Here is a 48,614-nt window from a genome sequence, read left to right as displayed (position 1 = left end):
GCCATGCTCGGCAGCGGCCTTCCCGGGAATGCCCGTTGCCGAGCATGGCTCGGCACTACCCCTGCTCAGAATTCGAGCACCTCGCCATCGGCAGGAACCCGCAGGCGATCCGACAGTCCGGCCTCCCGCGCAGCCAGCGCCAACGCCGGCCGCCCCACCGGACAATGGCTCAACGCCTCCAGATGGTTGGCAACAACAAAGCCGTCGGCTATGCGCGTAAACGCCAGCGCGTCATCCAGCCCCATGATGATCTCGCCGCCAAGATCAAAGCGCGCGCCGCCTGCGGGGATCACGCAGACATCCGGTTGCTGCCTGCGCACGAAATCTTCGATGGCAGGGGTAAGCACGGTGTCGCCAGACAGATACAGGCGGGGCTCGCCGGGGATCTCAATCAGATAGCCCACACCATGCTCCATGAAGCGCCCGATCACACCGCGGCCATGCGTACAGCGCACAGTACGAATGCTTCCGTCCAGAAAAGGACTGGCGAGCTCATGCGCCTCGGGCAAGGTCTGCACATTCAAGCCGCGCGCCGCCAGATGCGCGGCGTCGTGCGGCGTGCAGATCACCGGAATTCCCCGCTCACGTAGCCAGCGCTTGCCTGCACGGTCCAGATGATCGAAGTGACCTTTCTGGCAGTGGGTAATCAAACAGTGGGTGACCGATTGCAGCGCCGACTCTGCTTCTGCTGGCAGATCCACCAGCGGGTTGCGCTGCAGACCTGCAAACAGGCGCAGCGGCGGCAGCACCGCCCTGCCCGCCAGCATCGGATCGACCAGGATCCGATGCGGACCGATTTCGACAATGATCGTGGCATTGCGGAGCTGCTGGATTTTCATGGTTTGGCCGGTAGAAAGAGGGCCCCATGGTGAGCCGGCGACGCCTGATCGATAATGGCAAGAAACACCATATTCCATTCAATCCCGGCCATGCCAAAGACCTGCCAGATCGGCCTCCTGCTCTATCCCGGCTGCATGCCTGCTGGCCTGCTTGGCTTCGCCGATCTACTGCATGCAGCCAATCGCCGCACCGGCAAGCCGCTGTTCCAAACCCGTTTCGTCGGTTTGAAAGCCGGGCCGGTCAACTGCAGCCAAGGCCTGGAAATGCTGGCCCATGGCAGCATCGACGACCCACTTCTCGACGCCGTGCTCGTCCCCGGATTCTGGGCCGAATCCGCAGCCGAGGTGGAAGCCACGCTGCACAACAACGCCGCACTGATACGGGCGCTTGCGCGGCTCCCCAAGCGCTCGCGGCTGTGGAGCTACTGCGTAGGCGTCAGCCTCGCTGCAGCCAGCGGGCGGCTGGACGGGCAAGCCGCCACCGCCACCTGGTGGTTGCTCGACAACTTGCGCCAGCGCCATCCGAAGATACGCTGGCAGGCAGAGAGCACCTGCATCCATGCAACGCGACACGCCACCGCAAGCGGCGTCAGCGGCTACCTGCCGATTGCGCAGCATCTGATCGAACAGACAGTCAGCCCCGCCATCCTGCAGGATCTGGTCAAGCTGATGGTGCTGCCAAGGCCGGCACAGACCCACGATGCCTTCCGGGCGCTGAGCCTCATCCAGCAATCCAGCACCTTGCTGCGCAAGCTGCATGCATCGGTTGAAGCATTGCCTGCAGATCAGCTGACCATGGACCGGCTTGCAGAACTACTGGGTATGTCCAGCCGCACGCTTGCACGCAAGGTAAAGGATGAAACGGGTTGCGCCGCCGCAACGTACTCGCGCCGCATCAAGCTCGCCCAGGTCGCCGAGCGCCTGACGCTCACCTCGACGCCGCTTTCAACAATCAGCAACGAACTGGGCTTCAGCAGCGACTCGAACCTGCGGCGCATGTTCAAGGAGCTGACCCGGCTCACGCCCATGCAGTACCGGCAGCGATTCTCGCGTCAGTGATGGCAACGAGCCGAGCGTGGCTCGGCACTACATCGCATCGCGCATGACTGATGCTTGCTCATCCTGTTGGTCGTTGGCCCACGACACAGGCGACCGTCAACACGCAATCCAAGCCAAACACGCAGCCCACTTATTTCGTGCCCGTCGCGTGGTCGCGCCGGAACAGCTCCCACTCTTCAATCTGGGTGCCATCGGCAAGGTGGCAGATGCCGTACTCATCACCCTCGCTGTTCTTCTTGATCTCGACCTTGCCGCCCTTCTTCACGCAATACTCGGATGCAGGATTGGCCATACCCACACGCGGCTGGGCAGCCTCTGTCTTCGCGTCATCTTTCGGCGCACAGCCCGCGACCGCAGCAGACAGCAGCAAAGTAGCTACACAAAGTACAAGGGATTTCATCGATGCTCTCCAGGGCGACTGCCATATTCTCGCCAGCAGACCAGCAAAAGATTGTGATGACGCTACGGCCTCACCACCAAACCGCGGGGGCGCCACATTCAAAGTCTCGCGCAAAAGCGTTGCACACGCTTTTCGGCTCTTGCGAGACCGCCAGAGCCTTGGGTTGCCAGACTGATCCCTGCTCCAACGGTCCGCCTACACATCAACGCCACCGGCAGGATTGCGCGTTACCTGCCGGTTTGAATCCCATCTGGCAGCCGGTAAAATCCGCCCTTTGGCGAAGGAGCAGAACATGCCCAAAGACACGCTGCTTCACGACATGCTGACCACCTTGGACAGGCTCATCACCGTCTTCTCCTCAGCCACCCCCGATGAGAAAGCCTGGCGCGAGGCGATCATCGAGATGCGCGAGATCCGCGCCTCATTGCCCGCATCTGCACTATTGGAAAGATTCGTGGGCAAGCGCATCAGGCAGTCTCTCGATATTCGCGGCTTGAGCCTCACCAATGGCCCAGCCACGCGAGCGCTCCTCGGCCCCAGCATCGTGGCGAACCTGACGCTGGCCAGGCAAGTCCTGGAAGGCTATCTGGGCAAGCCCTGAGGATAGAAGCCAGGTGCCAGCCACTCTTGGCGGCCCCTGACCTGAGCAGAAATCAGCGACGGGTTTACATCAATGCATTGAGACGACACTTCCACTGTTCTTCGGGATTTGACCGGCACAAGCATGCTTGAGCCAATATGCGCCTTTCGCCACGGATCAGAACCAGCCTCATTTCCAGTGCTCAGGCAACGCTTTTTCCCGGCTACTACGATCCGCCGCCCTACCCGACAGAGAAATCGTCAATGTCCGACCTTCCGCCTCTTCCCACTCTCGCGCTTGGACACTATCGCCATTTCAAAGGCGGCGAATACGAAGTCATCGGCCTCGCCCGGAGCAGCGAAACACTGGAAGCGCTGGTGCTCTACAAGCCCTTGTATGGCGACCTTGGCGTGTGGGCCCGACCCTATTCGATGTTCGTGGAGCAAGTGACGGTCGAAGGCGTGTCTCAGCCGAGGTTTGCCTACCAAGGCTGATAGTTGCCTGCAGGCGCGACCATTTCACGCGCAGCACTGTGCCAGAGCCGAAACGAATCACAACGAGACCGACCTGCGCAATGACAAGTTCAGAGGCAGCTGACGCTACCGATGTCCCCACTTCTTGAACGCAATCTCTGCCGTCTCAGCTCGTAATCTGCGCTCATTCCGTCGCGCCCATTCCTCGCATCCCGCCTTGCCCGTCTCGTAGCTCCGGCAGCTGCGCGGCGGATGCAGCACCGCTCCGCCAGGTGGCGGCAAGTGGTACGCGAGGTTCACGAACCACGATCCGTCCAGCCGCTCGACCAATCGGGATACGGCAATCTCGTTGACGTAAATCGCCGTCAGCTGGCTCTCGAAGTCTGCGACCTTCGCCCATTTGAAGTTGTCTGGAAGCATGGCCCAGCATGGCGCCATGGCGTCTCAAAGACTGGGATCTGAGACAGCAACGCCCTCAACCAAGTGATGCCGCCTTCAATGACTAATCAGCCCTGAACTCATCCGGCCAGAGTGGCTCTCGCTCGATCGGGCGGCTGATCTGGATGCGGGGGGCCTCGATTCTCGAACCCTGCCCAACTGGAACTGGAATTGGAACTGATCTTTCAGTAAGTGTGTACGCCGAAAGAGAGAACTGGCGAAGGACTCCTTTGCACTTGTCACCCCGTAACGAGTAACCCGAGCTGAGGTCGAACCTGATGGGTAGCGAGTACAGGCCATTCTGATCAGTGAGTGTCAGAGCTGGCCCGTAAGCTTGCGAATTCTGCAGCCAAGAGGCGCCCACCATTGCTCCAGCCAATGGCGCACCACTCGCATCGATGACCGAGCCAGAAATGACATAGAAGCGAGACTGGCATTTTGCCAGCCCCTCTGGAACAGCGACCACGAATAGAAGGAGTATCAGAAGTACTCGCATAGGACTAAACACCCAATGGCAGGATCTGTGGTCCGGTTATACCGACTACATCGGTTGTCCGCACCGCCTCATAACCTACCCCACCCTGCTTGAGACGGCCCGACCTCCGGGCTGCAAGGTCGAGCTACAAGATGACGGATCACCACTGGATGCACGTCGCACCCATATCCAGACATGCCCCAGCCCATCGGGCACCCCTGCTCATCATCCCGTAGCCACCTCGGCCGGCTCCTTCTCCTTGGTCGGATAGGTAAGCAGATAGAGCAGCACCAGGATGCCACCTACCGGCGCCAGACTGATCAGCTGCCACCACGGGTTGAGACCGGCGTCGCGCAGGCGCCGGGTGCAGGCCGCGATCCAGGGCAGCAACACCAGCAGCGAGGTGATTTCCAGCGCCCATTGGCCAATGGCCTCAGCAAACAGCTGGGCGAAGGCAAGCACCATCGCCACAGCCAGGGCGAACCACCAGAAGTCCGCCCGCGGGGTTGTGCCGGTGAACTCCAGGCCGCGCAGCACGCCGTCGCGCATTGCCTCCAGCGCTGGCTGACTGGGGGACGGATCACCCGTCAGCAGGCTTTCGGCAGGCACCTCGAAGACGGCAGCCAGTGCCCGCAAGGATTCCGTCGAGATCTTCGCGCCGGACTCCAGGCGCTGGATGGTCCTCAGGTTCAAACCGCTCAGATTGGCCAACTGCTCCTGCGACCATTGCCGGCCGGTGCGGAGCTCGCGAAGTCGGGCGCTGTTGATGTGCATGAAAGACCCCTTGAATCAGTTGTTTGGCTTACCGACATCATCCTGCCCTTCCCGGTTCTGGGTAACGACATCAGCCCGACACGGACAGGACACGAGCCCGACCTGGCACTGGCGGCCCTTGGCCTGGCCCGAGCATAGCGCCCTGCGAACCTTTGATTCATGTGTGGGGGATTCATCCTGAGGGCAGCCCGCAGCGGATGGATTGGAGGCCGGAGACGGCCAATCGCCGCTCCACGGCATCCAGTCCGCGCGACGACCTGGCACCATCCCGGCATGCCCAAAGCGCTGCGGCAAACAGCCGGCACCGGCGTCTCATTGCCGAAGCAGCAAACACCTGGCAACAAAACGAAAAAGGGCTCGCGACATAAGCCGCAAGCCCTTCATCCGAAGCAAGTAATTGGTCGGGACGGCCGGATTTGAACCGACGACCCTCTGCCCCCCAGGCAGATGCGCTACCAGGCTGCGCTACGCCCCGATCGTTACTGCTTTCGCCTTGCGGCGAGCCGGTGATTATACCGGTTTTCACACAAAAAAGTTCAGCGGCGGAGCAGTTGCAGTACTTCTTCCAGCTCCATGCGCACCTGCTTGATGATCTGGTTGCTCAGCGCCGACTCTTCGCGGGCGCCCTCGCCTTCCAGTCGCAGGCGGGCGCCACCGATGGTGTAGCCCTGTTCGTACAGCAGGCCACGGATCTGCCGGACCATCAGCACGTCATGGCGCTGATAGTAACGACGGTTGCCACGGCGCTTGCCTGGCTCAAGGCTGGGAAACTCGGTTTCCCAGTAGCGCAGCACGTGCGGCTTGACGTCGCATAGCTCGCTCACTTCACCAATGGTGAAGTAACGCTTGGCCGGAATCGGCGGAAGTTCGCGGTTACTGCCCGGATCCAGCATATGCCTCCACCCGCTCCTTGAGCTTCTGGCCCGGACGGAAGGTGACTACCGTACGGGCGGAAATCGGAATTTCCTCGCCGGTCTTGGGGTTGCGACCCGGGCGCTGGTTCTTGCGCCGCAGATCGAAATTGCCGAAGCCCGACAGCTTCACTTGACGTCCCTGTTCCAATGCATCGCGCAACACATCGAAAAACGCGTCGACAAATTCCTTGGCCTCACGCTTGTTCAGACCGACTTCGTCGAACAACCGATCCGCCATCTCCGCCTTGGTCAATGCCATGCCTGCTCCCTGTATCCCGCCTCAGCCACGGATCTTTGCGCCGTGCCCATGATCAATCGCCGTCACCACGTCGGTGACTACGGCTTCCACGTCACGGTCCGTCAATGTGCGCGACTTGTCCTGCAAAATCAAGCCCATAGCCAAACTCTTGAAACCCGGCTCGACGCCCTGGCCGACATAACGGTCGAACAGCGCGACTTCACGCAGCAGTTCGCCGGCAGCAGCCCGGATGGTTGACGACAGCTCAGCCCAGCTGACCGATTCAGCTACGACCACGGCCAGATCCCGGCGGACCGCCGGGAAGCGCGACAATTCGCTCGAACGTGGCAGCGAACGCGCAGCCAGCGGGGCCAGATCCAGCTCGAATGCGTAGACATCAGCATCCACTTCCATGGCCTTGGTCAGGCGCGGGTGCAGCTGGCCGATCCAGCCGATGCACTCGCCATCACGCCAGATGTCCGCCGAACGGGCCGGGTGCGCATACGGGCGCTGCGAAGCACGGAATTCCAGCGTGGCGCCAGAGGCTGCAGCCAGCGATTCCAGATCACCCTTGAGGTCATGGAAATCGACCTTGCGCGCCTTTTCGCCCCACTGCAGGGTGGCAGCGTCGCCGCACACGGCAGCCGCAATGCGCACGGTTTCCTTGGGCGCGGGCTTGCCCTCGCCGGCCTGCGCAGCGAACACGCGGCCGATTTCGAACAGGCGCACGCGCCCAGCCTGACGAGCGACGTTGCGACCCAGCGTTGCCACCAGACCCGGCAGCAGCAGCGGTCGCATCACCGCCAGCTCCGCCGAGAGCGGGTTAGCCAGCGCAACCAGGCCTTCGTTCTGCTGCCACTGCTTCAGCAGTTCGGCATCAACGAAGGCAAAGTTGATGGTTTCCAGCATTTCGCGGGCCACCAGCTGGCGGCGCACACTGAGGTCATCCAGGCGGGTTTCGCTGGGCATGGCGATGCGTGCAGCGCCGCCCGGCAAGGTGGTCGGGATCGACTCGTAGCCATGGATACGGGCCAGTTCCTCGATCAGATCTTCTTCGATGGCGATATCGAAGCGACGGCTCGGACCGGTAACGTTCCAACCATCGGCAACAGCCTCGACCTGCATGCCAAGCGCGCGCAGGATGCGCTCGACTTCAGCGTCTTCAATCTGGATGCCGAGCACGCGCACGATGCGGGCGCGACGCAGCAGGATCTTGGCGGCGATCGGCAGGTCGGCTTCGCGCACGGCTTCGGTGACCGGCGCCGGCGTACCACCAGCCAGTTCCATTACCAACATGGTGGCGTATTCGATGGCGGTACGCGGCAGCTGCGGATCGACGCCACGTTCGAAGCGGTGACCGGCATCGGTGTGCAGGCCGAGCTTGCGGCCGCGGCCCATGATCGCCGCCGGGGCGAAATGAGCAGCCTCCAGGAAGACATTGCTGGTCGCATCGGTGACGCGGGTATCGAAGCCGCCCATCAGGCCAGCCAGGCCGACCGGACGGTCGGCATCGGTGACCACCAGGAAGCTGTCGTCCAACGCCGCGTCGCGGCCGTCGAGCAGCTTGAGGCTTTCACCGGCACGCGAGCGGCGCACGGCAATCGGCCCCTTCAGCGTATCCAGGTCATAAGCGTGCATCGGCTGACCGAGCTCCAGCATCACGTACTGGGTGATGTCGACCAACAGCGACACCGGGCGCACGCCACTACGGCGCAGGCGCTCGGCCATCCACAACGGTGTGGTCGCGGCGGCATTGACGCCTTCGATCACGCGGCCGAGATAACGCGGTGCTTCGGCACCGGCGTCGAGCTGGATGCTCAGCTCATGCGCGCCCTGTGCCGGTACCGCATCAGCGGCAAACGGCTTCACTTCGCTGCGGGTAGCTGCGGCGACGTCGAACGCAATGCCACGCACACTGAAGCAATCGGCGCGGTTCGGGGTCAGCTTGATCTCGATGCTGGAATCTGGCAGGCCGAGGTACTCAACCAGCGTGGTGCCGACCGGTGCGTCGTCCGGCAGTTCCAGCAGGCCGGAGGCATCGTTGTCCAGGCCCAGCTCCTTGGCCGAACACAGCATGCCGTTGGATTCCACGCCGCGCAGCTTGGCCGGCTTGATCTTCAGCTCGCCGATCTGCGCGCCAACCATTGCCAGCGGCGCGACTAGACCCGGGCGCGCATTCGGCGCGCCGCAGACGATCTGCAGCAGTTCGGCCTGGCCTGCATCGACCTTGCAGATCTGCAGACGGTCGGCTTCCGGATGGCGGGTAGCTTCGACGATGCGCGCAACCACCACGTTGTCCAGGCCTGCGCCCAGCGCAGTGACTTCTTCGACTTCCAGACCGATGGCAGTCAACACGGCGCTGAGTTCGTCGCGCGAGGCGGTGGTCGGTACGTGGCTGCGCAGCCAGCTTTCAGAGAATTTCATTTGTTTACCTTGATGGGAGGCGGGCCTCCCGTTGCGGTTTCTTTTGTTGATGCCCAGCGCTTTGCGCCTGGGGCTGGTCAACGTTCAGGAGCTGCCGAGCGTGGCTCGGCACTACACAGCTCGCCTTAGGCGAACTGCTTGAGGAAGCGGACGTCGTTTTCGAAGAAGGCGCGCAGGTCGTTGACGCCATAACGCAGCATCGCGAAACGCTCCACGCCCAGGCCGAAGGCGAAGCCGGTGTAGCGCTCCGGATCGATGCCCACCGACTTCAACACGTTCGGATGGACCATGCCGCAGCCCAGCACTTCCAGCCAGCGGGTGCTGCCATCGGGCTGCTGCCAGGCGATGTCCACTTCCGCACCCGGCTCCACGAACGGGAAGTAGCTCGGGCGGAAACGCATTTCGAAATCACGCTCGAAGAAGGCGCGCACGAACTCGGACAGGGTGCCCTTGAGGTCGGCGAAATTGGAGTGTTCGTCCACCAGCAGGCCTTCAACCTGATGGAACATCGGCGAATGGGTCTGGTCGCTGTCGCTGCGGTACACCTTGCCGGCCGCGATCATGCGCAGCGGCGGCTTGTGGTCGCCCATGTAGCGCACCTGCACACCGGAGGTATGCGTGCGCAGCAGGCGGCCATCGCCGAAGTAGAAGGTGTCGTGCATGGCGCGCGCCGGGTGGTGCGGCGGGAAGTTCAGCGCCTCGAAGTTGTGCCAGTCGTCTTCGATTTCAGGGCCTTCGGACAGTTCGTAACCGAGGCGGGCGAAGATTTCGGTGATGCGCTCCAGGGTGCGCGTGACCGGGTGCAGGCCGCCGCGTTCGCCATGGCGGCCCGGCAGGGTGACATCGATGCTTTCAGAGGCCAGGCGTGCATCCAGCGCGGCGTTTTCCAGCAGCGTCTTGCGCTCACCCAACGCGGAGGACACGGCGTCGCGCGCGATGTTGATCGCCTCGCCCGCTGCCTTGCGCTCGTCGGCCGGCAATGCGCCAAGCTGCTTGAGCTGGGCAGTGATGCTGCCACTCTTGCCCAACAGCGAAACACGCAGGTTTTCCAGGGTTTCCGGGCTCTGCGCCGCGGCCACATCGGCCAGCGCCTGCGCGGTCAAGAATTGGATGTCACTCATGGGATCGACGAAACCTCTGGCCGGCTTGCCTACGCGGTACGCGCCGGGCCGACCCCCGTCGCCACCAGTGGCTGACCGCCGCGCAACCATCGGCAGCGGCAACCAGCACAAAAAAGAATGGGGAAGGACTTGCGCCCTTCCCCATGCATTGTCTCACCACAGCCGCTGCGCGTGAACGCTACAACTGCTGCAGGAAGAACTTATGCCGCCAGTGCGCCCTTGGCCTTTTCTGCCAGAGCGGCAAAACCGGCTGCGTCGTGCACGGCGATATCAGCCAGAACCTTACGGTCCAGGGTGATACCAGCCTTCAGCAGGCCGTTCATGAAACGGCTGTAGCTCAGGCCGTTGATGCGGGCAGCCGCATTGATGCGGGTGATCCACAGCGAACGGAAATTGCGCTTCTTCTGCTTACGGCCAATGTAGGCGTACTGCTGTGCCTTGATGACTGCCTGCTTGGCAACGCGGAAGACCTTTCGACGGGCGTTGTAATAGCCCTTGGCGAGATCCAATACTTTCTTGTGGCGGCGGCGCGCCTGCACACCACGCTTTACTCGTGCCATGGTTCAGTCCTCAGAGGTAGGGAAGCATACGGTCCAGACGGCCTGCGTCTTCTGCGCGGACGTGATTCGTCTGACGCAGGTTACGCTTCCGCTTGGTCGCTTTCTTCGTGAGGATGTGGCTACGGTTGGCGTGACCGCACTTGTACTTGCCGGAGGCGGTCTTGCGGAAACGCTTGGCCGCCGCCCGGTTGGTCTTGATCTTGGGCATTGCTATGTCCTTGATGGTCTCTTTACTGACTGGGCGGTGGGTTGACCCACACTTTCCATCCTTGCCCTTGTCTGTCAAAAGCCCGCGCTCCCACTGGAGGCAGGCAGGTCCTGGGTGAAGCAAACAACAAACCCGGCGAACCGGGCCGCCCATTATGCCTCGCGCACCAGCCACTTGCAAACTGCAAGCGGGCCGGCACCCAAATCAGCTGAACAGGCATGCAAACAGGGAGGTAGCCGAAGCCCCTCCCTGTTCAGCAAAGCAGCAGGCCCGGGGGCCGACGGCTTACTTCTTCTTCGGCGCGATCATCATGACCATCTGCCGGCCTTCCAGGCGCGGACGGGACTCGATCACGATATCCTCACCCAGATCAGCCTCGATCCGGTTGGCCATTTCACGACCCAGTTCCTGATGGCTCATTTCGCGGCCACGGAAGCGGATGTTGACCTTGATCTTGTCGCCCTCTTCGAGGAAACCGCGCATCTTGCGCAGCTTGATCTGGTAGTCGCCCTCGTCCGTGACCGGACGGAACTTCACTTCCTTGATCTCGACCTGCTTGGTCTTCTTCTTGGCCTCGTTGGCCTTCTTCTGCGCTTCGAACTTGAACTTGCCGAAATCCATGATCTTGCAGACCGGCGGATCGGCCTGCGGCTGGATTTCAACCAGGTCCAGGCCTTCATCTTCGGCCATGGACAGCGCTTCGTCGCGCGACAACACGCCAATCATTTCACCGTCACTGCCGATCACGCGTACGCGCGGCACCCGGATTTCCTGATTACGGCGGTTCTGTTTGTTGTCAGGGATACTGATATTGCAATCTCCAAGTGGATTAGTACCGGCCCTGCGGAGTGTCCGCCGGGGCCGGAGCCCTACTTACTTCAATGTTTCAATTCTGCCTGCAGCCGTTCGACGAAGGCCTGAACCGACATCGAACCAAGGTCTTCACCGGACCGCGTGCGCACGGCCACGGCCCCGTTTTCCTTCTCGCGGTCACCAATGACCAGCAGGTACGGTACGCGCTGCAGCGTATGCTCGCGAATCTTATAGCCGATCTTCTCGTTGCGCAAATCGGCGTCAACCCGGAAGCCTTGATTTGCAAGGCTTTTGCGAACTTCCTCGACGTAATCGGCCTGGGCGTCGGTGATATTGGCCACCATCACCTGCACCGGCGCCAGCCAGGTCGGGAACGAACCGGCGTGCTGCTCGATCAGAATGCCCAGGAAACGCTCCATCGAGCCCACAATCGCCCGGTGCAGCATCACCGGATGGCGCTTCTGGCTGTTCTCGTCGACGTATTCAGCGCCGAGGCGGCCCGGCATCATGAAGTCGACCTGCATGGTGCCCAGCTGCCAGGTGCGGCCGATGGCGTCCTTCAAGTGGTACTCGATCTTCGGGCCGTAGAACGCGCCCTCGCCCGGCAGCTCCTGCCATTCGACGCCGCAGCTGGACAGCGCGGTGCGCAGCGCACCTTCGGCCTTGTCCCAGGTCTCGTCGTCACCCAGACGTGATTCCGGACGCAGCGCGATCTTGATCTGGATTTCCTCGAAACCGAACGCCTTGTACACCGCCAGCGCCTGCTGGTGGAAGGCCGTCACTTCGGCTTCAACCTGGCTCTCGGTGCAGAAGATGTGGCCATCGTCCTGGGTGAAACCACGCACGCGCAGGATGCCGTGCAGCGCGCCGGACGGCTCGTTGCGATGGCAGGCACCGAACTCACCGTAGCGGATCGGCAGGTCGCGGTAGCTGTGCAGACCCTGGTTGAACAACTGCACGTGACCCGGGCAGTTCATCGGCTTCAGCGCGTAGGTGCGCTTCTCCGATTCGGTGAAGAACATGTTGTCCTGGTAGTTGTCCCAGTGACCGGACTTCTTCCACAGGCTGACGTCGAGGATCTGCGGGCAACGCACTTCGCCGTAACCACTTTCGCGGTAGACATTGCGCATGTACTGCTCGACAACCTGCCAGATCGACCAGCCCTTCGGGTGCCAGAACACCAGGCCCGGCGCCTCTTCCTGCAGATGGAACAGATCCTGCTGCTTGCCGATGCGGCGGTGGTCGCGCATTTCAGCTTCTTCGATGCGCTTGATGTAGGCCTCGAGCTGCTTCTTGTCGGCCCATGCGGTGCCGTAGATGCGCTGAAGCTGCTCGTTCTTGGCATCGCCGCGCCAGTACGCACCAGAGATGCGCATCAGCTTGAAGGACTTCAGGAAACGCGTGTTCGGCACGTGCGGACCACGGCACATGTCCACGTATTCCTGGTGGTAGTACATGCCCATCGCAGTGATGTCATCGGACATGTCTTCGATCAGGCGCAGCTTGTAGTCCTCGCCACGCGCCTTGAAGATCTCGACCACTTCCGCGCGCGGCGTGACCTTCTTGATCACGTCGTAATCCTGGGCGATCAGCTCGCCCATGCGCTTCTCGATCGCCGCCATGTCTTCCGGCGTGAACGGGCGCTCGTTGTAGATGTCGTAGTAGAAGCCTTCAGCGATGACCGGGCCGATCACCATCTTGGCTTCCGGGTACAGCTGCTTCACGGCATGGCCGACCAGGTGAGCGCAGGAATGGCGGATGATCTCCACGCCCTCCTCGTCCTTGGCGGTGATGATGCGCAGCGAAGCGTCGTGATCGATCACGTCACTGGCATCGACCTGCACGCCATCCACGGCGCCGGCAATGGTGGCCTTGGCCAGACCCGCACCAATGGACTGGGCAACGTCCATGACGCTGACCGGGTTTTCGAACTGACGGACGCTGCCGTCTGGGAGAGTGATGTTGATCATGGGGTTCACCAAAGGTCACGACCCGCCGGGCGGGCTGGAAACAACGCCAACAGGCGCGGCTTCACGGGATTCACGGAATTCTGGGCAATAAAAAAGCGCCACGACGGCGCCTGCATCAGGGCGGTGGCGGGAGATCAGCAGTGGGCGATGGTAGTGCTCATGTCACACGCTCGGCCGGCGCTTTGCGCGGGCCACCTCGATTGCCGAAGGGATTGTTGGGGAGATAGTAAACCAATCGGGGCAAACCTGCTCTGGGGCTTTCCGCGCCGCACCCAGCCCTCAGCACCAGAAGCCTGAACCCCGGCCTCCGCAACCGGACTTCGCCGGAACCAAGGCCCCCAGCCACGCCGGTCAAGCAACCTCGCACCACCCCAAAAGCCAGGAAAAATCTGTGAAACCAGCAACCACGGGAAGGCCCCGATAGCCGTCTGCCGTCAACAACCGACGGCCCAGCGGCTCAACCCCATCGAAGCAACCGAACATCCACGGATCCTCAATGCCCGGCCACATCCGGCTGCCGCTGAGCCCCGCCGAAAACCGGAAGATTCTTGCTCACGCAGTGAATGCCGCCACCACCAGCGGCGATCGGGTCGATATTGATCTGGACGATCTCCCGCCCCGGATACAGCGACTCCAGCAAGTCCCTGCAACGCGCATCCGCCTCGGCATCGCCGAACTCTGGCGCGATGACCGCACCATTGATCGGCAGGAAGTTGATGTATCCAGCAGCGTAGTCAGCCTCCCGCGTGTAGACGTTGTCACGCGGCGCCTCGGGCGGCGACAGCGTGTGCACCTGCAGACGTCGCCCATCAGCGTCGGTCGCCGCCCGGAGTATTTCCAGGTGCCGACGCGTAACCGCAAAATCATAGGACTCCGGATCGTTGTCGAGGTTGGCGATAACGACACCCGGCGACGCGAAGCGCGCATAGAAATCAACATGGGCATCGGTGATGTCCTGCCCCTTGATTCCCGGCAACCAGATGATCTTGCGCAGGCCAAGCAGCGACTTCAGCTCCGCTTCGATCTGCGCCCTGCTCATGCCCGGGTTGCGGTTGTCGTTGACCCAGCAACTCTCGGTCATGATCGCCGTGCCATCACCGTCCACCTCGATGCCACCACCTTCGCCGGTGAGCCGACTGCGCATATAGCGCGCCCGAAGGTCCGCGCTCAGTGCCTTCGCCACAGCGGTATCGCCTGCGAAGGCCTGCTTGCGCCCCCAGCCATTGAAGTTGAAATCAACCAGCCCGAGCTGCGCATCGCGCCCGAGCACAAAACAACCGCCGTAATCGCGCACCCAGATGTCATCGAGCGGCATCGGCATGTAGCGGATGTTGGCATTTCCGCAGGCACGCCGCGCCTCAGCCTCCTGCGCCTCCCGGCACAGAATGGTGACCGGCTGATAGCGGGAAATTGTCCTGGCAAGCAGGGCAACCGTCCTGTTCACAGGGGCGGCCCAGTCACGCCAGACAGCCTTGGATGCGGCATAGGCAAGAAATACACGCTCCTGCGGCACCTCCTCCGCCGGCAAGCGCCAGCCCTGCCCCGCTGCTGCATCCAACGGCACGCACAAGCCACTCTTGATGGATGCCGCCGCGCCAAGGCCAACGGAGAGCTGCGCAAGAAATTGCCTACGATTCAACATCACATCACCTCAAGGATAGGCGGCGATTTCATCAGACAGTCGGCAGGCACAGGTGAACCGGGCGCTACCGACGCAGAAGGCGCCAGCAGAACCCGTATTCCACAGAACAAGCGGATAGTCGCGCCCAGCTGATGAAGGCGCTGTCGCGAGCGACGGCGGGCGGAACTCCCTCACGACACCAGCCACAGGCGAAACCCGCCCAGCACCACACCAAGCGTGCCCAGCCATGACCATCAACGAACAAATTCGGGTCGCCACGGAAGCCTCCGGGCAAACAAGGCGAAACGCGAAGCCCAGAGGCCTGATTCGCTCTTCAAGTGATTCCACCGAAACCGCTGCGTCGGGTTTCAAGTGGTGGGCGGTACAGGGTTCGAACCTGTGACCCCTACCATGTCAAGGTAGTGCTCTACCGCTGAGCTAACCGCCCGTTTGAAGCCTTTCCACGTCGCAAGGGCCGAATCAGCCATACCGCAACGCATAACATCACCTGGAAACAAAAAACCCGGCCGGCGCCGGGCTTTCGTGGCCACTTCCCGAGGAAGTGGTGGGCGGTACAGGGTTCGAACCTGTGACCCCTACCATGTCAAGGTAGTGCTCTACCGCTGAGCTAACCGCCCGTCTCAGCAACAATTTCTTCGCTGCGAGGGCGCGTATCTTAACCCTGCTCTTCACGAAGAACAACCGTTTTCGCGAAAAATTTCACATCGAGCCACTTCAGCCCAGATTCGCCTCCTTCAGGCGATGAATCTGGTCGCGGATACGTGCGGCATCCTCGAACTCCAGGTCGCGGGCATGCTGGTACATCGTCTGCTCCAGCTCCTTGAGGCGGGCGGCGAGCTTGGCCGGCTCCAGCGGCAGGTAATCCGCCTCGGGCTCAGCGACGCGCCGCCCCTTGCCCTTCGCACTGGACTTGGGCGAGCTTTCCTCATGCGCACCTTCCAGGATGTCGACGATGGGCCGCATCACCGACTGTGGCACGATGCCGTGCGCCTCGTTGTACTCCACCTGCTTCTGCCGGCGACGGTCGGTCTCGTCGATGGCCGCCTGCATCGAGCGGGTCATCTTGTCGGCATACAGGATGGCCTTGCCGCGCACATTGCGCGCCGCACGACCGATGGTCTGGATCAGCGAGCCGGTTGAGCGCAGGAAGCCTTCCTTGTCGGCATCGAGGATCGCAACCAGCGACACCTCGGGCATGTCCAGGCCTTCGCGCAGCAGGTTGATGCCGACCAGCACATCGAACTTGCCAAGACGCAGATCGCGGATGATTTCCACGCGTTCGACCGTATCCACGTCCGAGTGCAGGTAGCGCACGCGGATGCCGTGCTCACTCAGGTACTCCGTAAGGTTCTCGGCCATGCGCTTGGTCAATGTGGTGACCAGCACGCGGTCACCCATCTTGATGCGCTCAGTCGCCTGCGACATCAGGTCATCAACCTGGGTACCGACCGGGCGGATCTCCACCTGCGGATCGATCAGGCCGGTCGGGCGCACCACCAACTCGGTGATGTCGTTGCCCGACTCGCGCAACTCGTACGGACCCGGCGTTGCCGACACATAGATGGCGCGCGGCGACCGCGCCTCCCACTCCTCGAAACGCAGCGGACGGTTATCCAGCGCCGACGGCAGACGGAAGCCGAATTCGACCAGCGTCTCCTTGCGCGAACGGTCGCCCTTGTACATCGCGCCGATCTGCGGAATGGTCACGTGCGACTCATCGATGACCAGCAATGCATCCGGCGGCAGGTAATCGAACAGGGTCGGCGGCGGATCGCCGGCCGCCTTGCCGGTAAGGTGCCGCGAGTAGTTCTCGATGCCGTTGCAGTAGCCGACCTCGGCCATCATTTCCAGATCGTACTGGGTGCGCTGCGCCAGACGCTGCGCTTCGACCAGCTTGTTCTGCGCGTACAGCTGCTCCAGCCGCTCCTTCAGCTCGACCTTGATGGTCTCAACCGCCGCCAGCACACGCTCACGCGTGGTCGCGTAGTGGGTCTTCGGATAGATGGTGTAGCGCTGCATCTTGCGCAGGCTTTCGCCGGTCAGCGGGTCGAACATGCTCAGCTGCTCGATATCACCATCGAACAGCTCAATGCGCAGTGCCTCGCTGTCCAGCTCGGCCGGGAACACATCGATCACCTCACCGCGTACGCGGAAGGTGCCTCGCTGCAGTTCGTACTCGTTGCGGGTGTATTGCAACTGGGTCAGGTGCTTGATGAGATCGCGCTGATCGATACGCTCACCCTTGGACAGGATCAGGCGCAGCGACAGATAGTCTTCCGGCGCACCGAGGCCATAGATGGCCGACACCGTCGCCACCACGATCGCATCCGGCCGCGACAACAGTGTCTTGGTTGCCGCCAGACGCATCTGCTCGATGTGTTCGTTGATCGAACTATCCTTCTCGATGAAGGTGTCCGACGAAGGCACATAGGCCTCGGGCTGGTAGTAGTCGTAATAGCTTACGAAGTACTCCACCGCGTTGTTCGGGAAGAACGCCTTGAACTCGCCGTACAACTGCGCGGCCAGGGTCTTGTTCGGCGCCATCACCAGTGTCGGGCGCTGCACCTGCTGAATCACATTGGCGACGGTGTAGGTCTTGCCCGAGCCGGTCACACCGAGCAGCGTCTGCTTGGCGATACCCGCCTCGAAGTTGGCCACCAGCTTTTCGATGGCAGCCGGCTGGTCGCCGGCGGGCGAATACGGCGATACGAGCTGGAAACTGTCGGACATGGCGAGTAGGACCTGCGTGGACTACCCAGTATAGCCAGCCCTGAGAAGACGACGCCGCAAGGGCTAACCCCATGTTCAGCCACTCTCTCCAGCGACACCGCTGCTGCGAGGCTTTGGCGAGCATCGCTGTTCCCAGCCCGGATACCAGGCCCATGCCAGCCTCCCGCCCAGACCGCCAGCATCACCCAGTTGCGCGCCAATACGGCGTCAGCATGGTCGAACTGCTCGTCTGCATCTGCGTGGCCGCGACGCTTGTCGGGGTGGCGGCCCCACAATTTGCACACTTACTCGAGCGCAATCGCGCGGTCGCCGCCAGCAACGCCGTGATGGCACAGCTCTACCTGGCCAGGACAACAGCAGTGAACCGACGCACTGCAACCGTGCTCTGCCCGTCCAGCAACGGCGTTCACTGCAGCAGTGGCGCCGATTGGTCGAAGAACTGGCTGATATTTCTTGACGGTGACGGCAACGGCCGCCCCGACGCAGCGACCGACATCATTCGCGCAGACCCACAACCGGTCCCTGGCCTGCAACTAGTCAGCACTACAGGAAGAACCCGTATCCGTTATCTCGCAGACGGCCGCAGCACCGGCTCCAACCTCACGCTAACCATCTGCAGCGAGAGCGGCGCCCCGCTCAGCAAAGTGGTAGTCAACAACGCGGGGCGCGCACGCAGCCAGCGTGGCGGCAATGTCGACAGCTGCGCCAAGTAGCCCGAAGGTGTTGCAACAATCTTCAGGGCTAAGTAGAATGCGCCTCCCCGCCCGAATAGCTCAGCCGGTTAGAGCACTTGACTGTTAATCAGGGGGTCGTTGGTTCGAGTCCAACTTCGGGCGCCAGATATCAAGGCCTGCGAGCAATCGCAGGCCTTTTCTGTATCTGGCGTCAATCCGCCATCGAGCAAGCAAGCTCCCAATAAAACAATGCCGGGCAGAGCCCGGCATTGCTGAAGAACTTCAATCTTCCGGACAACTCAGAAACACTTGGCAGCACCGGTGGAGCCAGCGCTTCCCGTCACGCCACGAACTCCTGCCTGGTCAAGGCTGAGCTCTCCACACAACGTGTCCTTCGTGGCCTGCGCCCCCTTGGGGGTAGCAACCAAGCTGAAACTTCCCGCAGCGGCATTGCCTGACAAGCCGATCGTATAGTGGTCAGCAAGTTCCTGATCACAACCAGTTGCTGGTGGTACCGCGCCCGAATAGCCCGCCGCCGGATGCGAGGTGTAATAGCGCTCCATGAATTGCGCCTTCTCCAACATGCACCCCGCAGCAGCAACGCGCCGCGACTTGACCACATGCTCGATATAGCTGGGATAGGCCACCGCGGCCAGTATGCCGATGATCGCCACCGCGATCATCAGCTCGATCAGCGTGAAACCCTTCTGATTGGACATTTTCATTTCCCCATTCACTCCGGCAGGATCTCGCGCCAACTGATACGACTCGGCAGGCCACCGGTAGGCGGGTTGATCGCATCACTCTTGGTGCCACTACTCAGTTCACTTGGCCCAGTACCAGTACCCACGGTCACCAGCGTATCGGTGAGATTGACCTCGGTCGGCATGCCGCCTTTCACTCCCACGGAGCCGATCACACCGGTGTTGCCGTCCTTGTCAGTCAATCCCGTCGGATCAGCGAAATAGCCGCCGCTCTTGGGGCTGGTACCGGTAAACAGATTGATGGCGTTGACGAAGCCCTTTCCGCTCGCGCCACTGCAATCCACGCCAGTCGCGGGGATCACCGAGGTCAGATACATCGCCGAGCCATAGATCGTCGGCCCACTGCTCACCCGCTCGGGAACCGGCAGATCGATGTACCAGCCCTGCTTGCCACCACTCAGTACCGAGTAGGACTCAAAGCCACGCGCATCCTGGCCGTCCTTGGTCTTGCCGGAGAACGGAATGGTCCGTCGCTCCAGTTCCGCGCGCCCGGCGATGGTCGTGTTGGTATCAACGATTCCGTAGATGCTCTGAACCTGCGAGACAACGCCGTCACCGGGAACGTCGCCATTGGAGATGAAACGACCAGTACCAAACCCGACAAACACCTTGCCGGACGTATCACGCCCCACGCCCAAGCCTCCGGTGATCGCCTGCGGCTTTGCCGCCGTTGCCGAATCAACAGCCTGGAACAGCTTCACTGCGGCGCCAGGATCGACGCCCTCGAAGTTCCAGCGCCAGATATTGCCCTTCAGATCACCACCGTAAACCACATCGATCTTGCCGTCACCATTCAGGTCGGCCATACCGGTAGACATCAGGCCATTGCCACCAGCCGCATCGGCAACCAGTTTATGCGTCCTTTCCACGGAACCACTGGACGACAATTCATAGGCATACAGCGTCGCTGATCCATTGGCGCTGTCGATGCCGTTGGGCACCAACGCATATGTTTTGCCTGCATTGCCCTTCCGGATGCGCACCGCACCGAACACATAGCCCATGTCACCATCGGGATCCGCGCCCGTCGCCGGCGTCTGGAAGGTATTGTCCCAAAGCACTTTCGAGGTACCCATGCCGGCAGGATCGGTCACATCAAGTGCAAATACGCCGCGACCACCACGCCCCAGCGCCGCCACAAGAATATTCTTGCCGCTCCCCTGGTTGGCACGACTAATGACATCCATCTGTCCATCAACGAAATAGTGATGCTCATAGTCCGGCGCACTGAGCTTGGCCATCTCCACGAAATCCAGACCCTTGGGCACGTAGGAGAACAGAATCTTGCCGTCCTTCACGCTGATGGCGTGCAGCATTCCGTCATTGGCTCCCACGAACACCGTGCCGGAGTCCTCAACAAAGGCAGGCGAGGAGTCGACGATGTCACCAAGTGGATAGGCGCGCTTGCGCAGCGTGCCATCCTTCTGACCTTCTTCCTTGGTCTGCGTCCCACGCAGATAGTCGATATTGTCGGCAGCACTGACCGCCGCCGCCTTGCCAGTCGCAGTACGCGCAAAAACACCTGGCGATGCAAGCGCATTGTTGAATACCTTTGCGCTGCCACCAAAGCTGGTCAAGACCGTGCGCTGCGCGAAATTGGCATTGACGCCGCCAGCAGCGAAGGTCTTGGACAAGGTCCACAACGGCTTGTCAGACACCCCGGTCAGCGCCGCATTGAAAGGACTGGCGATCATGTCGCCAATCCAGCTGCCCGAAGTGAAACCGGCAACGAAGGTCAAGGTTGTTGATTCGGTCTTGGTCGAGCTGGATGCGATATTGGAGCCGGACGCGCTGCGCGCTGCGATGTTCTTCAATGCCGCATCCAGCGCGTCTGCGAATTTATCCGTGTCGGTCGCGACAACGAAGCTGCCATGCCCATTCAAGCTGGCATGGAAAAGATCATCAATGCGTTGCGCGCCGCTATTCTTGATCGGGTCAGGCCACTTATACCCGGGTGGCACCGGGTTATTCGGATCCATCGTCCCCTGCAAGCCGATCGAGATGCCAAATGTGACCATGTTCTGCCATGTGTTCAGCGTATCGTCGTTGGCCAACGTGGGCTTCAGATCTGTTTTCCAATAGTGGTAAGCCACGTCGGCCAGCGTATTGGAATAAGTATCTCCGTAGGTACTACCCTCGTCAGCATTGTTCAGCTTGGTGGTGTATCCGCCCGCGTTATCAGCCTGATTCCAGTAGCCATCCGTGGTCAACAACGCATAATTCTGGCGACAGGCCAGCATATTGCCGGTGGCATCTTTCCAGGGATCATCGCTGCTGAAGTAGCGCCCACTGCGCTGCAGTGCGCCGTGCAAGGGTGTATTGCCACTGGCACTGGCAGCCTGCAAACGACCATAGAATGCGTCACGATTACTACCCGCGAACAAACCACCATCGGTCTCATAGGGGATCGGATAGGCCGGAGCTGACCCCGCCACATCCACTCGCGCACCGCCCCTGTTCCAGATCGTGTCAAAGCCAACACGGAAGTTCTTGCCCAGGCGGCCGAAGGCTTCGGATGCACCTGCCTTGGCCATCTTGTTGCGCGTACGATGATATTGATACCAGTTTGCGAAGTTCTGCAACTCTTCGGCCTGCGTACGGGCCGCAAGCACGTTGCCATCCTTGTCCTTGACCGTTCGCGGCGGTGTCACGTTCACCCAACTCCGGGACACGGTAGCCGAATAACTGATATTTGAAATGTCGTTCCGATTTGCATTGCGAATCTGCAGATACACCACCGATCGAGCAGTAACATCCAAAGTCTGCGTCTTTGGATTATTACTATTGGTTACAGCAGCCAATTGCCCAGAACTACAATTACTGGACGAAAAAACATACAGATCCGCATTGCTGCTACCGGCGACCCGGAATACAACAGACTCCCAATCCGCCACTGGCACAGCGAAGCATGCAGAGCTGGACCTGCCCGAAACCGAGGTTGAACCACTCAATACCTGGCTGCTTTCTGCAGACTGGCGCTGCACCACGCCACCATTGACACTGCTCGAGGACGTCGAGCTGACGATGCGGTACTTGTCGTACGAATTCGAATTGGTACCGGGATTGGTGACACCCGACTTTGGAATGTAAAAATATGACTCCTCGGTATCACGCAGATCCAGATCCTGGCTTCCCGTCCCTGTAATGGAGCTGGAAACCTTCTTGAAATCCGCCTGACCCAACCGCGCGTCAAGATCCACATTCGAGGTGCGCCACGGGTGATAATTGCGATCGGGATTGTAATAAAGCGTATTGTTGATAAAGGACCGATCGCTGACGTTGTCGCTCAACGAATATTTGTCGACCGGCATATGAACCGCCTGCATGGACCCCGAATCATCCAGGATCATCATGATGTTCGGCGGAACCGAATCACCACCGGTCAACAGCGGGTAGTTCGGAAACGAAGTATCCGCCGCCTGCGCCGACGCCGCAGCCATCATCGACACCAACGTGACACCCGTGCCAACGCGCAAGCGCTCGGCCAGGGCGGATTTGGAATGCGATTTGTTTTTCATGTCATGCCCCGTCAGCGGCGATACAACGATTGAACAATGACCTCCGCGCCCGCGGGCGTGGTGGCACGTGCGGTGATCCGGTAAACACTCTGCTCCGTGGTGCTGATGCAGGCCTTGGAAAGGTCGATGCAATCCGAGGCGCCACCACCATTGACCGAGGTACCAAAGTCCTCGATCACGAAGCGCGGAGATAGCGAGACACCATCCCCGCTCTTGACTGCCGTGCCGTCCTGGTACTGGCCACCGCCATCAGCCCAGAAATCCTTCGCAGCCCATGCTGGTTCCGCATTTGGGTCCGGCATCGCGCAACGCCCCTTTGAACAACCGGAAGCAGGGAAGTTGATCGCGGCCGCATCACGCACCACGATCTCAGCCTGGCGCAAACCGGCCTCAGCCGCCTGGAATGCCAATCCGCGTGAGATGGTATTGGCCGCCATGCGCTCCTGCATGATGGCTCCGCGCATTGAGGCCAGGCCCAGCAGGGTAATTACAATCAGCAACATCAGCACCACGATCAGCGCAGCGCCGGTTTGCCGCTGAGGTATCGAATAGCAAGATCTCTTGTTCATAGGATGTCGTCCTGGTGGTTACGCAGCACGATGAAGTCCTGCATGGTCCGCTGCAGCACCGCACCATCCTCACCCTTCACGTCGCTTGCCGTCATCGCACCGCGTTGCGCCTGGAAGGTCATCGCAAGGTGAACCGCGGTCACCAGCGACCAGTTGCTGCCGCCCGTGACAGTTGCAGCGTCCACATATCCAGCGGCATCCCCGACTTTGTAAAGAACGGTCATGCTGGTAATGCCTTCGGCAATCTCGCTGCGGGCATTCTGCGCAGCGCGATACAGCGATGTCCCACCGCGGCCATTGTCCTCTACAGTCCAGCGCGCCTCGTACGGCGCCACAACGAAGGCTGGTGAACGGCCTATACCTCGCGGGCAAGCAAGTGAATCCGCTGCGGTCGGCACGCCCGGCACATTGAAACAATAGCCGGGACCGGACTCTGCTTCGGTGCACCTGCTGGCTTCTGGCGCCGGCGTAAGCCCCGCTCCACAATTGGCACCCGTGGCATGCTCCACGGTCGCCCCGGAGATGCCGGTCGCCGTGAAAGCGATGGCATGGTCACTATTGCAGGCGATCAACTGCTCGCCCGCAGCCAGCTTGTCCACGGTATTCAAGGTCAGTGCGCTGTTCGGCCGCGAGTGGCTTGCAACGCGGTATTGCGGGCCATTGGCAAGATACAACGCAACAAAGTCGCGCCCACCGTCCTTACCGCCGAACACACCGTTTTGGAACCGGCTCCAGAACTGCGCATCGGGCGCCGCAATCTGCACCGTGATCGGGTTGGCAGCGTTGAACCGGGAACAGGGGTTCATGCCAGCTTCGCGAATATCCCGCGCAATCATCTCGAACGCTGCGCGCTGGTTCTCCTGGATGCGACCCACGGCCTCGCTGGATCCATACACGCGCCGATTGGACATGAAAATGCTGCCCGCAGCAGCAACCACCAGCAAGCCCAACAACAAGGCCACCATCAATTCGATCAGCGTAAAGCCCCGCTGACGGGCTCCCATATTGGCGTTCATAGCTGACTGGCCACCTCGACCTGCTCCGTTGCGATGCCACCGGTGGCTCGCGTGTCGTTCCACTGAACACTGACCGTGCAGGTCATATCGTTGGCAATGCATACCACCCTGCCCATCGCATCAGGCGCAACAGTCTGCTTCAGATCGCTCAACCAAGCGTCCATGCTGCCAGGGGCTCCGGAGCCATCACCTTCAACGAAAGTATTGGTGTTGTAGTTGGCAATGTTGGCGCGATCTGCACGGATGATGTCCATCATCGAATACACCTGTACAGCCGCCTGGGTCCGACTGGCAGAACTGCCGGTGTTCTTCAAGGTAATAGCCTGCAGAGCGGCGATGCCCAGCACCCCGATCGCCAGCACCAGCACGGCAACCATCACTTCGACCATGCCGATGCCACGCTGCTTGAGCGGGCGGCCATTGAAACGTCGATTAGCATTCATCATATGTCTCCCGGCGCGGAGCAACCCGCCCCCGCCTCACGCTTGGCACTGGTGATGCGCACCACCGCAGCGGAAATATCCACCGCGTTCTGCCCGGACAGGTCAGCCGCACACACGGAGATGGTGCCACTGCTTTTCGCGCCCACCTGGACAAACCCAGCCGGTGTAAACGTAATACGTCCATTGCCGCCGGTTACGTTGGCACTGGTCTTCACGACCATCTTGGGATTCGCCGCCACCGAGCGCAGCTGCGTGTTGACGCCATTCCTGGACGAAAACACGATCCATTGGCTACCCGCCGCGCCCGAACAGGTCGTGCCGTCCGTACTGGGGCAAAAGGTCGTCTGCTGCCGCCGCGTGACCGCCTCGGTCCGGGCAACCTGCAGTGCCGCGATCATTTCGTTGCTGCTGGACACCAGTCGATTGTGGCTGATCATCTTGCCGAAACTGGGTGCGGCGATCGCAGCAATAATCCCCGCCACTGCCACCGTGACCATCAGTTCGACCACCGTAAAGCCTTTGCCAAAGCGCTTCCCAAGCGCCCTCACGCCACCTGTCGGCAAGTTACCGATCATGCGCAAGCTCCCCAGATTGACTAAGCTGACACGCTAAGCCAGCCCCGCCCGCCAGTCACCAACTGACCGATGGACGGCACACCGCCCATGACCAATGGCAAAGCGCCCTCCTCCCATGCCAGAACGACCCACCCTCACGCCGCTGGACACATTGTGGAAGGCTCCGGCAATCATCTGGACGATTCTTGCCGGGGAAGGCCTCGCCATCATCCTGGCACTGGCGCCGGAACATAACGGCAGCCGCTGGGTGCTGTTCGGTGCCCTGTCGCTGATGGTGCAGTGGATATCGTTGTCAGCCCTGGGGGCGCTCTATCTGCTGCGCGCCCCCCTTTCCCGGCTACCAGCCACCTGGATCGCCAATATCACGCTACTGGTCCTGATCGCCTGCAACCTTCTGGTTTGCACCGCGAGCTGGTGGGCACTAAAAGGCCTGCTACCCATTTCTTCGGAGAACTGGCTACCCACGCTGCTCCGCTTCACGGGGATCATCGTCATTTTCGGCCTGCTTGGACTGGCCGCGTTCCAAAACCACTTGCGCGCGCGCCAATTGGCGGTTCGCACAACACAGGCAGAACTGGAGGCACTGCAGGCCCGCATCCGCCCGCATTTTCTGTTCAATACACTCAACACCGGTGCCGCGCTGGTCCATCAGCGTCCGGAAGATGCCGAGCGCTTGTTGCTGGACCTGGCAGACCTGTTCCGCGCCGCGCTGGCCGGACCACAGGAAATCCCGTTGACCGAAGAAATGGCGCTCTGTAGACGCTATGTAGAAATCGAAGCCCTGCGCTTCGGGGATCGGATGCGCATCCACTGGCAACTGCCCACGCCACTTCCACCATTGCTGGTGCCCGCACTTTCCATCCAGCCATTGATCGAGAACGCCATCCACCATGGCATTGAACCATCAGCAGACGGTGGCGATATCCACGTCACGGTGGCACAAAACAAACAACAGATCATGGTCACGATCGAGAACGACCTACCTGCTGCGCCGCCACTATCACCGCGCACTGGTCACAAGGTCGGGCTGGAGTCCACGAAGGCCCGCATTCACGCCATGACCAATGGCGAAGGCGAAGTCACCACGCGCGTCGAGAACGGACGCCACATTGCGACCGTTACCCTCCCCGCCTGAGCGACCACCAGAAAGCACACGCATCGAGGCAAACCAGGCATCAGCCTTGCGCATCAAGACGAGCCTCCATCACCCAGGATCAGCGACACTGGCCTGCCCCCGCACACCTCCCACAACAGCCCCCTGCACATTGCGCGCAGAGGGCTCCTGCAATCACCGGCGTTGAATCAAGCAACCACCTGATAACAAGGACGATACTCACCGGAGATCTTCATCCGGCGCTGCTCTACAAACGCGCGCAACAGCTCGTCCAGCGCCTGCATCATCTCGGTATCGCCGTGGATCTTGAACGGGCCGAATTCCTCGATCCGGGCCATGCTCTCTTCCTTGACGTTGCCGGCGACGATGCCGGAGAACGCGCGGCGCAGGTCAGCGGCCAGGTCCGGGGCCGGACGCCCCTTGTGCAGGTCCAGCCCAGCCATGGCTTCGTGCGTAGGCACGAACGGCTGCTGGTAGGGCAGCGGGATCTCCACCTGCCAGTTGTAGAAGAACGAATCGCGCTGCGCCAGACGGAACTCGCGCACGCGCTTGATGCCCTGTGACATCTTGCGGGCCACGCCCACCGGGTCACCAACTATGATTTCGTAGCGCTCGGCCGCTTTGTCACCCAGCGTCAGACGGATGAAGCGGTCGATCTGCTGGAAGTACGGGGCAGCGATGGCCGGGCCACTGAGAATCAGCGGGAACGGCAGATCCTTGTTCTCCTCGCTCAACAGGATGCCGAGCAGGTACAGGATCTCTTCGGCGGTGCCGACGCCGCCCGGGAACACGATGATGCCGTGGCCGAGACGGACAAACGCCTCCAGGCGCTTCTCGATGTCCGGCATGATCACCAGATGGTTGACGATCGGGTTCGGCGATTCGGCCGCGATGATGCCCGGCTCGGTGATGCCGATGTAGCGGGTATTGGTCTTGCGCTGCTTGGCGTGGGCAATCGTGGCACCCTTCATCGGCCCCTTCATTGCACCCGGGCCGCAGCCGGTGCAGATGTCCAAGCCGCGCAGGCCCAGTTCATAGCCGACCTGCTTGGTGTACAGGTATTCGTCACGCGAGATCGAATGACCTCCCCAGCACACGACCAGGTTCGGGTCGCTGGGCTGCAGGATGCGTGCATTGCGCAGCACGCCGAACACCGCATTGGTGATGCCGTCCGAGGTCTCCAGATCCGAGGCGTATTCCGGCCCCAGCTCAATGGCCATGTAAGCCAGGTCGCGCACCACCGAGAACAGCAGCTCGGCGATACCGCGGATGATTTCACCATCAACGAAGGCCACCGCCGGCGCATTGCTCAGGTCGATGCGGACACCACGATCCTGCTGGGTGACCTGCACATCGAAATCCGGATACAGATCGCGCGCAGCGCGCGGGTCGTCCGATGCACTGCCACTGGTCAGCACCGCCAGCGCACAACGGCGTAGCAGTTCATGCATGCCGCCACCGGAAGCGTCGCGCAACCGCGCCACTTCTGCCCGCGACAACACATCCAGACCACCGCGCGGATAAATACGTGCGTCCTGCACCGGCAACGCCCTCGCTGCCACTTCACTCTTGGTCATTTCCACAACTGCTCCTTCCTCTTTGGCGATCGACTTTAGCGCTCCCCCCATTAAAAAGAAAACGGCCGGGTTGCCCCGGCCGTTTTCGATTCACATCTGATCAGTCAAACGATCAGAACTTGTAGCGGAAGCCGATCTGCATCGACCAGCGCGATTCCCAATCGGTCAGGTTGACCTTGGTGACCTTGCTCGCGTCGAAGTCGTAGATGTACTTGCCGGTGGCCTGGTCGATGCCCTTGAACGTTGCAGCACCGCGGTCGCTGAACGGCGAGGCGTAGCTGACCTGTCCCCAGTCCTTATTCAGCAGGTTGCCGACGTTCATGATGTCCAACCAGATCTCAGCCTTGTGACCCTTGAAGAAGGTCGGCAGTTCCTGGCTGATGCGGACGTCGAAGGTGTTGACCCAGGCATTGCGCTGGCTGTTACGCGGCGCAATCTTGCCGCCATAGCCGGCCAAGCCTTCCTGACCATCCAACCAAGCGAAGAAGGCATCTTCCATCGAGGCGCCACCAACGAACTTGACGTCGCCACGGCCAGCCGGCACGTAGAACAGGTCGTTGCTGTAACCGTCGCCGTTGGCGTCGTTCAGGAAGCGCCAGCTGTACGGCAGGCCCGAACGGCCTTCGTAGAACATCGAGAAGGTCGTGTAGTTGTCACCGAAGAACGCCTTGCGGAACTGCAGGCTGCCGGTGAAACGGTTCTTGACCTCATAGTTCGAGGTCGAAGCAACCACATCATTCGGGTTGATGCCGGCGACGTTGTTCCAGTTGGAGATCGCACGCGAGGAGGTCAGCGGGCTGACTTCGGTAGCGTCGGTGTAGGTGTAACCCAGCGACCAGCCCCAGACGTCGGTCAGCGGCTTGCTCAGGCTGGCGGTGAACTGGTAGCTGCGACCCTTGTCGGTGTTCTTCAGCAGGATCACGCCATCGTTGTGCCAACCGGTCACGTTCTCGTAGCCCGGGATGGTGTCAGCGATACCGGCGACGCCGGTGTTGCTGCCAGCGCGCACGCCGGTCGCGGTGTACGGGTTCACCCAGTACATGTCACGGCCGTCCTGGCCGCGCACGGCATTGACGTTGCCCAGGTCCAGGCGCTGGAATGCGATCGCATCCTTGACCTTGGTGTACAGCAACTCAACAGAGCCCACGACGCCGTACCACGGCAGTTCGTGATCGAACGCCAGGTTGGCCTTCCACACCGACGGCTGTGCGATGTCCTTTTCCATGAGGTTGACCATCATGGTGTAGCCCGCTGCCGGCGACGGCACGGTCGGGTTGTTCGGGTCCAGCGAAACCGGCAGGTTCGCCCAGATCGCTTCGCGCTGCGCCTGGGTCATGCCGGCGGTGATGCGCTGGTTGTAGCCGATCAGGCCGAAACCGCTGTTCTGGTAGGAGTTACCCACCCACACATTGGCCGCCGCACCCTGGAACAGACCCAGACCACCGCGCAGCTGCGTCGGACGCTCGTTGTCGAAGGTGTAGTTGAAGCCAAAGCGCGGCTGCACCAGTGCCTTGTCCAGGGTCTGACGGTTGTCATAACCGTAGATTTCCTGCACCAGCAGGTTGTGCACCGGAACGTCATCCAGATCCGGAATGTCGACGCGCAGGCCGAACATCAGGTTCAGGTTGTAGTTGACCGCCCAGGTGTCCTGCACGAACAGACCGGTGTTGCGATGCTTGTATTCCATCGCAACCGAGTCCATGCCCTTGCCCGGAACCGGCGCATTCAGGTCATACACCCAGTAATGGCCGTTGCGGAAATCATCCAGGTTGGCGAAGCCGTAGGTGCCCCAGATGTTCTGCGCGTACAGGTTGTAGATTTCGTTGGATTCCCAATCGAAACCGAACTTCAGGGTGTGATCACCGAGGTACCAGTTGGCTGCGCCGTAGGCATTGGTGGTCTTGGTGCTGATGTCGTTGCCGTGACGGAATTCGTCGGCACCGGCATTGAGGTACGGCGGAGCAACTGCCGAGTTGCCCGGGCCACCACCAATGATGATCTGCGGCAGCTTGGAGTAGACGTTGCTCAGCGAATCATAGGTACGGCGGCCGACCTTGAACTCGGTCGAGAAGTTTTCGTTCCAGTCGCTGAACAGCTGGATGACGTTGGTCTTCACTTCCTTGTTGATGTCGTACCAGCGGCTGCTCAGGCCCAGCGCCGGGCCGGCGGTGGAAATGCCGTGGCCGCCGTAGGAGGTGGAGCGGCTGCTGCCGACCAGGTTCGGATCAACCTGTTCCAGCTTGGAGAAACGTGCCGAGACGCGGTGGTCGTCGTTGATGTTCCAGTCCAGCTTGACGGCGTACTCTTCCACTTCCTGCTTGGTTTCAGCAGGTGCGTCCAGGGTGCCGATGTCGACGCCGTAGACTTCCTTGGCGATCTTCTGCGCTTCAGCGATGAAAGTCGGATCGATGTCGACCACGTTGGTGGCGTTGGAGCCACGCGGACCGTAGGACTGGGCGGCGCGGCTGCGCTCGTACTTCTCGTAGTTGGCGAAGAAGAACAGCTTGTCCTTGATGATCGGACCACCGAAGGTCGCGCCCCAGGTCTTCTCGTCTTCAAAGCCGGTGAACTTGGCATCGGTGACCGGGTGATCACCCACCATGTCCTTGTCACGGTAGGTACCGTAGACCGAGCCGTGGAACTCATTGGTACCCGACTTCGTCACGGCATCGACCACTGCACCGGTAGCGCCGGTGATGGTGGTGTCGTAGTTGGACACGTCGATGTTGATGGCTTCGATGGCATCCATCGAGACCGGCTGACGCATGGTCGGGAAACCATTGGATTCCAGGCCGAAGGTGTCGCTGGTGTTGATACCGTCGATGCGGATGGCGTTGAAGCGCGGGTTCTGGCCACCAACGGTCAGCTCGCCACGCGACTTGTCGCTCTGGCTGATGCGCGGATCAAGACGCACGTAGTCCTGGATGTTGCGGTTGATCGACGGCAGCGCTTCGATCTGCTGCTGCGACACCGAGGTACCGGCACCCATCTTGTTCGCACTGAACACGTCCGAACCACCACCGACAGCCATGACCTGCACGGCTTCCAGGTTGGTCGCAGCGAGGTCGCCGCCCAAGGTACCGTTGACGGTGTTGGTCTGGCTCAGGCTCAGGTAGACGCCCTCTTCGGTCTTGGTGCCTTCACCGGACTTGATGATGGTGACCGTGTACGGGCCACCCACACGCAGGCCGCGTGCGTTGTAACGGCCCGACGCATCGGTGGTCGCGCGGCTGACCGTGCCCGACTCGACGTGGGTGATGGTGACTTCAGCACCAACCACCGGCTGGCCGCCGTTGTTGGTGACCTGACCGCCGACGCCGGCGGAGGTGTTCTGTGCGAAAGCCGGAGCCGCCGCAAGAGCGACGACAAGACCAAGTGCAAGCTTGGACATCTTGATACGCGGGTGATTCATAGGTGGGTAGCCTCGAAACGAGTTGGCGATTGAGAAAAAACGCGATCCATCAGCCCCGGGGTCAACCGAGCGCCTGATCGTCTTGAATCTGGGGGTCCCTTCCGAGGCGGTTTCAGCCGCAACGGTTAAGATAAGGTTAACACGGTAATGACAATTTATGACTGCAAGAAGACAGCGGTATTGCGCTGCAGCAGTTTCCCTTACGGCAGATCAAGCAGTTAGCGGATGGATGCCAGATAGGTTCCCAGACCATCCAGCAGCATCTGTACCGAGATTGCGACCAATAGCATGCCCATCAGGCGCTCCAGCGCGGTCAGCGCGCGGGCCCCCAGCAGTTTGTACAGCAGGGTTGCGGACATCAGGATCGCCGCCGTCCCGCCCCAGGCCAGCAGCAAGGCCAGGCTCCAGTCACCCAGACGCGCCGGCTCGCTGCTCCCCATCAGCATCACCGCCGCCATGCCCGAGGGCCCGGCGACCAGCGGGATCGCCATTGGCACGATAAACGGCTCACCGTCCGGCACCGCCCCCATCAGGCCTTCCGGCCGGGGAAAGATCATGCGGATCCCGATCAGGAACAGCACGATGCCGCCGGCTATGGCCACCGACTCCTGCCGCAGGTGCATCAGTTCCAGCGCGTACTTGCCGCCCCATAGGAAGGCCATCAGCACGGCCAGCGCGATCAGCAGCTCACGCACCAGCACCACCCGCTGCCGCCGCGGCGTCAACGGCTTGAGCAGGCTGAGGAATACCGGGATGTTGCCCAGCGGGTCGAGGATCAAAAACAGCAGCAGGGCCGCTGAAAGGATCGTCACGGGGCCAGGTCCAACACCTTCCCACGCCACTGTGCGCCGCTGGCGGCAAGCAGCTGTACGCTGGCGGCGGCATAACTGGCCGGATCTACCGGCGCCGCATCCTCCTCATGGGTAAATGCGCGCGCCCGCAGCCCGGTGCGCATCGGCCCCGGCTGCATACCGCAGACCCGAACCGGGCCATTGCGCAGCTCGTGGTGCAGGCTCTCGATCAGCCCGCGCAGCCCGTATTGGGCCACCCCGTACCCCCCCCAATAGGCTTGCCCCACCCGCCGCGGATCATCCAGCGCGAACACCACCGCCGCGTCCTCACGCTGACGCAGCAAGGGCAGGCAGGCCTGGGTCAACCAGGCGCGGGCGGTCAGGTTGACGTGGATCGCCCGCGCGAACGCTGCCGGATCACCGGAAGCAAACGGGGTCAGCCCGGCGAAATCGGCCGCGCAATGCAGCACGCCATCCAGCCGCCCGAGCTCGGACTCCAGCCGTTCGGCCAGGGCCGCGTAGTCATCGGGGCTGGCGCCTTCCAGATCCAACGGATACAGCATCGGCTCGGGGCCAAGCTGTGCGGCGCTGTCGTAGACGCGATTGAGCTTGGCCACCTTGCGGCCCAGCATCACCACCGTCGCACCGGCCTCCGTGCAGGCCCGGGTCGCCGCTGCGCCCAAACCGCCTGCGGCACCCGCTATCAGAATTACCCGACCGGCAAGATCGGCGCCCTCGCTCCCCCGAGGCTGGGCACTCACGCTTGCCCGGCCTCGGCAACAATACTTTTCAGCTCACCGGACTCCAGCAGCTCCAGAATGATGTCGCAGCCGCCAATCAACTCGCCGTGCATGAAGAACTGCGGGAAGGTCGCCAGGTTCGAGTAGCGAGGCAGATTGGCCCGCACCTCCGGGAACTCCAGCAGGTTGACCGTGCGAAGATTGATTGCCCCGGCTGCCATCAACGCTTGCACCGCGCGGCTGGAAAAGCCGCACATCGGGTACTGCGGCGTGCCCTTCATGAACAGGACAAGGGGATGTTGCTCCACCTCAGCCTGGATTTGTTCCATCACCGGCATTCGAATTCTCCCTACTGCGAAAGAACGGCCCGTCCTGGTCGGATAGACTTTCCCGTGGTTGACCATTGTAAGCCGAGCCGGCCAACTCCCGGCGCCCTGCCCCGAAAAGAATCTCCGATGCCCGTCCAACTTCCTGAACTGCCCTACGCCCGTACCGCGCTGCAGCCGCACATTTCCGCCGAAACCCTGGACCTGCACCACGGCAGGCACCATCGCGGCTACGTGGATACGGTCAATGGGCGCATCGCCGGCACCGAGCTGGACGCGTTACCGTTGGAGGAGATCGTGCGTAACAGCCAGGGCAGCCTGTTCCAGGCGGCGGCGCAGGCATGGAACCACGACTTCTTCTGGCAATGCCTGCACCCGCGCGCAGGTGGCGACCCGCAGGGAGTGCTGGCCGAGCACATCAACCGTCAATTCGGCGACGTGCAGAAACTGCGGGAAGAGTTCAATCGGGCCGCCCTGGCTGTGTTCGGCTCGGGCTGGACCTGGTTGGTGCAGCACCCGGACGGCAAGCTGGCCGTTGTCAGCACCCGCAACGCCAACACCCCTTTGACCGGCGACAGCACGCCATTGCTGGTCTGCGATGTGTGGGAGCACGCGTACTACAGCGATTACCAGAATGACCGCGCGCGCTTTCTGCAGGCGTTCTGGAAACTGGTGAACTGGGACTTCGTGGAGACGCAGTTGCGCTGAGAGCCCCGCGACGGCACGAGTACGCTTGGCCACGAGGGAAGGCATGCAGCGCTTTGGCTTTGCCCACAAACCGTCATCCCGCGCAGGGGGAATGACGATCTGAAAAATCAGGAGTGGGCCAGAAGCACCGCTCACCTCACTCGTGCGCAGCTACCGCATCCAGCACGCGCGCCGAGTACACCAGCGCCGCACCCGCATTGAGCGCCACAGCCACACCCAGCGCCTCGGCAATCTCCTCGCGGCTGGCGCCCTGCTTCAACGCCGCATCCACATGGATAGTGATGCAACCATCGCAGCGTGTGGTCACCGCCACCGCCAGCGCGATCAGCTCGCGGGTCTTGCCGTCCAGATGGTTGGTCTGCGCGCCTGCGCCGCTCAGGGTGATGTAGCCCTTGAGCGTATCCGGCGAGAGCTTGCCGAGTTCACCGATACGGCCTTTCAGCTCACGGCGGTAGTCATTCCAGTCGAGCATGGCTGGTTCTCCAGTTGGGACTGGAGAACCTTACGCCGGCAATGATTAGCTCGCCATCATGCAGCGGCGAAGGGTTTCCACCGCCGGTGCAACCTGCTGCTGGCGGCCCAAAGCCTCACCCACACGCTGCAAAGCATCGGCCAGCGCGGCAGGATCGTCGTCACGCAAATTGGCATGGCCAACCTTGCGACCTTCGCGGGCCTGCTTGCCGTAGTCATGCCAATGACCGGCGGGCTCGGCCAGAACCGCTTTGGCGTCGGGCATCTGCCCCAGCCAGTTCAGCATGCAGGCGTGGCCCAGCATGCGGGTATCGCCCAAGGGCAAGCCAAGCACGGCACGGATGTGGTTTTCGAACTGCGAGGTCTCGGCGCCGTCACTGGTCCAATGCCCGGAGTTATGCACGCGCGGGGCCATTTCGTTGGCCAGCAAGGCATCACCGCGGCAGAACAGCTCCAGCGCGAATACGCCAACGTAGTCCAGACGCTCAGCAACGCGACGCGCATAAGCAATCGCCGTGGCCTGCTGCTCGGCAGACAAGACGGCCGGCGCCAGACTGGCGGACAACACTCCATCCACGTGCCAATTGGTGGTAAGCGGCCAGGCGCGGAACTCACCATCGCGACCACGCACCGCGACCACGCTGACTTCGCGGTCAAATGCCACGAAACCCTCGAGGATCAGCCCGGTCTTGTCGACCTGCGCGCCCAGCGCCTGCCATGCAGCATCGATATCGGATGCTTCACGGATGCGGAACTGACCCTTGCCGTCGTAACCCAGCCGCCGCGTCTTGAGGATGCACGGCATGCCGAACTCGGCAGCCTTGGCGGCCAGCTCGTCACGGCTGCGGATATCGGCGAACGCCGGCAGCGCGATACCCAACTCCTGGAACAAGGTCTTTTCGCTGAGCCGATCCTGCGCCACCGCCAGGGCGGCCGGATTCGGGAACACCGGCTTGCGCTCGGCCAGCCAATGCGCACTGGCGGCTGGCACATTCTCGAAATCGAAGGTGATCACGTCGACCTTGGCAGCAAACGCAGCCAATGCCTCGGTGTCATCGAAGTTGCCCACCTGCAGCGGCGCCACCTGCCCCGCACACGCATCGGCGGCTGGGTCGAACACCACGAAACGCAGGCCCAGCGGAGCACCCGCCAGCACCATCATGCGGGCCAGCTGCCCGCCGCCCAGAATGCCAACCGTGATCATTGGCGCGGATCGTCCGCAGCCATGACATCTTCGGTCTGGCGTGCGCGGAAGGCTTCCAGCGCGGCGCCGATCTGCGGCTGCTCGGCGGCCAACATGGCCGCGGCGAACAGGGCCGCATTGGAAGCACCCGCATTGCCGATGGCAAAGGTCGCCACCGGGATGCCTGCCGGCATCTGCACGATCGACAGCAACGAATCCATGCCATTGAGCGCCTTGGACTGCACCGGCACGCCCAGCACCGGCACGGCGGTCTTCGCAGCCAGCATGCCCGGCAGGTGCGCCGCACCGCCAGCGCCACCGATGATCGCGCGCAGGCCGCGCGGGCCCGCCTGCTCGGCATAGCTGAACAGCACATCCGGGGTCCGGTGGGCTGAAACTACCTTCACTTCATACGGAACGCCCAAAGCATCAAGCTTCTGGGCGGCGTGCTGCATGGTTTCCCAGTCTGAGCGGGAACCCATCACGATGCCGACTAGCGGCGCGGGGTGGTTGGGGGTCATTGGCCGTCACCTGCTGCAAAGACGTATTCTAGCCGTCTTCCCCGCAAGACCACGAACTGATGGACCGCAAACTGCTCGACCTGCTCGTCTCCCCCGACACCCGCCAGCCGCTGTTCCTGCTGGAAAGCGCTGGACTGGAAGCCCTCAACCGCGCCATCAGCAACGGCGGCGTGACCCGCGCCGACGGCAGCCCGCAGGCCCAACCGCTGCGCGAAGCCCTGATCAGCGGTGACCGCAAGCAAGTCTTCCGCGTCGATGACGGCATCCCGGTGCTGCTGGCCGATGAAGCCATCGCCACTGCCCAGATCACCGATTTCCCGGCCAAATAATGCTGCCGCACCCGCCACTGGCCCCGCCGCAGGAACAGATTGACGCCGATGTCGCCCGCGCTCTGGCCGAGGATATCGGCAGCGGCGATGTCACCGCCGCACTGTTGCCCGATGCCGCCGATATCGCCTACCTGCTGTGCAAGCAGGATGCGGTGATCGCCGGCAGGCCTTGGTTCGACGCCGCCCATCGTGCACTGGACCCGCAGGTCCGGATCGATTGGCGGGTGCTGGAAGGCGACCACGTCAGCGCCGGCACTGTGCTGGCAACCCTGAGCGGGCGCAGCCGCAGCCTGGTCAGCGCCGAGCGCACCTCGCTCAACTTCCTGCAGACGCTGTCGGGCACCGCCACCATCACCGCGCGCTACGTGGCGACGGTGGCAGGCACCAAGGCGCGCATCCTCGACACCCGCAAAACCCTGCCCGGCCTACGCCTGGCGCAGAAGTACGCGGTGCGCTGCGGCGGCGGCCACAACCACCGCATCGGCCTGTTCGATACGGTGATGCTGAAGGAGAACCACATCCGCGCCGCCGGCTCCCTGACCGCCGCCGTGCATGCCGCGCGCGCCCAGCAACCGCAGCTGCCACTGGTAGTCGAGGTGGAAGACCTGCAGCAGCTGCAGGAAGCCTTGGCGGTCGGTTGCGAACGCATCCTGATAGACGACTTCAGCGCTGCGATGCGCCGCGATGCCGTGCGTATCACTGCCGGGCGGATTCCGCTGGAAGTCTCCGGCAGCGTCGACATGACCACGCTACGCGCCATCGCCGAAGACGGCGTGGATTGCATTTCCATCGGCGGGCTGACCAAGCATGTGCAAGCCATCGATCTGTCGCTGAAACTGGGCCCGCCACCGCGCTGACTCACGGCACGCACACGGCCCCCACTGCGACACTCTCCCAATATCCCTCGCGGAGCCTGCTGTGGCATATCGATTTCTGTTGTGCGGCATGACCCTGTTGTTACCCGCGCTGCCGGCGATGGCAGCCGAAGCCTGTGATGTGCCGCCGCGCTATGGCCTGAGCGAAACCGCCAAGGCCGTGGTCGCGACAGCCTGCGGTGAACACCGCCTTTGGTACCGGCCCTTCATCGACCGCGACGGCCGCATCGCCAGCCTCGGCGTTACCGAGGCCGAGAACGAGCATCTGGCCGACAACGGCCTGATCGCCTGGCAGCGCGTCGTCGGCTACTGGCGCGACAGCGGCACGCTTGGCCCGATGGGCGCCATTGCCGGTGCCAGCAGCTGCGCGCAACCGGCCGGCAATCGATACACCGACACCGATTGCCGCGCCTTCCTGATCGACAACCCGTGGTCAGCCGCCTTCATCTCCTGGGTGATGACGCGCGCCGCCGTGCCCGGCTTTACCCGATCACCGCGCCATATCGATTACATCCGTGCCGCCTACCAGGGCGGCAGCAACGGCATGCCGTATCGCCTGGCCGACCCGGCCAGCGAGAAGCCCGCGCCCGGCGACATGCTGTGCTTCCTGCGCGACCGCAGCAGCACCTTGAACTACGCCGGCTTGATCCAGGCGCTGGGCAGTGGCCGTGCCGGCAATTGGAAGTCGCATTGCGAGATCGTGGTCAGCGCCAATATGGGCGGCGACCGCACGCTCTACCTTGTCGGCGGCAACGTCGCCAATTCGGTAGTGATGCGCAAGCTCATGCTTGATCGCACTGGCCTGCTTGAGTTGCCCAAGGCCAACGCTGCGCAGGCGCCGAGCTCGCCGATCGAGCAGCGCTGTTCACCGGGCCAGGAGGAAGAGTGCAACCTCAATCGACAGGATTGGGCCGCGCTGTTGAAGTTGACCGCAACCAACCCGGCACCAGCGTTCAATTCGACCGCGCCCTTGCCGCCACCACCGGACGAGCCCATTCCAACACCGGTCACCCACTGAGGCTTTCCCGCGCTGCGCACAGGCATCCCTTGCGAACCGAAGGGCTGCGCATGGATGGGCAGATCGCCTAAAGTGCTCGCATGCCTACCCTTCTTATCCTGATGATTGTCGGCGCGGTTGGTTTCGCGTTCTGGGACCGCTCCCGCGCCGCTGCCGACCGCGCCACCGAACTGGGCCGCAACGCCTGCCGCGCCGCCGACGTGCAATGGCTGGACCAGAGCGTACACAGCACCGGCCTGCGCCTGTGCCGCCTGCCCAACGGCTGGCTTGGCTTCGAGCGCAGCTTCCGTTTCGACTATTCCTACGACGGCCAGGATCGCCACACCGGCCGCATGGTGTTACGCGGCCGCGAACTGATTTCCTTCAGCGGCCCCGCCGCCGCCCAGATCGGCCGCCTGCGCAAAAGCACCGAAGAAGCAGAAGACATCTGATCCACCGTAGTGCCGAACCATGCTCGGCAGAGGCCTCACCAACAAACCCGACAGGTAGTGCCGAGCCATGCTCGGCAGAGGCCTTACCGACAGGCAGCTGCTGGGCTCGCGTGGAAAGCCCCAGCCTAGCATGGCTCGGCACTACACAAAGCCCGCAAACAAAACCGCCGCCTAGCGGCGGCGGTGGAATTATTTGACTACCCGCAGGAACGGGCGCTTTGCAGCTGGCTGCGGACGCTCAGGGGGATCGGTCGGCGGCGTATCGTCGTCATCCGGCGTGGTCTCGGTACCCGGAATGTCATCCGGCAAGGCCATGCCCTGCCCGGTCTCACGCGCATAGACGGCCAGAATCGCCGAAATCGGCACGTAAACGGGGAAACTGGTTCCGGAGAAGCGCGCGGTGAAGCTCACCGCATCATTGTCGATATGCAGGCCAACAACGGCGCGCTCGGCAATATTGAGCACGACCCGCTCTTCCTTGATCGCGCTGCTCGGCACCTGCACGCCGGGGACCCCGGCATCAACCATCACGTGTGGCGTCATGCCATTGTCGTTGATCCACTCCACCAGCGCCCGCAACAGATAGGGGCGATGGCTGCTCATCCGGAAAGTTTCTTCAGTCATTGCACAAGTGTACGCGGCATTGAAGCGCGATCACCGCCTGTCGGCGGTGATCGATAAGTTCGTATACAGCCGGCGACTGCTCAGCCCGGCAGTTCGCGCAGCTTCTTTTCCTGATCGGTCAGGCTGCGGACGAAGGCTGGATGGCGGAAGAAACGGTTGCCATAGTCCTCGATCGCCTTGCCGTCCTTGGGCAGCGCCACACCAAGCGACTCCAGCCGCCAGATGATCGGCGCAATGGCGCAGTCAGCCAGGCTCATTTCCGGATTGAGGAAGAATTTGGACGCCTTGAACAACGGCACCGACTGCGCGACAAGTTCCTTCAAGCGCTTGCGCCCCGCTTCAGCCTGGGTCTTGTTGCCCATCTGAATGGCCTGCACCTGCGGCACCCAGTCATGTTCGATGCGCAGCATCGCCAGACGCAGCCGTGCCCGCGACAAGGGATCGACCGGCATCAACGGCGGGTGCGGATAGCGTTCGTCCAGGTACTCACTCACCACCGAAGCCGCATACAGCACCAGCTCCCGCTCAACCAGGGTCGGCACGGAGTGATACGGATTCAGATCGATCAGATCTTCCGGTGGGTTCTGCGCATCGACCGGCACCAGATCGTAAGTCACGCCCTTGGCCGCCAACACCAACCGCACTCGATGGCACAGGGCATCGTCGTTTGCAGAGAACAAGGTCAGGGTATTACGCATACGCACACTCGCCGCCATCAAAGGCTCTCCATCGGTCGGATTCCGCCAACCTTACGGCCCCGCCAGCACATTGCTGACGGTGACCACGGTTACCCGAGTGTGCCAAGCCACAGGCGCAGTTGCCAAGGCCCCCCTGCGCACAGCCCCCGGCTTGCACCCAGCTCAATGCACGTCTTTCCAGTACTCGGTCTTGACCAGATAGGCCAGGAAGGTCAGCAGGGCCAGGAACAGCACCACCCAGACGCCCAGGCTCTGCCGCTTGAGCGCGGCCGGCTCCCCGGCATATTCCAGGAAGTTGGTGATGTCGCGGACCGTCTGGTCATACCCGCGCGGGTCAACCTTGCCCGGCGAAGCAAGCTTGAAGCCCACCACCGGCGGGTCGATGCCCTCCTGTTCGGCCTTGCCGTGAATGGCGTGCTGCATGCCCTGCAGCTCCCACAGCGGGTTCGGCATCGAGGCGTTCGGGAACACGCTGTTGTTCCAACCCAGTGGCCGCGACTCGTCCACATAGAATGATTTCAGATAGCTGTAGATCCAATCACTACCGCGCACCCGCGATATCAGGCTCAGGTCCGGCGGCATTTTGCCGAACCATTTGGTCGCCTCGTCATGCGGCATCGCCACCTGGATCTGCTCGCCATAGGCGGCACCAGTGAAGTTGAGGTTGTCCATCACCTGTTGCTCGGTCAGGCCGAGATCCTCACCCATGCGCGAATAGCGCAGGTACTTCAACGAGTGACAGCCCGAGCAGTAGCTCATGTAAGCCTGCGCGCCGCGTTGCAATGAGGCCTGGTCGCCCAGATCATTGCCGGCCTGCATCAACTTGCCACCACCGGCGGCAAATGCCGGGACACAGAACATCATCGCGGCAGCCATCGCCAACCGCACAATCCACTTGTCAGTCATGCGTCGTCACCCGGTCCGGTACCTGCTTGGTGCTGTCGATCTTCGTCCACAGCGGCATGGTGATGAAGAAACCAAAGTACAGGAAGGTCAGCACGCGGCCCACCCAGGTCTCCCAGATCGCCGTGCCCGGACCGGAACCAATCACGCCCAACCACACGAAGCACACCACCAGGATGCCCAGCATCACCTTGGAAATCGGGCCACGGTAGCGGACCGACTTGACCTTGGCCTTGTCCAGCCACGGCACCAGGAACAGGATGGCGATGGCCGAGAACATCACCATCACACCGCCCAGCTTGTTCGGGATCACCCGCAGCATCGCGTAGTACGGCGTGTAGTACCAGACCGGCTTGATGTGCTCCGGGGTAACCAGCCGGTTGGCCTCGGTGAAGTTGTCATGCTCAAGGAACAAACCACCGAATACTGGCGCGAAGAAGATGATGAAAGCGGCCAGCGTGAGCAGGAAACCAACACCGACCAGATCCTTGACCGTGTAGTAGGGATGGAACGGGATGCCATCGGTCGGCGCGGTCGGCGACCAGCGGTTGCCCTTCGGCCCCTTCTTGATCTCCACGCCGTCCGGGTTGTTGGAACCCACTTCGTGCAACGCGCCCAGGTGCAGTACCACCAGCAGCAACAGCACCAACGGCATCGCGATGACGTGCAGGGCGAAGAAGCGGTTGAGCGTGGCATCGCCGGGCAGGTAGTCGCCCATGATCCATTCGGTCAGGCCGTTGCCGATCACCGGGATGGCACCGAACAGCGAGATGATGACCTTGGCACCCCAGAACGACATCTGGCCCCACGGCAGCACGTAGCCCATGAAGGCTTCGGCCATCAGCACCAGGTAGATCAGCATGCCCAGTATCCACACCAGTTCGCGCGGCTTCTTGTAACTGCCGTACATCAAGCCGCGGAACATGTGCAGGTAAACCACGATGAAGAACAGCGAGGCACCGGTGCTGTGCATGTAGCGGATCAGCCAGCCCCACTCCACGTCGCGCATGATGTATTCGACCGAGGCGAACGCCTCGGCCGCGCTGGGCTTGAAGTGCATCGTCAGGAAGATGCCGGTGACGATCTGGTTGACCAGGATCACCATCGCCAACGAGCCGAAGTAGTACCAGAAGTTGAAATTCTTCGGCGCGTAATACTCGCTGACATGCTTGCGATACACCGGCATCAGGCCCGGCGCACGCTCATTGACCCAATCGGCCACGCCGCTGACGGTGCGGGTAAGAATATTGTTGGCCATGATCAGGCTGCTCCCTGCGGATCAACGCCAATGACAAGGGTGTTGTCATCCACATAATGGTGCGGCGGCACCAGCAGGTTGATCGGCGCCGGCACGTCCTGGAACACGCGCCCGGACATGTCGAAACGCGACTTGTGGCAGGGGCAGAAATAGCCACCTTTCCACTGCGCGTCGTAGGGCTCGGGGCGGATCTCGGCAACCATCTCCGGCGAACAGCCCAGATGGGTACACAGACCGACCAGCACGGATACATCCGGCTTGATCGAGCGGAATTCGGGATTGCCCTTGAGCACGTAGTCCGGCTGCTGGTCCTTGTTGCCGGACTCCGGATCCTTGAGCCGTGCATCCAGGGTAGGCAATGCCTGCAGGATGGCCTTGGAGCGTTTGACGATCCATATAGGCTGGCCGCGCCATTCCAGGATCAGCCGTTGGCCTTCCTGCAACGCACTGATATCGGCGGTCACCGGGGCACCGGCCAACTTGGCACGGGCGCTGGGATTCCACGACTTGATGAAAGGAACTGCGGCGAAACCAACACCGACTGCCCCGACCACGGCTGTGGTCGCTGTCAAAAACCGCCGACGTCCTGTGTTGACTGGATCATTTACCCCATCGTTTGCCATCCGGCACTCCGATAATGATTAGGTAGCTAGAGGCTGCCAGCGGTCTGGTGGGGGCCATCCCGCTCTGAATCGAATCGTTCCGGAGTGTAGCGGAACGCTTAACGCTGACACAACGCGATCAAACACCAGTCCGCGAAATTTGTCACGGCCTGCTGCAACAGAAGCATTTGGGGACGGTCTACTGGCGCGTGGCCAGTTCGCCACGGTAGCGGTCGGCCAACTGCGCGACGCGCTGCACGTAGTACTGGGTTTCCTTGTACGGGGGCACACCGCCATGGCGATCCACCGCACCTTCGCCGGCGTTGTAGCCCGCTGCGGCCAAGGTCAGGTTGCCATTGAAACGACGCAGCAACCACGACAGGTATTGCACGCCGCCGCGGATGTTCTGGCCGGCGTCATAGGAATCGGAGACCCCGAAGCGACGCGCCGTAGGTGGCATCAACTGCATCAAGCCCTGCGCTCCGGCGCGACTGAGCGCGGTCGGGTTGAACGCCGACTCGGCATGGATGATGGCCCGCACCACCGCCTCCTCGACACCGAACTCGCGCGCGGCCGAGGCGATCTCGGTGCTGTACGCCTGGGTGTTCAGTCGCACCGAGCCGAAGTTGACCCTGGAGTTCACGCCACAGGCAAAGCAACGCTCGATGTAACTGTATTGAATGGTGCGTACCGCGCCGATGTTGGCCACCTGGGCCGGCCGGCTGCTGGTGTAGTGGCGCACCCCATCCTTCATATAAGAGTAGACCTGCCCACTGATCACCCGCTGTGCCCGTCCTGCAGCAGGCGCCGGCGCCGGCGACACTGCGGTGGGGGCGGCCTGCGCAGCAACCGCCGTCGAACTGTCATTGGCCTGGCTCGCGGGAGCCGCAGCCGGGGCGGCAACGGGCGCCGGGGTCGGCGGCACATAACGCGGCACATCGCGTGTGGGCCGATAACTGCTGACCACGCTGCAGCTCGCGCCACTGACGCGTTTGCTGACGTAATTGGGCACTCCATCGCTGCCAACGCACTTGTACAGCGTGCCGGCACTGGCCGGCAAAGCGACCAATGCTGCTGCGAGAATGCCGGTGATCCCCAAAATCCCCTTCATGGGCGCGAGTCTCCCAGCTTCGCCGGGGCTTGCCAAGTATTTGACGCAGCGGCTTTCGTGCTTTGCCCGGCAGACCGATACAATAGGTGGCTACGAATGCAGCCCCAGCGGCTGCGTGCCCGCCCACCCGTCTGGAATAAGCGCCATGCCCGGGACGCCAGCAACTCCCCTGCCGATCACGGCCGGCTCCGCCGTGCCTACTGTTGAAATGACCACACCCGAACTGATTCCCCTGCCCGGCCAGCGGCCGACGGTTGCCGGCGGCGCGCGCGGCAAGCTCTACATCAAGACCCACGGTTGCCAGATGAACGAGTACGACTCGACCAAGATGGCCGACGTGCTTGCCGCATCCGAAGGGCTGGAGCTGACCGACAATCCCGAAGAAGCCGACGTGGTGCTGGTCAATACCTGCTCCATCCGCGAGAAGGCGCAGGAGAAGGTGTTCAGCCAGCTCGGCCGCTGGAAGGCGCTCAAGGCCAATGGCCGCGACGTCATCATCGGCGTCGGCGGTTGCGTGGCCTCGCAGGAAGGCGAAGCCATCGTCAAGCGCGCGCCCTACGTGGACCTGGTGTTCGGCCCGCAGACCCTGCATCGCCTGCCGGAGCTGATCCGCGCCCGCCGCGAGCAGAACAAGCCGCAGGTGGACATCAGCTTCCCGGAGATCGAGAAGTTCGACCGCATGCCCGAGCCGCGCGCCGAAGGCCCGTCGGCCTTCGTTTCGATCATGGAAGGCTGCTCCAAGTACTGTTCGTTCTGCGTGGTGCCGTATACCCGTGGCACCGAGGTCAGCCGCCCGTTCGAAGACGTGCTGGTCGAATGCGCCCAGCTCGCCGATCAAGGCGTGCGCGAGATCAACCTGCTTGGCCAGAACGTCAACGCCTACCGTGGCCCCTACGGCGACGGCGAGATTGCCGACCTCGGCCTGCTGATCCGCACCCTTGCCGAAATCGACGGTATCGGCCGCATCCGCTTCACCACTTCCCACCCGTTGGAATTCAGCGACTCGCTGGTGGATGCCTACCGCGACGTGCCGAAACTGGCCAACTACCTGCACCTGCCGGTACAGGCCGGCAGCGACCGCGTGCTCAGCGCGATGAAGCGCGGCTATACCGCGCTGGAGTTCAAGTCCAAGATCCGCAAGCTGCGCGCGGTGCGGCCGGATATCTCGATCAGCTCGGATTTCATCGTTGGTTTCCCAGGTGAAACCGATGCCGATTTCGAGAAGACCATGAAGCTGATCGAGGACGTGGGCTTCGACCAGAGCTTCTCCTTCATCTATTCGCGCCGCCCCGGCACCCCGGCCGCCGACCTGGAAGACACCACCAGCGACGCCGACAAGCACGCCCGGCTGTCGCGGCTGCAGGCGCAGATCAACGAGCATGCTGCGGGCATCTCGACGAACATGGTTGGCACCGTGCAGTCCGTGCTGGTCGAGGGCCCGTCGCGCAAGGACCCGAACGAGCTGACCGGCAAGACCGAGAACATGCGTTCGGTGAACTTCCCGGCCAGTTCGCGACTGATCGGCCAGTTTGTGGACGTGCTGATCACCGAAGCCTTCAGCAATTCGTTGCGTGGACGAGTGGTTACGCAAGATTGAGGTCAGGGCCGCGATTGCTGTTGCTGTGCTTTCTTACGGAAGGTGGGCTGCGCGGGTCAGAGGCGGGGTCCACTAGTCCGAAGCAGGAGCACCCCCTGCCCCTGCCCCCGCTCCGCGCCCCAGCCCTTGCGCTGGCGCAAGGTCGTTCGATGGGCAGCGAACCAGTGGTTCGGAAGCTGCCCCTCTCCCGCTAGCGGGAGAGGGGAAAAGCCTCCGCGGCTTTTTCTGGCCGCCGCCAGGCGGCTGCGGTCATTTATTCGCCACACCGACCCAAAGCCCGTCGTTATTGGGCTGCGCATGGTTATCCACACGTTCATCCCGAATCGATCCACAAAAATTGTGGACAACTTGTTACCCATAAACCGTCAAATGTGGCGGTTTTTTAACCACCCCGCCAAGAGGCTTATGCCGCAAGGGTTGGACAGGGATATCCACAGCTTGGCCCACGCCACATCCACATCGGCTGTGGAGAACCCGGACCACTCCCTGCCCCGCTGGTGGTCCGTCAGCCGCAGGGGTACCCTTCCAAGGTCCAAGGCACGGCTTCGCCGGCCAGCAACTGTTAGTGAAAATGACCACCACCACGCATCGCGACTTCACGCTCGACCCGGTTGATAACGAACGGCTGGCCAATCTGGCCGGGCCGTTTGATGAGCACCTGCGCCAGGTCGAACTCAAACTGGGCGTTGAGATTGCCAACCGCGGCAATGTCTTCCGCGTCAGCGGCCCGGGCAAGACCGCACTGGAAGCAGAAAAGCTGCTCAAAGCCCTCTACGTGGAAGCCGCCGAAGCCGTCTTCGACAGCCACGCCATCCACCTGCGGCTAAACCGCGCCAATGTCGATCATGTGACCGAGCAGGCCTATGAAGCGCAGGAAATTGCGGTCAAGGTCAAGCGCGGCACCGTGCGTGGTCGCGGTCTCAACCAGGCCAGCTACCTGCACCAGATCGCCACCCATGACATCAGCTTCGGCATTGGCCCGGCCGGTACCGGCAAGACCTTCCTGGCGGTGGCAATGGCCGTGGACGCACTGAATGAATCGCGCGTGCAACGCCTGATCCTGGTGCGCCCGGCTGTGGAAGCCGGCGAAAAACTTGGCTTCCTGCCCGGCGACCTGACCCAGAAGGTCGATCCCTACCTGCGCCCGCTCTACGACGCCCTGTATGAAATGCTGGGCGTGGAAAAAGTGGCCAAACTGCTCGAGAAGAATGTCATCGAGATCGCTCCGCTGGCGTACATGCGCGGCCGCACGCTCAATGACGCCTTCGTGATCCTGGACGAAGCGCAGAACACCACCATCGAACAGATGAAGATGTTCCTGACCCGCCTGGGCTTCGGCTCGACCGCCGTGGTCACCGGCGACCTGACCCAAACCGACCTGCCCAAGCACATCAAATCCGGCCTGCGCGACGCCATCGAGGTGCTGCGCGGCGTGGACGGGGTCAGCTTCACCTTCTTTGAATCGCGCGACGTGGTGCGCCACCCGCTGGTGGCCCGCATCGTCAGCGCCTATGACCGCCGCGATCTGCAGCAGGTCAAACCCGGCACCGAGTAGGCTTAGACTGGCGCCTCCCGCGATGCACAGGAGGTGCCATGCCCCGGCCATATCCATTCTTTACCTGCGCCCTGCTGCTGGCAGCCAGCCTGCCGGTCCTTGCTGCAAAGAAGCAGCCGGCCGCGCGCCCCTATGTCGAAACCAGCTATCTGATAGCTCCGCGCCAGGTTGGTGACTTCGAACTCGAAGGGGCGTCCTACGACCCCGATCAGAAATTTTCCGGCGCTGGCTTCCGCTATGCACTGAAGGATCATCAAGAAATCCGCTTTGACGTCTATGTCTATCCGGCCGGCCGGATGCAACAGGCCACAGCCGTCGAACTCGGTATGAAGGCCTTTCGTGATGACCTGAAGCAGGCCGTCAACCAAGGTAGCTATACCAAGTTGCAAGAGCTGCAGGACAGCAGCTTTCCGTTGCAGGCGGCTACTGCCGCCCCGGACCCAGCCAATGACATTGATGCTGCGGTGATCAAGGCCAAGGCTGAGGCCGAACAGGTCATCGGCCGCAAACTGCAGCTGAGCATGAATCTGCAACCGCGGGACTGGGCGATGTATTCCAGCGGCTACCTGTTCTACAAGCAACTCTATTACTTCAAACTGCGCGCAAGCGCGGCTCAGGAGCGCACCACCCAGGCGAACTTTGACACCCTTGCTGATCGCGCAGCGCGGGCCCTTATCCCCGCATTGCAGGTTGCCAACATCGGCGACTGCGCCAACGCAACGATCTACTTGTCTCCGGATGCGGCGCCAGAGGCCGGCGCAATAGCATTGGTGCAGCAGGCCACACTGCATGCGGGCTATAACTGCCACTCCTCGCTGGAAAAAGCCCGCCTGCCCCCTGGTTCCGACAGCGAAATCGTCGAGATCGGCTACAGCACCGACGAATGGAAGTCGCAGTGACACGCCAGCCGCGCGATACTGTGCCGTCTGTATTGCCTGATTGCTGGAACCTGCCATGACCAAGGGCCCTGTCCGCCTTGATGTAGCCGTCAGCTACGCCCTGCCCCGCGCCGGCCTGCCGGCAGCGGTGAGCTTCCGCCGCTGGGTGGCTGCCGCCTTGAAGGGCCGCATCCGCGAGGCTGATCTGGCCATCCGCGTGGTCGACGCCAAGGAAGGCCAGTCACTGAACCGCCACTACCGGGGTAAGGACTACGCCACCAACGTACTCAGCTTCCCAGCCGAGCTGCCCGAAGGCCTGCCCAAGGGCGTGAAGTTCCCCTTGCTCGGCGATCTGGTGATCTGCGCACCGGTGGTTGCCCGCGAGGCCGAGGAGCAGGACAAGGCCCTCAACGCCCACTATGCCCACCTCACCGTGCACGGCGTGCTGCACCTGCTGGGCTGGGACCATGAGGACGACAAGGAAGCCGAAGCCATGGAACAGCTGGAGCGTGAGATCCTGGCCGACCTGGGGATCGCCGACCCCTACGCCAACGAGCAGTAGGCACAGGTAGTGGGGGGGGGGGCCGCGGCGCCGGGCGGGGAGGGGGCCGGCCCAACCGCGCACCCACGCGGCGGTCCGACGGCAGTCGCGGGGCCACGGCGAGCGAGCGCCGC

At 62.1% G+C, this 48,614-nt stretch carries 47 protein-coding genes and 4 tRNA genes; 15 read left to right on the top strand and 36 right to left on the bottom strand.

The genetic code is table 11. The features are described 5' to 3' along the window. Positions 1–65: 65 nt before the first annotated feature. Complete coding sequence (locus ACVOLS_RS14625; protein WP_481546193.1) at positions 66–917, bottom strand: MBL fold metallo-hydrolase; 852 nt, start codon at positions 915–917, stop codon at positions 66–68. A 12-nt stretch (positions 918–929) separates the two neighbouring features. Between ACVOLS_RS14625 and ACVOLS_RS14620 the strand changes: the two genes are divergently transcribed. After that, positions 930–1,898: a GlxA family transcriptional regulator gene (locus ACVOLS_RS14620; protein WP_481546192.1), complete on the top strand. Its 969-nt coding sequence runs from the start codon at positions 930–932 to the stop codon at positions 1,896–1,898. Positions 1,899–2,028: 130 nt separating this feature from the next. Here the strand turns inward: ACVOLS_RS14620 and ACVOLS_RS14615 are convergent, their stop codons facing one another. Continuing rightward, complete coding sequence (locus tag ACVOLS_RS14615) at positions 2,029–2,298, bottom strand: putative hemolysin (RefSeq protein ID WP_481546191.1); 270 nt, start codon at positions 2,296–2,298, stop codon at positions 2,029–2,031. Between the two features lie 292 nt (positions 2,299–2,590). On the opposite strand from ACVOLS_RS14615, the gene ACVOLS_RS14610 reads away from it, so the two are divergent. Together ACVOLS_RS14610 and ACVOLS_RS14605 are read left to right on the top strand one after the other, a co-directional pair. After that, positions 2,591–2,899 (top strand): hypothetical protein, encoded by a 309-nt coding sequence (locus tag ACVOLS_RS14610; RefSeq protein WP_481546190.1) that lies wholly within the window; start codon positions 2,591–2,593, stop codon positions 2,897–2,899. A 242-nt stretch (positions 2,900–3,141) separates the two neighbouring features. After that, the gene (locus ACVOLS_RS14605) at positions 3,142–3,372 is read left to right on the top strand and encodes a DUF1653 domain-containing protein (RefSeq protein ID WP_481546189.1); all 231 of its coding nucleotides are present in this window, start codon (positions 3,142–3,144) and stop codon (positions 3,370–3,372) included. 1,117 nt (positions 3,373–4,489) lie between these two features. Here ACVOLS_RS14605 and ACVOLS_RS14600 read toward each other — a convergent pair. The 14 genes from ACVOLS_RS14600 to uvrB all read right to left on the bottom strand — a co-directional run bounded on the left by ACVOLS_RS14600 (position 4,490) and on the right by uvrB (position 17,658). Next, positions 4,490–5,038: a DUF805 domain-containing protein gene (locus ACVOLS_RS14600; RefSeq protein ID WP_481546188.1), complete on the bottom strand. Its 549-nt coding sequence runs from the start codon at positions 5,036–5,038 to the stop codon at positions 4,490–4,492. A gap of 398 nt (positions 5,039–5,436) precedes the next feature. Beyond that, positions 5,437–5,513 (bottom strand) — tRNA-Pro (locus ACVOLS_RS14595). 61 nt (positions 5,514–5,574) lie between these two features. Then, positions 5,575–5,931 carry a MerR family transcriptional regulator gene (locus ACVOLS_RS14590; protein WP_303746832.1) on the bottom strand — a complete coding sequence of 119 codons (357 nt, stop codon included), beginning with the start codon at positions 5,929–5,931 and terminating at the stop codon, positions 5,575–5,577. Then, complete coding sequence (locus ACVOLS_RS14585; protein WP_054657702.1) at positions 5,912–6,211, bottom strand: integration host factor subunit alpha; 300 nt, start codon at positions 6,209–6,211, stop codon at positions 5,912–5,914. The genes ACVOLS_RS14590 and ACVOLS_RS14585 overlap by 20 nt, the downstream gene beginning before the upstream one ends. 21 nt (positions 6,212–6,232) lie before the next feature. Further along, positions 6,233–8,614, bottom strand: a complete 2,382-nt coding sequence (gene pheT, locus ACVOLS_RS14580; protein ID WP_481546187.1) for a phenylalanine--tRNA ligase subunit beta — start codon at positions 8,612–8,614, stop codon at positions 6,233–6,235. Between the two features lie 125 nt (positions 8,615–8,739). Then, positions 8,740–9,735 (bottom strand): phenylalanine--tRNA ligase subunit alpha, encoded by a 996-nt coding sequence (gene pheS / locus ACVOLS_RS14575; RefSeq protein ID WP_481546186.1) that lies wholly within the window; start codon positions 9,733–9,735, stop codon positions 8,740–8,742. A gap of 200 nt (positions 9,736–9,935) precedes the next feature. Then, on the bottom strand, positions 9,936–10,295 hold the full coding sequence (gene rplT, locus ACVOLS_RS14570) for a 50S ribosomal protein L20 (protein ID WP_054657697.1): 360 nt from the start codon (positions 10,293–10,295) through the stop codon (positions 9,936–9,938). 10 nt (positions 10,296–10,305) lie between these two features. After that, the gene (gene rpmI, locus ACVOLS_RS14565) at positions 10,306–10,503 is read right to left on the bottom strand and encodes a 50S ribosomal protein L35 (RefSeq protein ID WP_002811096.1); all 198 of its coding nucleotides are present in this window, start codon (positions 10,501–10,503) and stop codon (positions 10,306–10,308) included. 285 nt (positions 10,504–10,788) lie between these two features. Continuing rightward, entirely contained in the window at positions 10,789–11,313 is a 525-nt protein-coding gene (gene infC / locus ACVOLS_RS14560; protein ID WP_313319538.1) for a translation initiation factor IF-3, read from the bottom strand. Positions 11,314–11,381: 68 nt separating this feature from the next. Then, a complete protein-coding gene (gene thrS, locus ACVOLS_RS14555) occupies positions 11,382–13,286 on the bottom strand; it encodes a threonine--tRNA ligase (protein ID WP_481546185.1) in 1,905 nt (634 codons plus the stop codon). 493 nt (positions 13,287–13,779) lie between these two features. Next, on the bottom strand, positions 13,780–14,928 hold the full coding sequence (locus ACVOLS_RS14550; RefSeq protein ID WP_481546184.1) for an agmatine deiminase family protein: 1,149 nt from the start codon (positions 14,926–14,928) through the stop codon (positions 13,780–13,782). Positions 14,929–15,280: 352 nt separating this feature from the next. Next, positions 15,281–15,355, bottom strand: a tRNA-Val gene (locus ACVOLS_RS14545). A gap of 115 nt (positions 15,356–15,470) precedes the next feature. Beyond that, positions 15,471–15,545 (bottom strand) — tRNA-Val (locus tag ACVOLS_RS14540). A 97-nt stretch (positions 15,546–15,642) separates the two neighbouring features. After that, positions 15,643–17,658 carry an excinuclease ABC subunit UvrB gene (uvrB, locus tag ACVOLS_RS14535; RefSeq protein ID WP_481546183.1) on the bottom strand — a complete coding sequence of 672 codons (2,016 nt, stop codon included), beginning with the start codon at positions 17,656–17,658 and terminating at the stop codon, positions 15,643–15,645. A 212-nt stretch (positions 17,659–17,870) separates the two neighbouring features. Here uvrB and ACVOLS_RS14530 point away from each other — a divergent pair, with 212 nt between their 5' ends. Both ACVOLS_RS14530 and ACVOLS_RS14525 read left to right on the top strand, forming a co-directional pair. Next, a complete protein-coding gene (locus tag ACVOLS_RS14530) occupies positions 17,871–18,371 on the top strand; it encodes a GspH/FimT family pseudopilin (RefSeq protein ID WP_481546182.1) in 501 nt (166 codons plus the stop codon). Positions 18,372–18,420: 49 nt separating this feature from the next. After that, a tRNA-Asn gene (locus ACVOLS_RS14525) sits at positions 18,421–18,497 on the top strand. Positions 18,498–18,631: 134 nt separating this feature from the next. Here ACVOLS_RS14525 and ACVOLS_RS14520 read toward each other — a convergent pair. The 6 genes from ACVOLS_RS14520 to ACVOLS_RS14495 are packed head-to-tail and all read right to left on the bottom strand — an operon-like array spanning position 18,632 to position 25,217. Then, positions 18,632–19,051: a type IV pilin protein gene (locus ACVOLS_RS14520; RefSeq protein WP_481546181.1), complete on the bottom strand. Its 420-nt coding sequence runs from the start codon at positions 19,049–19,051 to the stop codon at positions 18,632–18,634. Positions 19,052–19,065: 14 nt separating this feature from the next. Beyond that, positions 19,066–22,614 carry a pilus assembly protein gene (locus ACVOLS_RS14515; protein WP_481546180.1) on the bottom strand — a complete coding sequence of 1,183 codons (3,549 nt, stop codon included), beginning with the start codon at positions 22,612–22,614 and terminating at the stop codon, positions 19,066–19,068. Between the two features lie 11 nt (positions 22,615–22,625). Next, positions 22,626–23,183, bottom strand: a complete 558-nt coding sequence (locus ACVOLS_RS14510; RefSeq protein ID WP_481546179.1) for a pilus assembly PilX family protein — start codon at positions 23,181–23,183, stop codon at positions 22,626–22,628. Beyond that, positions 23,180–24,262: a prepilin-type N-terminal cleavage/methylation domain-containing protein gene (locus ACVOLS_RS14505; RefSeq protein ID WP_481546178.1), complete on the bottom strand. Its 1,083-nt coding sequence runs from the start codon at positions 24,260–24,262 to the stop codon at positions 23,180–23,182. Before ACVOLS_RS14505 ends, ACVOLS_RS14510 begins: the two co-directional genes overlap by 4 nt. Beyond that, a complete protein-coding gene (gene pilV / locus ACVOLS_RS14500; protein WP_481546177.1) occupies positions 24,196–24,642 on the bottom strand; it encodes a type IV pilus modification protein PilV in 447 nt (148 codons plus the stop codon). The genes ACVOLS_RS14505 and pilV overlap by 67 nt, the downstream gene beginning before the upstream one ends. Next, positions 24,642–25,217, bottom strand: a complete 576-nt coding sequence (locus ACVOLS_RS14495; protein WP_481546176.1) for a GspH/FimT family pseudopilin — start codon at positions 25,215–25,217, stop codon at positions 24,642–24,644. Before ACVOLS_RS14495 ends, pilV begins: the two co-directional genes overlap by 1 nt. A 115-nt stretch (positions 25,218–25,332) precedes the next feature. On the opposite strand from ACVOLS_RS14495, the gene ACVOLS_RS14490 reads away from it, so the two are divergent. Then, complete coding sequence (locus ACVOLS_RS14490; protein ID WP_481546175.1) at positions 25,333–26,352, top strand: sensor histidine kinase; 1,020 nt, start codon at positions 25,333–25,335, stop codon at positions 26,350–26,352. Positions 26,353–26,519: 167 nt separating this feature from the next. Here ACVOLS_RS14490 and ppnN read toward each other — a convergent pair whose 3' ends face one another. The 5 genes from ppnN to grxD all read right to left on the bottom strand — a co-directional run bounded on the left by ppnN (position 26,520) and on the right by grxD (position 33,189). Next, positions 26,520–27,908: a nucleotide 5'-monophosphate nucleosidase PpnN gene (gene ppnN, locus ACVOLS_RS14485; RefSeq protein WP_481546174.1), complete on the bottom strand. Its 1,389-nt coding sequence runs from the start codon at positions 27,906–27,908 to the stop codon at positions 26,520–26,522. A gap of 112 nt (positions 27,909–28,020) precedes the next feature. After that, positions 28,021–31,320: a TonB-dependent receptor gene (locus ACVOLS_RS14480; RefSeq protein WP_481546173.1), complete on the bottom strand. Its 3,300-nt coding sequence runs from the start codon at positions 31,318–31,320 to the stop codon at positions 28,021–28,023. A 218-nt stretch (positions 31,321–31,538) separates the two neighbouring features. Further along, positions 31,539–32,132, bottom strand: a complete 594-nt coding sequence (locus tag ACVOLS_RS14475) for a YhgN family NAAT transporter (protein WP_481546172.1) — start codon at positions 32,130–32,132, stop codon at positions 31,539–31,541. Next, complete coding sequence (locus ACVOLS_RS14470) at positions 32,129–32,872, bottom strand: SDR family NAD(P)-dependent oxidoreductase (protein WP_481546171.1); 744 nt, start codon at positions 32,870–32,872, stop codon at positions 32,129–32,131. The genes ACVOLS_RS14475 and ACVOLS_RS14470 overlap by 4 nt, the downstream gene beginning before the upstream one ends. Next, the gene (grxD, locus tag ACVOLS_RS14465; RefSeq protein ID WP_481546170.1) at positions 32,869–33,189 is read right to left on the bottom strand and encodes a Grx4 family monothiol glutaredoxin; all 321 of its coding nucleotides are present in this window, start codon (positions 33,187–33,189) and stop codon (positions 32,869–32,871) included. Before grxD ends, ACVOLS_RS14470 begins: the two co-directional genes overlap by 4 nt. Positions 33,190–33,306: 117 nt before the next feature. Here grxD and ACVOLS_RS14460 point away from each other — a divergent pair, with 117 nt between their 5' ends. Beyond that, positions 33,307–33,885, top strand: coding sequence for a superoxide dismutase (locus ACVOLS_RS14460; protein WP_481546169.1), 579 nt, complete (start codon positions 33,307–33,309; stop codon positions 33,883–33,885). A gap of 136 nt (positions 33,886–34,021) precedes the next feature. Here the strand turns inward: ACVOLS_RS14460 and ACVOLS_RS14455 are convergent, their stop codons facing one another. The 3 genes from ACVOLS_RS14455 to purE are packed head-to-tail and all read right to left on the bottom strand — an operon-like array spanning position 34,022 to position 36,060. Beyond that, on the bottom strand, positions 34,022–34,357 hold the full coding sequence (locus tag ACVOLS_RS14455) for a carboxymuconolactone decarboxylase family protein (RefSeq protein ID WP_481546168.1): 336 nt from the start codon (positions 34,355–34,357) through the stop codon (positions 34,022–34,024). Positions 34,358–34,402: 45 nt separating this feature from the next. After that, positions 34,403–35,560: a 5-(carboxyamino)imidazole ribonucleotide synthase gene (locus ACVOLS_RS14450; protein ID WP_481546167.1), complete on the bottom strand. Its 1,158-nt coding sequence runs from the start codon at positions 35,558–35,560 to the stop codon at positions 34,403–34,405. Then, the gene (purE, locus tag ACVOLS_RS14445) at positions 35,557–36,060 is read right to left on the bottom strand and encodes a 5-(carboxyamino)imidazole ribonucleotide mutase (protein WP_057629361.1); all 504 of its coding nucleotides are present in this window, start codon (positions 36,058–36,060) and stop codon (positions 35,557–35,559) included. The genes ACVOLS_RS14450 and purE overlap by 4 nt, the downstream gene beginning before the upstream one ends. 59 nt (positions 36,061–36,119) lie before the next feature. Between purE and ACVOLS_RS14440 the strand changes: the two genes are divergently transcribed. The 4 genes from ACVOLS_RS14440 (at position 36,120) to ACVOLS_RS14425 (ending at position 38,713) form a co-directional block, all read left to right on the top strand. Further along, complete coding sequence (locus ACVOLS_RS14440) at positions 36,120–36,389, top strand: Trm112 family protein (RefSeq protein WP_481510618.1); 270 nt, start codon at positions 36,120–36,122, stop codon at positions 36,387–36,389. Beyond that, positions 36,389–37,246 carry a carboxylating nicotinate-nucleotide diphosphorylase gene (gene nadC / locus ACVOLS_RS14435; RefSeq protein WP_481546166.1) on the top strand — a complete coding sequence of 286 codons (858 nt, stop codon included), beginning with the start codon at positions 36,389–36,391 and terminating at the stop codon, positions 37,244–37,246. Before ACVOLS_RS14440 ends, nadC begins: the two co-directional genes overlap by 1 nt. Positions 37,247–37,334: 88 nt before the next feature. Continuing rightward, a complete protein-coding gene (locus tag ACVOLS_RS14430; protein ID WP_481546195.1) occupies positions 37,335–38,282 on the top strand; it encodes a DUF2272 domain-containing protein in 948 nt (315 codons plus the stop codon). 80 nt (positions 38,283–38,362) lie between these two features. Then, positions 38,363–38,713, top strand: coding sequence for a DUF3301 domain-containing protein (locus ACVOLS_RS14425; protein WP_481546165.1), 351 nt, complete (start codon positions 38,363–38,365; stop codon positions 38,711–38,713). A gap of 189 nt (positions 38,714–38,902) precedes the next feature. Here the strand turns inward: ACVOLS_RS14425 and ACVOLS_RS14420 are convergent, their stop codons facing one another. From ACVOLS_RS14420 to ACVOLS_RS14395, 6 genes are all read right to left on the bottom strand, one after another. Next, positions 38,903–39,337, bottom strand: a complete 435-nt coding sequence (locus tag ACVOLS_RS14420) for a ClpXP protease specificity-enhancing factor (protein WP_481510763.1) — start codon at positions 39,335–39,337, stop codon at positions 38,903–38,905. 80 nt (positions 39,338–39,417) lie between these two features. Further along, complete coding sequence (locus tag ACVOLS_RS14415; protein ID WP_296253894.1) at positions 39,418–40,053, bottom strand: glutathione S-transferase N-terminal domain-containing protein; 636 nt, start codon at positions 40,051–40,053, stop codon at positions 39,418–39,420. Positions 40,054–40,197: 144 nt separating this feature from the next. Further along, entirely contained in the window at positions 40,198–40,941 is a 744-nt protein-coding gene (locus ACVOLS_RS14410) for a cytochrome c1 (RefSeq protein WP_481546164.1), read from the bottom strand. Beyond that, positions 40,934–42,196: a cytochrome b gene (locus ACVOLS_RS14405; protein WP_481546163.1), complete on the bottom strand. Its 1,263-nt coding sequence runs from the start codon at positions 42,194–42,196 to the stop codon at positions 40,934–40,936. The genes ACVOLS_RS14410 and ACVOLS_RS14405 overlap by 8 nt, the downstream gene beginning before the upstream one ends. 2 nt (positions 42,197–42,198) lie before the next feature. Beyond that, entirely contained in the window at positions 42,199–42,819 is a 621-nt protein-coding gene (gene petA / locus ACVOLS_RS14400; RefSeq protein ID WP_481515595.1) for a ubiquinol-cytochrome c reductase iron-sulfur subunit, read from the bottom strand. A gap of 178 nt (positions 42,820–42,997) precedes the next feature. Continuing rightward, on the bottom strand, positions 42,998–43,909 hold the full coding sequence (locus ACVOLS_RS14395; protein ID WP_481546162.1) for a lytic transglycosylase domain-containing protein: 912 nt from the start codon (positions 43,907–43,909) through the stop codon (positions 42,998–43,000). 145 nt (positions 43,910–44,054) lie between these two features. Between ACVOLS_RS14395 and miaB the strand changes: the two genes are divergently transcribed. The 4 genes from miaB to ybeY all read left to right on the top strand — a co-directional run bounded on the left by miaB (position 44,055) and on the right by ybeY (position 48,501). Then, a complete protein-coding gene (gene miaB, locus ACVOLS_RS14390) occupies positions 44,055–45,506 on the top strand; it encodes a tRNA (N6-isopentenyl adenosine(37)-C2)-methylthiotransferase MiaB (RefSeq protein ID WP_481546161.1) in 1,452 nt (483 codons plus the stop codon). 571 nt (positions 45,507–46,077) lie between these two features. Further along, a complete protein-coding gene (locus tag ACVOLS_RS14385; protein WP_481546194.1) occupies positions 46,078–47,061 on the top strand; it encodes a PhoH family protein in 984 nt (327 codons plus the stop codon). A gap of 38 nt (positions 47,062–47,099) precedes the next feature. Continuing rightward, complete coding sequence (locus tag ACVOLS_RS14380; protein ID WP_481546160.1) at positions 47,100–47,960, top strand: hypothetical protein; 861 nt, start codon at positions 47,100–47,102, stop codon at positions 47,958–47,960. Positions 47,961–48,015: 55 nt separating this feature from the next. Further along, positions 48,016–48,501: an rRNA maturation RNase YbeY gene (gene ybeY / locus ACVOLS_RS14375; RefSeq protein WP_313493664.1), complete on the top strand. Its 486-nt coding sequence runs from the start codon at positions 48,016–48,018 to the stop codon at positions 48,499–48,501. The last annotated feature ends 113 nt before the right edge of the window (positions 48,502–48,614 follow it).

This window comes from Stenotrophomonas sp. STEN038 (genome assembly GCF_056759895.1).
This window is presented reverse-complemented; position numbering and strand designations above follow the sequence as displayed.

What these genes read in the sequence shown, in the direction of transcription:
- ACVOLS_RS14385 (WP_481546194.1), top strand. Translation starts at nt 46,078, where the DNA reads ATGACCACCACCACGCATCGCGACTTCACGCTCGACCCGGTTGATAAC.
- ybeY (WP_313493664.1), top strand. Translation starts at nt 48,016, where the DNA reads ATGACCAAGGGCCCTGTCCGCCTTGATGTAGCCGTCAGCTACGCCCTG.
- ACVOLS_RS14425 (WP_481546165.1), top strand. Translation starts at nt 38,363, where the DNA reads ATGCCTACCCTTCTTATCCTGATGATTGTCGGCGCGGTTGGTTTCGCG.
- purE (WP_057629361.1), bottom strand. Translation starts at nt 36,060, where the DNA reads ATGACCCCCAACCACCCCGCGCCGCTAGTCGGCATCGTGATGGGTTCC.
- ACVOLS_RS14605 (WP_481546189.1), top strand. Translation starts at nt 3,142, where the DNA reads ATGTCCGACCTTCCGCCTCTTCCCACTCTCGCGCTTGGACACTATCGC.
- ACVOLS_RS14405 (WP_481546163.1), bottom strand. Translation starts at nt 42,196, where the DNA reads ATGGCCAACAATATTCTTACCCGCACCGTCAGCGGCGTGGCCGATTGG.
- ACVOLS_RS14520 (WP_481546181.1), bottom strand. Translation starts at nt 19,051, where the DNA reads ATGTCCAATCAGAAGGGTTTCACGCTGATCGAGCTGATGATCGCGGTG.
- ACVOLS_RS14620 (WP_481546192.1), top strand. Translation starts at nt 930, where the DNA reads ATGCCAAAGACCTGCCAGATCGGCCTCCTGCTCTATCCCGGCTGCATG.
- ACVOLS_RS14455 (WP_481546168.1), bottom strand. Translation starts at nt 34,357, where the DNA reads ATGCTCGACTGGAATGACTACCGCCGTGAGCTGAAAGGCCGTATCGGT.
- rplT (WP_054657697.1), bottom strand. Translation starts at nt 10,295, where the DNA reads ATGGCACGAGTAAAGCGTGGTGTGCAGGCGCGCCGCCGCCACAAGAAA.
- ACVOLS_RS14490 (WP_481546175.1), top strand. Translation starts at nt 25,333, where the DNA reads ATGCCAGAACGACCCACCCTCACGCCGCTGGACACATTGTGGAAGGCT.
- ACVOLS_RS14510 (WP_481546179.1), bottom strand. Translation starts at nt 23,183, where the DNA reads ATGAACAAGAGATCTTGCTATTCGATACCTCAGCGGCAAACCGGCGCT.
- ACVOLS_RS14515 (WP_481546180.1), bottom strand. Translation starts at nt 22,614, where the DNA reads ATGAAAAACAAATCGCATTCCAAATCCGCCCTGGCCGAGCGCTTGCGC.
- ACVOLS_RS14495 (WP_481546176.1), bottom strand. Translation starts at nt 25,217, where the DNA reads ATGATCGGTAACTTGCCGACAGGTGGCGTGAGGGCGCTTGGGAAGCGC.
- ACVOLS_RS14600 (WP_481546188.1), bottom strand. Translation starts at nt 5,038, where the DNA reads ATGCACATCAACAGCGCCCGACTTCGCGAGCTCCGCACCGGCCGGCAA.
- pheT (WP_481546187.1), bottom strand. Translation starts at nt 8,614, where the DNA reads ATGAAATTCTCTGAAAGCTGGCTGCGCAGCCACGTACCGACCACCGCC.
- ACVOLS_RS14415 (WP_296253894.1), bottom strand. Translation starts at nt 40,053, where the DNA reads ATGGCGGCGAGTGTGCGTATGCGTAATACCCTGACCTTGTTCTCTGCA.
- ACVOLS_RS14480 (WP_481546173.1), bottom strand. Translation starts at nt 31,320, where the DNA reads ATGAATCACCCGCGTATCAAGATGTCCAAGCTTGCACTTGGTCTTGTC.
- ACVOLS_RS14615 (WP_481546191.1), bottom strand. Translation starts at nt 2,298, where the DNA reads ATGAAATCCCTTGTACTTTGTGTAGCTACTTTGCTGCTGTCTGCTGCG.
- miaB (WP_481546161.1), top strand. Translation starts at nt 44,055, where the DNA reads ATGCCCGGGACGCCAGCAACTCCCCTGCCGATCACGGCCGGCTCCGCC.
- ACVOLS_RS14590 (WP_303746832.1), bottom strand. Translation starts at nt 5,931, where the DNA reads ATGCTGGATCCGGGCAGTAACCGCGAACTTCCGCCGATTCCGGCCAAG.
- ACVOLS_RS14420 (WP_481510763.1), bottom strand. Translation starts at nt 39,337, where the DNA reads ATGACTGAAGAAACTTTCCGGATGAGCAGCCATCGCCCCTATCTGTTG.
- ACVOLS_RS14610 (WP_481546190.1), top strand. Translation starts at nt 2,591, where the DNA reads ATGCCCAAAGACACGCTGCTTCACGACATGCTGACCACCTTGGACAGG.
- thrS (WP_481546185.1), bottom strand. Translation starts at nt 13,286, where the DNA reads ATGATCAACATCACTCTCCCAGACGGCAGCGTCCGTCAGTTCGAAAAC.
- ACVOLS_RS14625 (WP_481546193.1), bottom strand. Translation starts at nt 917, where the DNA reads ATGGAATATGGTGTTTCTTGCCATTATCGATCAGGCGTCGCCGGCTCA.
- grxD (WP_481546170.1), bottom strand. Translation starts at nt 33,189, where the DNA reads ATGCCGGTGATGGAACAAATCCAGGCTGAGGTGGAGCAACATCCCCTT.
- ACVOLS_RS14395 (WP_481546162.1), bottom strand. Translation starts at nt 43,909, where the DNA reads ATGAAGGGGATTTTGGGGATCACCGGCATTCTCGCAGCAGCATTGGTC.
- pheS (WP_481546186.1), bottom strand. Translation starts at nt 9,735, where the DNA reads ATGAGTGACATCCAATTCTTGACCGCGCAGGCGCTGGCCGATGTGGCC.
- ACVOLS_RS14380 (WP_481546160.1), top strand. Translation starts at nt 47,100, where the DNA reads ATGCCCCGGCCATATCCATTCTTTACCTGCGCCCTGCTGCTGGCAGCC.
- ACVOLS_RS14530 (WP_481546182.1), top strand. Translation starts at nt 17,871, where the DNA reads ATGGTCGAACTGCTCGTCTGCATCTGCGTGGCCGCGACGCTTGTCGGG.
- petA (WP_481515595.1), bottom strand. Translation starts at nt 42,819, where the DNA reads ATGGCAAACGATGGGGTAAATGATCCAGTCAACACAGGACGTCGGCGG.
- ppnN (WP_481546174.1), bottom strand. Translation starts at nt 27,908, where the DNA reads ATGACCAAGAGTGAAGTGGCAGCGAGGGCGTTGCCGGTGCAGGACGCA.
- ACVOLS_RS14550 (WP_481546184.1), bottom strand. Translation starts at nt 14,928, where the DNA reads ATGTTGAATCGTAGGCAATTTCTTGCGCAGCTCTCCGTTGGCCTTGGC.
- uvrB (WP_481546183.1), bottom strand. Translation starts at nt 17,658, where the DNA reads ATGTCCGACAGTTTCCAGCTCGTATCGCCGTATTCGCCCGCCGGCGAC.
- ACVOLS_RS14440 (WP_481510618.1), top strand. Translation starts at nt 36,120, where the DNA reads ATGGACCGCAAACTGCTCGACCTGCTCGTCTCCCCCGACACCCGCCAG.
- ACVOLS_RS14430 (WP_481546195.1), top strand. Translation starts at nt 37,335, where the DNA reads ATGACCCTGTTGTTACCCGCGCTGCCGGCGATGGCAGCCGAAGCCTGT.
- ACVOLS_RS14460 (WP_481546169.1), top strand. Translation starts at nt 33,307, where the DNA reads ATGCCCGTCCAACTTCCTGAACTGCCCTACGCCCGTACCGCGCTGCAG.
- ACVOLS_RS14410 (WP_481546164.1), bottom strand. Translation starts at nt 40,941, where the DNA reads ATGACTGACAAGTGGATTGTGCGGTTGGCGATGGCTGCCGCGATGATG.
- nadC (WP_481546166.1), top strand. Translation starts at nt 36,389, where the DNA reads ATGCTGCCGCACCCGCCACTGGCCCCGCCGCAGGAACAGATTGACGCC.
- ACVOLS_RS14585 (WP_054657702.1), bottom strand. Translation starts at nt 6,211, where the DNA reads ATGGCATTGACCAAGGCGGAGATGGCGGATCGGTTGTTCGACGAAGTC.
- pilV (WP_481546177.1), bottom strand. Translation starts at nt 24,642, where the DNA reads ATGAATGCTAATCGACGTTTCAATGGCCGCCCGCTCAAGCAGCGTGGC.
- rpmI (WP_002811096.1), bottom strand. Translation starts at nt 10,503, where the DNA reads ATGCCCAAGATCAAGACCAACCGGGCGGCGGCCAAGCGTTTCCGCAAG.
- ACVOLS_RS14450 (WP_481546167.1), bottom strand. Translation starts at nt 35,560, where the DNA reads ATGATCACGGTTGGCATTCTGGGCGGCGGGCAGCTGGCCCGCATGATG.